The following is a 55,790-nucleotide window of genomic DNA, read 5'->3' as shown; positions in this document are numbered from 1 at the left end:
GACAGCAACCGCTGCCGGGACAACCAAGCCGCCACTAAACCCGGGGCGATTCAAAGGCGGGTTTCCAGCATTCGTCGAGGATGGTGTGTTGGACCTGTTCGACTTTGCCGTTGGATTGGGGTCGTCCGGGGGCGATCAGTCGATGCCGCACCCCAAGGCTGGCGAGAGCTTCGGGGAAGCGGTGGTCGACGAACTCGTTGCCTCGGTCGGTGGAGACCTGTTTGAAGGGCCATCCCCATGAGGCGAGGTCGGCGGCGACCCGCTGGGCGAGGGTGGTGGTGTGGACTGCGGAGGGATTCCTCGCTGTGGTGTGCAGCTCGGCCCACACAAACGATGAAGCGACATCGATAGCGGTGTATTGCCACACCACCCCTGGGGTCTTGGCCACCCCAAGGCGGGCCTCTTTCAACGTTCCGAGATGGAAACAGTCCATCTGGACCAGGTCCCCGGGCTGATCGGCAGCCAGTTTCCCCACCCGAGACTGGTTCCGCTGCGGAAGGGCCACCGCGGCTTGATGCATCCCCCGTGAGGCGGCCATCAACCGCCAGCGACGTTCCCTGGTGTTGAGCTGATGGGCCCGCAGGATCCGCCATACCTGCGACATCGACCCCACCTCGACTCCACGGCTTCTCAGCTCATAGAACAACCGGCGGGACCCCACGGCGGATTCCCCAACGCCAACGAGACCACCTCAGACTCCAGACGCAACCGCTGCGGCGACTTCGCCCGACCCCGACCCGGCCGACCACACAGCCCCTCGATCCCCTCCCGTTCAATCCGATGGACCCAGTCGTAGTAAGTCGAATAGTGGATCCCCGCCCGCCGGCAACCCTCCCTAATCGACGGTGCCGCCACCACCACCGCCAACAACCGCATCCGATGCTGAGCAATAACCTGTTCCATACGCACAGCGGCGCTCCCTTCGGGCCTAGTAACACCCGAAAGGATGCGCCGCTGGCGCGTCACCACCAAACCGTCGGCCAACAACCGCGAGAGATCACCCGAAGGGGGAGGTGGATGCCGAGCGAAGCGAAGGCAGACGAAGGGGGCGCTCAGATCAAACGCGTCTTTGGAGCGTGGCCCCGGATTGCGGGGCCGGAAGGGCCCGTTACCAAAACCTCGCCTCCATCACTCTCCGGGCTCGGCGGGTTACTCGGCGGTATTGCTCGCGGAGGGTGGAGCGGGGGTTGATGTCGTAGCCGAGGGATCGGGCGAGGCGGGCGGCCTCTTCGGCGTCGCTGGGTAGCGAGTCGCGGCCGCGGCCTTCACGGAGGAACAGGCGGTTGCGGGCGGTGGCACAGAATCGGTAGGCGTCGGCCAGCGCGGTCGCCTCGTCGAGGGTGAGCAGGCCGGCGGTCTCGAGGGCGGCGACCGCTTCGAGGGTCGAAGGCGTACGGATCGAGGGGTCGGCGAAACCGTGCTCCATCTGCAGCAACTGGACGGTCCATTCCACGTCCGACATGCCGCCGCGGCCGAGCTTCATGTGGAAGTCGGGGTCCTCACCCATCGGGATCCGCTCCTGCTCCACTCGAACCTTCATCGCTCGGATCTGGCGTCGCTGCTCATCACTCAGATTGGGGGGATGGGCGCGAGCCGCCGCCTGCGCGGCGAACTCGGTACCCAGGTCGGGGTCGCCGGCGGCAGCACGTGCCCGCAGCAGTGATTGGAACTCCCAGGTTTCCGCCCACCGATCCCAATACGCCTCATACGAGTCGAGGGAACGGGCGATCACTCCCTTCTTGCCTTCAGGCCTGAGGTCCAGGTCGATCTCGAAGGAGGGGAGGTCAAGTGAGGAGCGTTCGATCAGGGCGACAAAGGCCTCGACGGCACGGGCCGCCGCCTGGTCGTCTTCGGCGGAGCCCGACCCGCGGAACACCAGCAGGGCGTCGAGGTCGCTCGCATAGTTGAGTTCGCGTCCGCCCCACTTCCCCATGGCGATGACGGCGATCGGGGGGACATCGGCACCGACGGATTCCACTGCCTCATCGAGGGCTGCCGCCACCACGGCATCCGCGGTGTCGGACAGGCGATGCCCCACCTCGTCCACGGTGGCCAGTCCGGCGACGTCGGCGGCAGAGATCACCAGAAGTCGCTCTGCCCCAAACCGATGGAGCGCCTGGGCGCGCGAGTCGGCGTCGCCGCGGACCATCAGCCTCGACCGTGCCTCGGCGGCGAGCGCGTCCCGGTCGGCGATTTCGGCCAGGGCGGTGTCGTCGCCGAGGAGGGGAAGGGTGGGGGGGAGCCGATCGATCAGGCGGCCGGCGAGCCGCGAGGTTCCTAACAACAGGCAGAGCCGTTCGGCCGTGGCCGGGTTGTCGCGCAGCACCGGCACCACCGTGTCGTGTCCGGCCGCGGTCGTCACCAGCAGGCGCAGTTGGGCGAGGCCGAGATCGGGGTCGGGCGACTCGGACACCCAACCCATCATCAGCGGGAGCAATTGCTGCATGAGACGGCTGCGGCGGGAGAGCCCGGTGGTCAGGTCCTGCAGAGCACTGCGAGTGGCTTCCGAATCGGTGAAGCCGAAGGCGGCAGCCTGGCGGTCGGCGCGAGGATCGGTGGCGGCGGAGGCGAACGCTTCGAGCAGCGGGCGGTAGAAGAGCCGTTCGTGGATGGTGCGAACCAGCGAGCGTCGTTCGACGAGAGTCCGCTCGAACCGCGCCAGGGCGGTGTCGGCCGCATCGTCGCGGAGCCCCATTGCCTTGGCGATCCTCGCCCGGCCTTCTGGATCGGACGGAAGGGTGTGGGTCTGCCGCAGGTCGTAGAGCTGAATCCGGTGCTCGACGTTGCGCAACCACCGGTAGGCGTCGGCGAGGTCGAGGGCATCCTGGTGGCGGATGTACTCGCCTTCGCCGAGAAGGGTCAGCGCATCGAGCGTGTTGGCGCTCCGCAGGAGAGGGTCGGCCCGCCCGTGGACGAGTTGCAGCAACTGGACGGCGAACTCGACATCGCGGATGCCGCCCACGCCACGCTTCAACTCGTCATCACCGCCCGCCTCCTGTTCGGTACGCGCCTTCATCGCCCGGATGCTGCGGACCGCGTCGGCGCCAAGCGTGTCAGGAAAGACGAACGGGTCGACCGCATCGAGGAAGGCCCGGCCAAGCGCGGCGTCACCGGCCGCGGGCCGGGCCTTCAGCATCGCCTGGAACTCCCACGTCTCTGCCCACCGCTCCCAGTAGGCGCGGTACGAGTCGATCGAGCGCGACATCGGTCCCGACCGTCCCTCCGGTCGCAGGTCGGCATCCACCCGGAAGGCGATGCCATCGGATACCCGGCGCGCCAGCAGGTCGACGAACGACACGGCGATTCGTTCCGCCTCACCCTGGTCGCCGTCGTGGACGAACACCAGGTCGATGTCCGACGCGTAGTTGAGTTCCCGACCGCCCCACTTGCCGAGGGCGATCACCGCCACCCGGGTCGCCGAGTCGCCGGTGGCCACCTGCAGAGCCAGCCCGGCGGCGGCGTCGGCCACCTCGCTCAAGGCCCGCCCCACCCCCGGCATGTCGAGCCGGCCGGTGAGGTCGAGGGAAGCAATCCCCAGCAGATGGGCGGCCACCCCGCGCCGCAGCGCGTTGGCCGGCTCACCGTCGGCGAAGGTGACGGGAGGCGGCGTCTCCCAGGCGAGGATGTCCGTCGCGTCGTTCCCGAGTGACGATGCGATACCGGGCAGCGCTCGCGAGGCGCCACAGATCGCCACAAGTGCCTCGGCGAGATCGGCCCGGCCGAGTTCCTGCACGGCCTCGAGCAGCGATGCCAACCGCGCCACCGCCCCATCCGGCTCCGGCCCGCCCCGCAAGCCCCGCAGCGCGCTTGGCCCTAACGTCGCCTCGACAGATTCCCAGGAAGACACCCCCGAAGGGTACGGCGCAATGGCTGCCTGGCCGGCATGTCGCCACCTCACCCCGCGTAGTCTTCGGGTCGATGCGTGTTCTTATTGATGGCCGACCGGTGTCCGAGAGCGAGGCGTCTGTTTCGGTGCTCGACTGGGGGCTGCTCCGAGGGTTCGGGGTGTTCGAGGTGGTGCGTATCTACGGGAGCACGCCCTTTCGCCTTGACGCCCATCTCGCACGCCTGGAGCGGAGCGCCGGTGCCCTCGGTGTCCCGATGCCGGGGCGCGGCGACCTGGCTGAATGGATCGCGGCGCTCGCCGAGACAAACGGCGAGGGGCATGTGCGGCTGGTCCTCACTGGCGGCAGCCGCGACCACCCGGCGCTCGCCCCGTCCCGGGCGATACTCATTTGGGAGCCGAACCCGCCGGTCCCGGCCGAGATCCGGGTCATCCCGATGGCGGCACCGTGGCATCCCGCTGCCGATGTTGGAGGGTTCCCCGGGGTCAAGTGGACCTCCTATGCCCCGAACATGGCGGCGACCGACACAGCCCGGCGGGCCGGGTTCGATGACGCCCTGCTGATCGATCGGGACGGGATCGTGCTCGAGGGCCCCACTTTCACGGTCGCCTGGGCCCACGAAGGGCGGCTGGAGACCCCGTCTCTCGACCTTGGCATCCTCCACTCCATTACCCGGGAGGTGGTGCTGGAATGCGCCGAGGACTTGGAGGTTCAGGTCGCGCAGGGGCACTTTCCGGTCGGGCGGATGCGGACCGCTGACGAGGCGTTCGCCCTCTCCACTCTCAAGGAGATCAGACCGATCGTGCTTCTCGGTGAGACCGCCATCCCCACCGGGCCGGTGACGGGCCGGTTCGCCGACGCCTTTGCCGAGAAGGTGGCTGCCGAGACGTAGGGGGTGAGCGAATGGGTCGCTGGCTCATCAGGTCTCAGCCTGTGGCAAGCCGAGACCTGATCCCGGGGCGAGCCCATTCCCTCACCCCCTTAGACTGATCCGCCTCCCGACCCTGGAGACCGACCTTGGAGATTCGAGCGCGGTCGCTCATCGAAAACCCGGACGCCGCCGAGCTGCGGCGGCTCACCGAGGCACAGCCGACCAGCCATCTCACTACCTACGGCAACCTCGACGTGATCACCCATGTGACCGCCCGGTCGAAGCAGTCGACCGTCATCGTCACCGACGACCCTTCCTCGCACACCGACCCCACCATCACCCGTGCCGAGTACGAGGCGCTGGCGGCGCGCCAGGACGAGCACCTGCTCGGCAAGGACGTCGTCGTGCTCGACGGGTATATCGGCGACCATCCCGACGCCCGCGTGCGTACTCGCCTGGTGATCGAGAAGGAGAACGCCAACATCGCCGCCAAGCAGGCGCTGCTCTACTTCCCGGCCGACGACGACGCCGACCCCGAATTCCACGTCATCTATACCCCGTCGCTCACCGCCCCCGGCTACCCCGACGACCGGGTCATCGCCGTGGACCTCGACAACGGGGTCACCCGGGTGTTCAACGCCGACTACTTCGGCGAATCGAAGATGAGCGGCCTCCGCATGTGGGACGCCCTGATGTACCGGCGGGGTGGACTCGCCCTCCACAGCGGGCTCAAGGTGCTCGACGGCGACGGTGGTCGGAGGGTCGGCCTGGTGGTTGGCCTCTCCGGGACTGGCAAAACCACCACCACCTTCTCGCAGACCGGGGGAGGCTCGCCGGTGCAGGATGACTTCGTGGCCCTGTTCCCCGGCGGCAAGGTGTACGGCACCGAGAACGGAACGTTCGCCAAGGTGTACGGCCTGACCCCCGAGTCGGAGCCTGCGGTGTGGCACGGGGCAACCCAACCCGGTTCGTATCTGGAGAACGTGGCGATCGATGACAGCGGCCACGTCGACTTCCATGACAAGTCGCACACCGAGAACGGTCGGGCGGTGATCGCCGCGACCGACATTCCCGGCTTCCTGGCGCCTGCCAACGTCGACAAGGCCGACTTCATGCTGCTGCTCAACCGCAACGCCAGCATCATCCCCGCGGTGACCAGGCTGAATGCCGATCAGGCGGCTGCCTACTTCATGCTCGGTGAGACCCAGGGAACGAGTGCGGGCGGCAAGGCCGAGGCAGGCAAGTTCCTACGCGTGCCCGGCACCAATCCGTTCTTCGCGTATCGCCATGAGTGGCAGGCGAATCGCCTCCGGGAGATCCTCGACACCTGCGACATGGCGGTCTATGTGCTGAACACCGGGCGGGTGGGCGGCGGGGGAGACGACGACCGGTCGAAGAAGGTCACCCCGGAGATTTCGGCCGCCATCGTCGCCGGCATTGCCGCTGATTCGATCGAGTGGGAACTCGACCCGGACTTCGGCTACCTGGTGGCCACCTCGGTACCCGGGGTCGACGACCCCCATGTCCTCCGTCCACGGCTGCTCTACGAGTCCCAAGGCCGCTCTGAGGAGTACGCCGACTTGGTCGAAGAACTTCACGCCGACCGTCGAGCCCACATGGCCAAGTACCCCGATCTCCAACCGGAGATCGCCAACCTGGTGTGAGCGCCACCGAGGCGGCGGCCGCGGTCGATGACCTGTTTCGGCGGGCAGTCGAGAGCCCCGACGAGATCGACGATCCGGTGCTCGTCGACTGGTTGGCCGACGCCTCTGACTCGCTGGGGCCGCTCGTTTCCAGAGAGGATGCCCGGGTGCTGCGGCTGGCGGTCCGCCTCGCCCGCAAACTCGCCGGGTACTGGTCGGAGCGTCGCGACGCCACGCTCCCCGATTGGCGCAACGGAGTGGATGAGGCCCTTGGCTCGCGCGGCTGGGAGGTTCAACTCGACCTCGTCATGAACGCGTTGCGGCATGAACCCGACCCGGGTCTGTTCGAAGAGGCGAAGACCCGTTTCCGCGCCGCCCGGTTCGAGGAGTGGATGGAAGGCGTGGCGTACGAGGTGTGGGCGGCGGGTCGGGACTCCCGTTGAGGGTCAGTGGCGCAGATACCGCAGGAGGACGACGCCGTTGCCAAAGGCCCGGGTTTCCGCCAGCCGGAGGACCAGCATGGTGTCAGGCCGGGAGAACAATGGCTTCCCCCGACCGATGAGGACCGGGTGTACGTAGATCCGAAATTCGTCGATCAGGTCGTGCTCCATGAAGGACACGGCCAGGTCGGAGCCGCCGAGGAGCGGATCGCCGCCGGGTTGCGCTTTGAGTTCCTCGACTTCGGCGGGAACCACTTCCCGGACGATCGTGGTTTTCCAGTCGGCTTGCTTCAGAGTCCTCGAGTACACGAACTTGGGCATCTCCCGCCAGATGCGGGCGAACTCGATCATCGTGGGTGGGTTCGATGGGTTCTCGTCGGCTGTTGGCCAGAATGCCGCCATCAGCTCATGGGTGACACGCCCGCCGAGTAACGCACCCATGGTGGCGATCTCGTCGTTGAAGTGTTGGTGGAGCTCCTCGTCGACCATGTGCCAATCGATTTCTCGGTTCGGTCCCTCGATGAACCCGTCGAGGGACACCCCCGACATCAGGATCAGCTTTCGTGCCATGGCAGCCTCACAGAAGTAGTGCGGCGATTCCGAGGAACCCTCCGAAGCCGATCAGGTCGGTCACGGTGGTCATCAGGATATTCGAGCCGAGGGCCGGGTCCTTGCCGATTCGGTGCAAGAGCAACGGGATCCCGGTGCCGGCAAAGTTGGCGACGACCAGGTTGGCCAGCGACGCCAGACCCAGCACCAAGCCGATCCGGAGCTCCCCGGTGAAGAACCAGGCGATGGCCCCGGAGATCATTCCGACGGCGAGGCCATTCCACAGCCCCACCAAGACCTCGCGACCGATCACCCGTCCCACGATTCGTGAGGGGACTTCGTGGGCGGCGAGGGTTCTGATCACGACCGCCTGACTCTGGGCGCCGCCGTTGCCGCCCATTGACGCGACCACCGGCATATACGCCGCGAGGACCGTCAACCGGCCGATCAGCGGCTCGAACCGGCTGATCGTCACCGTCACCATCAACGCAGTGGCGAGGTTCAGCACCAGCCAGGGGAGGCGGTGTCGCACTGAGGTGGCGACCGGGGTGAAGATGGTCTCCTCGATGCCGGCACCGACCATCGCGGCGATGTCTTCGGTGGCCTCCCGTTGAACGGCCTCGATCACATCGTCGACATCGATGAGTCCGAGAAGCACTCCACGGTGGTCGACGACCGGCAGCGCCAGCAGGCCGTAGCGCTGGAAGATGGCAGCCACCTCCTCGCGGTCGACCTCGGGGCGCACCGCCATCGGACTCGCCACGATCGCCTCGTTGAGGGGTGTCTCCGGGGTGGCGAACACCAGGTCGCGGAACGAGACCACTCCGACCAGCCGGCTGTCGGCGTCGACCACGTAGACGTAGTTGAGGTTGTGCACCCGCTCGTGTAGGCGGCGGAGCTCCTCGATCGCCGCGCCTGCGGTGAGGCCCAGCGGGATGGTTGCCGGGCCCGAACTCATCAGCCCGCCGGCTGAATCCTGCGGGTACCGGAGAAGGTCGAGGATGTCGTCGACCTGCCGGTCAGAGAGCTCATCGAAGATGGCGGTGCGGGCCTCCGCCCCCAGGTGCTCGACGATGTCGGCTGCCTCGTGGGCCTCCAGCTCGGCGACCATCCCCGCCGCCTCTGCCGGATGAAGCTCCTCGAGGAGATCGGCCGCTGCCTCGTCCTGCATCTCCTCGAGGACGTCGGCCGCCTCGGTGGGGGAGAGGTCCGAGATCAGCTCGGCCGCCGCCTCCTCGCCGATCGCCTCGAGAATGTCGGCGGCGTCATGCGGATCTGACTCGGCGAGGGAACTCCACTCCTCCTCGTGCGCCTCGAGATACTCCTCCGCTTCCCGCGGCCGCCGCCGCGCAAGATCGCGAATGGCGAGAGCCAGATCGCGAGGACGACGCAGCCGGAGTCTCATGGGCAGGAGTGTAAGGGGGGACCTCGCTGCGCTCGGCCCCGCAATTCGCAATTCGCAATTCGCAATTCGACGGAGCGGGGCCTCTCGTCGCTGGGCCTGCAATGCGCGATGCGCGATGCGCGGACGGCCGATCGCACTCGGGGAGTCCGACCGACCAGCGTCTGGCTGGTGGCTGGTGGCTGGTGGCTGGTGGCTGGTGGCTGGAGGCTGGAGGCTGGAGACTGGAGGCTAAGAAATAGGCCCGGGGCCATCGCTGACCCCGGGCCTATTTCAGTGGGTGGCAGGCCCTTGAGGGGGTCACGAGGACCTGCGCAGGTGGTGCCAGTGGCACCGAGGGCGGCATGCTAGCCAGAGGCAATCCGAGGGCAACTCAGTCGATGGTCGATGGTCGATGGTCGGTCACCGCCATCGCTCGCCGATAGAACTCCATCGTCGACGGCGGATGGCGGAAGGCCTTCTTGCTGGAGGCTGGAGGCTGGAGGCCTACCCTTTTGGCTCTCGCGGCAGATCCAAGACTCGCTCACCAATGATGTTGCGCATGATCTCGTCGGAGCCGCCGGCGATCTTGACTCCGGGGTAGCCGAGGAAGGCGAGGCCCCAGGTGCCCCCGGCGAGGGCGTCGTTGCCAAGCAGCATTCCCCGGGGGCCCTGTACTTCGACTGCGAAGTTGGCGAGGCGTTCTAGCAGGCCCGAGAGCAGCAGCTTGGCGGCGGACCCCTCGGCAGTGGGGATCTGGCCCTGGGCGAGTTTGGCGATGATCCGGCCGGCGTGCTGCTGGAGCACCATGGTCCTGATAGAGAGGTCCGCCAACTGGTCGCGGGTGGGGCCGGTAAGGGCGTCCCTCCCTGTGGCCCGGGCGACCTCGGCCAGCAGACGGGCGAGCGCATCGGATCCTGACGAGCCGGCGAGGCCGCCGACGGCACCGATCGAGGTCCGCTCGTTCATCAGCGTGGTGAGCGCCACCGACCACCCCATCCCCGGACCGCCGATCAAGGCGTCATTCGGCACCCGGGCTTCCGACATGTAGACCTCGTTGAACGAAGCGCCCCCGGTCATCTGGCGCAGCGGCCGTACCTCGACCCCCGTTTGGTCCATGTCGATCCCGAAGTACGAGAGGCCGTTGTGCTTGGGGGCGTCGGGGTCGGTGCGGGCGAGCAGCATCCCCCACCTCGAGAAGTGGGCACCACTGGTCCACACCTTTTGCCCGTCGACCACCCATTCATCGCCGTCACGGACCGCCCGCGTCTGCACCGAGGCCACGTCGCTGCCGGCGTTCGGCTCGGAGAAGAGCTGGCACCAGATCTCCTCACCGCGCAGCATCGGAGCCAGCCAGCGGTCCTTCTGCTCCGACGTACCCCACGAGAGGATGGTGGGGCCTGCCATGCCGATGCCAATGTTGAAGATGTCGAGCGGCAGGTCGTAAGGGGCGGCTTCCTGCACCCACACGATCTGGTGCATGGGACCCAGGCCCCGCCCGCCGTACTCGGTCGGCCACGTGATGCCTGCCCATCCGGCATCGGCCAGCTTCGCCTGCCACTCCTTGGCCCGGACCACATAGGCAGCTTCGTCGGGTCGCTCGATGAACACCGCCGCCGGGTTGTCGTCCCCCGAGCGGCGGGGAACATTTGCCTCGAGCCAGGACCGAGCCTCGTTCCGAAACGCGTCGACGTCCATTAGGAGAAGGGTAGAGAGGGCGAAGAGAGTCAAGAGTCAAGAGCCAAGAGTCAAGAGCCAGCCTTCCGCCTTCCGCCTTCCGCAAGAGGACCAGGCTCCCTGTTGCTCGTTTGGTCTGAGCGCCCCCTCCCCAAGGAACCCAGAGGTTTCCCGTACTCCCCCCTCCGAGGGGAGAAACGCGAGGCCCCCTTACACTCTCGGGATGCCCGACGACACCCGACTGACTTCCTACTCCCATGGGGCGGGATGCGCTTGCAAGTTGGCTCAGTACGAGCTGGCCGAGATCATCGGGGCGCTCGACGGGTCGGTGCCGCTGACGCATCCGGACCTGCTGGTAGGAATCGAGGCTTCGGACGACGCCGGGGTGTACCGAATCTCCGACGACCTCGCCATCGTGCAGACGGTCGATTTCTTCACCCCGATCGTCGACGAGCCCGACGACTGGGGTCGGATCACCGCCGCCAACGCCCTGTCGGATGTCTACGCCATGGGGGGCCGACCCCTCACCGCTCTTCAGGTGGTGGCATGGCCACGCGACACCCTGCCGTTCTCGTTGCTGAGCCAGGTGATTGGGGGGGCGGGAGAGATATTGCGAAAGGCGGGGGTGACCATCGTCGGCGGGCATTCGGTCGACGACCCCGAGCCGAAGTTCGGGATGGCCATCACCGGGGTGATTCACCCCGACCGGGTGCTCCGCAACCGCGGCGCCCGCCCCGACGACGTGCTGGTGCTGACCAAGCGGCTCGGGACCGGCCTGGTGTCGACGGCGATCAAGCGAGGGCTGGCGGACCGGTCGGTTCGAGATGCGGCGGTGGCGTCGATGATTGAACTGAATGAACGCGCCGGCAACGCCGCGGTGGCGGCAGGGGCGTCGGCAGCAACCGACGTCACCGGGTTCGGACTGCTGGGGCATCTGAAGGAAATGCTCGGCGATACCGTGGGAGCAGAAATCGACGCCACCTCGGTGCCGCACCTGCCTGGGGCGCGGAAGTTCGCCGAGGACGGGGTCGTCGCCGGTGGCACTCGCCGCAACCTCCAACATGCCGAAGGTTTCACCGACTTTTGCGGCGTTGACGAGGCCACCAGGATCCTTCTCGCCGACGCGCAGACCAGTGGGGGGCTTTTGGTCGCCTTGGCCCCGGGCAGCGTCGAGCCGTTCACGGATGGCTTCGGAGGCGAGGTGTGGACCATTGGCCGCTTCACCGATGAAGGTCGCGGGGAGATTCGAGTCGTTGGATGACTGACCGCGAACGACTCGAGGCGATCACCTCTGCCCTATCGATCGGTCGCGTCGAGCGTCACATCTTCCTCTGCGCCGACCAGACAACCCCGTTGTGCGCCCCGCGCGAGGAGACAACCCGGGTGTGGGCCCACCTGAAGCGACGCCTCTGGGAGTTGGGCTTGGCATCGGCTCCGCCGGCCTGGCGGGGCAAGCCTGAGGCGCCACCGCTTCCAGTCGAGCCCGGCACCGGGACGGTGCTGCGGAACAAGGTGGACTGCCTCCGCATCTGCGAACAGGGCCCTATCGCCGTCGTCTACCCCGACGGCACCTGGTACCACCACGTGACCGAGGAAGTGCTCGACAGGATCATCGAGGAGCACCTGGTCGGTGGCCGGCCGGTGGACGAGTATGTGTTCGCGGTGGATGCATTGCGTCTCCCGCCGGTTTCCGGGGGGAGGTAGGAGGGGGGCAGCGGTCCCTGCGAGCAGGCTGGTCCCGGTTCTGGAGGGGTGGTTGGCATGCTCGCAGGGTCAGCTGCCCCCTCCGTCACCGCCGAAGACGGCGGCGCCACCTCCCCCGCCGAGGACGGCGGAGGAGGACGATATCCTCGACCCCGTGAAAGGCCTTCTCAAGACCTCCGTTGGCGCCTGGATGTTGTGGCGGCTGTTCGGGCCGGAGACATCTCCGCGGTTTCGCGGGGTCCAGTCGCGACCAGCGGGGCCGACGGGCCGGACCATCGTCGCGGGCCGACAGGAGTTTCTGGTGCGCGAGGCCGGGCCGCCCGATGGGCCGCCGATCGTTCTGCTTCACGGATGGCTCTACGACGGCTTCCTCACCTGGCATCGGGTGCTTCCGCTGCTGGCCGATCGGTACCGCGTGATCAACCTCGACTTGCGAAACCACGGCAAGTCCGACCGCATGCGCGGTCGTTTTGAGATCTCCGATCTCGCCGACGATGTCGCCCGGGCCTTCGACATTCTCGGGATCGGCGGCATCCCGGTGGCCGGCTTCTCGATGGGGGGCATGACCGCCCAGGAACTCGCCATCCGCCACCCGGGACGGGCATCACACCTGATCCTCGGGGGAACGGCGGCCCATCCGGTCGACCGGCCCCGGTCGTTGACCGTGCCTGCCTTCGTGTTGGGACGGGCAATCAGTCGGGTCGATCGATTCCTGCTCCCGCGGTTGGCGCACGGCTACTTGATGCGAAACGGCGTGATCCCCGCGGAGCACGCTGCATGGCTGTGGCAGAACCTCCTCGACCGTGACACCGACCTGTACTACGAGGGAGGGTTCGCCATCTTGCGGTTCGACGTTCGGGACCGCCTGCCCGACATCGACACCCCGACGCTTTGCATCATTCCCACCGACGATCAGCTGGTCCCTTCACGCCTGCAGTACGAGACCGCCTCCTTCATCCCCGGTGCCTCGGTGCTCGAACTGGTAGGCGCCAAGCACGAGGCGGTGCTGACGCACGCGGATGAGATCGGGAAGGCGATCCTGGCCTTCCTGGAGTAGCGGAATCTGCAGCAGCCCGCTGCCGCTCAGGTCAGCACGTCCAACATCGCCGCGCTGAACAGCAGCGTGAGGTAGACGTTGGAGAACTTGAAGACACCCATCGCCTTTCCCCGGTCGCGGGCCAGCATCAGCGTGGATCCGATGAAGGCGGCGCCCAGTAGCACTGCCGAGATCAGGTAGATCGGGCCGAGGGACGCCGCCGGATAGAGCATCAGCGAAACGAAGGAAACGGCCGCCGCATAGAGCGTGATCTGGAGCGTCGTCTCCTTCTCGCCGGCTACCACCGGCAGCATCGGTACCCCCGCCCGGGCGTAATCCTCTTCGAATCGGAGAGCGAGGGCCCAGAAGTGGGCCGGCGTCCAGAAGAACACGACGGCGAAGAGAATCCACGCTGGCAACGCCAGCGACCCGGTGACCGCCGCCCACCCCACCAACGCGGGCACCGCCCCCGCCGCACCGCCGATGACGATGTTCTGTGGAGTCGTCCGCTTGAGCAGCATCGTGTACACGAACACATAGAAGGCGAAGGCGGCGGTCGCCAGCATCGCTGCCAGCAGCGTGGTGGTCGTCCAGAGCCAGAAGAAGCCCATCAGGCCCAGCACGACCCCGAGTACCAGCGCCTCGTTTGGCCCGACCGCGTTGGACGGCAGCCCCCGGTGCTTCGTGCGTTCCATGTGCACGTCGATGTCTCGGTCGACAAAGTTGTTGATTGCGTTGGCCCCACCCGCCGAAAGGACCCCACCCAGGAGCGTTGCACCGACCAGCCCCCAACCGGGCCAGCCATCGGCGGCCAGCACCATCGCCGGCACCGTGGTGATCAGCAAGAGCTCGATGATCCGCGGCTTGATGAGGCCGATGTAGGCGGATACTCGGGCGGTCACGCCATCACCTCGGCTCGCTCCGAGAGCGCAGTGCTTCCGATGACCACGAGCCCGATCCACAGGACATCGGCTATCAGCAGATGCACCACCTGCATCCACACGGGGGCAGCGAGGGCGATGTTGACGACTCCGGCCGTCAATTGGGTCACCACGACCGCGGCCAGGTACCCGCGCATGCGATCCGGCACCGGTAGCACCCGCGCCAGGTGAAGGAGATACAGGCCCGTCCCCACCGCCAGCACCGGGTGCACCCATCGCAGGCTCACCAGGAAGCTCCCCGAGTGGTCTACCCCCACCTCGTGCGGTGGGAAGAGGGTGTCGCCGAGGGCGGTGATCGCTCCGGTCGCCCCAACCAGGATCAGTGCCCCGGCACCGATGCCGACCAGCCAGGCGGTCGCCCGGTGTGGCCGACGGGGAGGCACCGGCCGCCCCGACGCCCACCACGCGGTGGCAGTCAGCGCGGCCAGCAACAGGAAAGTGTTGACCAGATGCACGGTGATCGATACGGCGCGACCCGCCGAGCGGTCGTCGCCGACCCACTCGAACAGCACCAGGGCGGCACCGATCAGCGCCTCGTTCACGATCAACACGCCTGAGGCGATGGCGGCGATGCGCACCGGATCGCCTCGTCGGCGCGTCCGGATCGCCCAGAGCACCAGGATGGCGACGAGAACGAGGGCGACCCCGCTCGAGGCGCGGTGGCCGAACTCGATGAAGCGCTCCGCCGAGCCCGACAACGGGACCACATCCCCCCCGCAAGTGGGCCAATGCGAGCCACAACCCGCCCCCGAACCGGTGGCCCGCACCACGGCCCCGAACAAGATCACTCCCACGTTGAACACCAGGGTGCCGAGGGCGAAGCGAGCAAAGCGGCGATCGGTCACGGTGGGGGAGCGTACATCGCCTCCCGCCTCCCGCAGGAGGGCGTCCTCCCCTGCCGTCTTCGGCGGGGGAGGTGCCGAAGCGAAGCGAGGCGGAGGGGGCAGCGGAGACAGCGTGCGATCTGACCATTTCTTCAAGAACGGGTCCAGTCCCGCTCGCAGGGTCAGCTGCCCCCTCCCCCTTCGGGCGTCTCCCCCCGGAGGCCGGGGGGAGACGTATAAGTGTCTCCTGGGGCGCGATACGATCCCAGTACAAAGGGGGTGAGAGCTTGAAGAAGTTGATAGTCCTGCTGATCGTCGTGGCGGTGGGCGTGCTCATCGCCCGGCAGATCTCGCAATCGCAAACGAACTGACAGACCAACACCGACCAGGAGCCGGCCCACCAGGGCCGGCTCTTTGCGTTGGGAGCCCGCGCCACTGTGACGCCCTCTTGCCGGCAGCGGGAAGCGGGTAGCGGGCAGCGGGTAATCTGCCCGCCATGGTCTCGTTGGTCGCTTCGATCTCCTATCCGCCGATTCCGATCTTCCACGTGGGGCCGTTTCGGTTGTCGCTGCATGGGCTGATGGCGGGCGTCGGGTTCGTGGTGGGGGCGATCCTCATGCTCCGGGAGGCCCGGCGGCGGGGATTCGACGAGGTGAAGATCACCTCGGTGCTCACCTGGGCGTTGGTCGGGTCGATCCTCGGGGCGCGGCTCTTCACCGTCCCGGCTCACCTCGATGAAGGCCTGATCGAAGCGCTCCAGCCCTTCAAGAGCTTTTCGATCATGGGCGGCTTCGCCGGCGGCATCCTGGTCGGAGCCTGGCGGATGCGGATGCTGGGCCTCAACGTGCTGGTCCACATGGACCTGGCGGCGGTCGGCCTGGCGATCGGCACCGTCGTCGGCCGCATCGGCGACCTCTTCATCGTGGAGCACCTCGGCGCCAGGACGAACTTCTTCCTCGGCTACCTGCTCAAGCCGGGCTACGACGTCGCCCCCCAGCACGACGCGCTCGAGCGGCTTTGTGAGACGGCCGGCGAGTGCGGCCCGTACCACCACGCCGGGTTATACGACATGCTCGGAGCGGGCGTGCTGTTGGGGCTGCTTTATCTCGTTGCGCGGCGGTGGACCAACATCCGCTACGGCGCCCTCATCTTCATGTGGGCTGCCTGGTACGGATTCCAGCGTTTCCTGATCGACGTCACCAGAAACAACGACCTGCCCAATGCGGACGCCACCGCGGGTCCGTTCACCTGGAACCAGTGGACCGGGCTCACCGTCGGGTTGCTGGCGACGGCGGTCTTTCTCTGGATCATCATCCGCAAGCAGACCCCGGTCGTGTCGTCCGAGGAAGACGCGGCTCGGGGTGCGGTCATCTCCTCCGAATAGTGGACACCGCACCAATCCGGCCCGACGAGCGGTTCGACGAAGTGCGGGTGGAGGCGTTCCTCAGAGCAGAGATGCCGGAGGCGATTGGTGATCTTCCGTTGGCGTTCGAACAGTTCCCGGGGGGGAAGGCCAACCTCACATATCTGGCGCGTGCCGGGACCACCGAACTGGTGCTGCGGCGACCTCCGCTAGGCCCGCTGGCTTCCGGAGCCCACGACATGGCCCGCGAGTTTCGGGTGCTTTCGGTGCTCCACCGCAGCTACCCGAAGGCACCTCGAGCATTCGTCCTCTGCGAGGACGCCGCGATCATGGGGGCCCCGTTCTTCGTGATGGAGCGGCGTCACGGCCATGTGGTTCGCGAGTCGTGGCCGCCCGGGCTCGAGGTGGACGATGCCTTCCGCCACCAGGTCGGGACCAAATTGGTCGACGCACTCGCCGAACTCCATCTGGTCGATCACGAGGCGCTGGGTTTGGGCGATCTAGGACGGCCCGACGGGTTCGTCGAACGCCAGGTGGCAGGGTGGTCGGGCCGCTGGGAGCGCGCCAAGGACCGTGACCTACCAGCGATGGAAGAGGTCGCCCGTCGGCTGGCTGCGGCGGTCCCGACACCGCAGGCGGCGACCTTGCTCCACAACGATTTCAAGCTCGACAACACGATGATCGATGACGGTGGGTCGATCGTGGCCGTATTCGACTGGGACATGTCGACGACCGGGGACCCTCTCGTCGACGTGGGCACCACCTTGGCCTATTGGTCAGGTGGCGGACTGGGATCGTTCGCGGCGGCTGATTCGGTGGTGCTGGGCGACGCCTTCGGGCCGCCGGACATCATCGAACGCTATGCCGATGCCACCGGCTTCGACCTGGCAGGGATCGACTGGTACCGCGCCTTGGGGCTGTTCCGCATCGCGGTCATCGTTCAGCAGATCCACATCCGCTGGGTTCGGGGGCAGACGAAGGACGGCCGGTTCGAGGGTCTGGGAGAACTGGTTCCCCCTATGGCCGAGGCCGCGATCGATTTGCTCTAGGGGGTGCGGCTCGGGAAGCCGTCATTTGATGATGGCGCCGGTCACACTTTCGATGGCGAACAGCCGATCTCCGTTGCTGGCCACTCCCGTAGCAAGATCGACGGTGATGCTGCCACGGGCAATCGAGTAGTCGACCCGGTCATTGCCCGGCCCTCCCCTGATCTTGTTGCGGCTGCCCTCCACCGTGATGGTGTCGTCATCGGAGCCCGCCTTCACCCGGTCCCGTCCCTTGCCGGGGAAGATCCGGTCGGGCCCCTTGCCGCCGAGGATGGTGTCCTTGCCATCTCCACCGAACAGGCGGTCATTGCCTGCCCCCCCGTTGACGTAGTCGGTCCCATCGAGAGCGCAGACGACGTCGTCACCTGCGCCGGCGTAGATCACATCGTTGCCGTTGGTGCCGAGGATCACGTCGTCGCCATCCGTCCCCTGGAGCGGCACTCCAGGCGTCACCGTGAGCGTCGGCAGCAGGCCGTCGCATCGGGTCGGTGTCGGATTCGATCGCGCGGCGATGAGGGCTTCATATGGATTCACGAGAATTCCTTGAGGGTCCTTGAGCTCGAAGTGGAGATGCGGTGAAGTGCCTTCGGCGTTGCCCGAGTCGCCCACCCATCCGATGAGCTGGCCGGCATGGACGTGGACGCCGGGGAGGATACCGGGAGCGACTCCCCAACCGTTCCCGTCATCGGTGCCCGGGGTGTCGTTGTTGAGGTGGATGTACCACGACTCCCAGCCGTCATCGTGGTCGAGGGCGAGGGTGCAGCAACGATCGGGTGGGGGGATCTCGTCACGCGACCAGTTGACGTACTTGACCGTGCCGGAGGCCGCGGCGTAGACCGGAGTCATCTTGGGCGCCATGAGGTCCTGGGCGTGATGGATCGTGTTGCCGCCGCGCGCCGAGTAGAAGGTGTCGTTGAAGAACGGGTTCCCCTCGACGGGGAACGCCAGGGGATAGTCGACCATCTCTCCGAATACGTGTTCGTCGCCGTCGGCGTAGGGAGGGGAGTGGTGGGCCGCGGCGATCGGGGTCACGGCCAGGGCGACGGCCAATAGCGAGGCCCCGAGCGCGATTCGATTCAACGGCTGCCGACGTGTCATGGCTGGTCCCATCGGCAGTTGGTTGGCCGAAACTTGAACCCACCGTAGGGGGGTGAGCGAACTAGTCGCGGGCTTCATCAGGTCGAGGTCGAGACCTGATCCCGGTGCGAGGACATTCGCTCGCCCCCACGCGCTAGCGAGATTCGTGCCGGATCGGGCACTAGGACAGGCCGTGTAACTCCGACTTCGCGCCACGGGTCATCAGCGCCCGGACCATGTCGGCCGGCTTGAGCCCGTCATAGAGCACCCCACCCACGGCCTTGGCGATCGGCATCTCGATCTGATGCCGCTCGGCGAGGGCGAGCACTGCTTCGGTGGTCTTCACCCCTTCCGCCACCATCCGCATCTCCTCGGTGATCTCGCGCAACGAGCGCCCCCGGCCGAGCTCGACCCCCACGGTGCGGTTGCGGCTCTGGGCACTGAAGCAGGTAGCCACGAGGTCGCCCATGCCGGCGAGCCCGGCGAAGGTGAGGGGTTGGCCGCCCATGGCAATGCCGAGACGAGTCAGTTCTGCCAGCGCCCGGGTCACCAGCGCCGCCATCGAGTTGTCTCCATAGCCAAGGCCGTGAGCCATTCCGGCGGCGATCGCCATCACATTCTTGAGGGCGCCTGCGGACTCGCATCCGATCACGTCGGGGTTGGTGTAGACCCGAAATGTCGGACCCATGAGCAGTGCCTGCAGCCTGGCTCCCACCGTTTCGTCAGGCATGCCGACTACTGCCGCGGCCGGTTGGCCGGCGGCTATCTCGCGAGCCAGGTTGGGGCCGGTGAGGACGCCGACGGAACTCGGATCTACATCGAGCACGTCGAGAACCACCTCGGTCATGCGATTCAGGGTTCCGGTCTCGATGCCCTTGGTGAGGCTGAAGATCGGTACGTCTCGCGGAGCCGCGTCGCCGGCGGAGACGAGGACGTCGCGGAACCCGTGCGACGGCACCGCCATGATCACCATCTCGCTGCCGGTGAGGGCGTCCTCCAGGTCGCTGGTCGCCCGCAGCCGGTCGGGCAACACGGTGTCGGCCAGGTAGTCGGGGTTGACCCGTTCGTGCTGGATGCGAGCGGCGAGGTCTTCGCGACGGGCCCAAAGGACAGTGTCGGTGGTCGCGGCGGCGAGGGCGGCCACGGCGGTGCCCCACGATCCCGCCCCGATGACACTCACTCGCATCCGCGCACCGTAACGAGCGGTGGGCGGTGCTGCACGACAATCCTTGACCCTGAGCCCGGAACCGGCAAGCCTGGCGCCTGTGCCGGAACGGGGATCGCAGCGAACCTACGTGATCGACACATGCGTCTTGCTGGCTGACCCGTCCGCCATCTTGCGGTTCGACGAGCACGATGTGGTGCTTCCCCTGGTGGTGATCGAGGAGCTGGACCGCAAGAAGACGCTGATGGACGAGGTGGGGTCCAACGCCCGCCGCGCCATCAGGCTGCTCGAAGAGTGCGGCGCCTCCGAGGCGGGGGGGCTGTCCCAGCCGGTGGCGCTTCCGTCCGGCGGAACCTTGCGAATCGAATTGAACGGGGTCAACTCGCGCCGCCTGCCCGAGGTGCTGGACCCGAAGACACCCGACCATCGGATCCTCTCCACCTGCCTGGAACTCGAGACGAACGGCGTTCCGGCCGTCCTGGTCACCAAAGATGTCGCCCTGCGGATCAAGGGCGCCCAGTTGGGCGTCGCGGTGCAGGATTACCGGGCAGACGTCGTCGCAGTGGACGAGTACTACACCGGTGTCACCGAGATCACGGTCGACTCCGCCACTGTCGATCGCTTCTACGCCGACGGCAAGATCCGTCTCGAACATCCCGATTTGCTGCTCAACCAGTTCGTGGTGCTGCGCGCCCCGGCTTCACAGTCGGCGGTCGGTCAGGTGGTCGAGGTCGAGCCGATACCCGTGGCGGTGAGGGTGCCGGGGAACCGCCGGGTATTCGGGATCGAATCGAAGAACGTTCGCCAGGCCTTCGCCCTCGAGTTGCTGCTCAATCCGGACATCCCCGCGGTCTCGCTGATGGGAGCCCCCGGAACCGGCAAGACGTTCCTGGCACTCGCCGCCGGCCTGGAGCAAGTGCTCGAGGCCGGGCGGTACCGCAAGGTGTCGGTCTACCGGCCGCTGATCGCGGTGGGACGCCAGGAGATCGGTTACCTGCCCGGCGACCTCGACGAGAAGCTGGCTCCGTGGATGGCGGCCGTCCACGACAATCTCTACGCGCTGTTCTCGGACGGAGGTCCCGGCGCCCCTCGCCAGGCCCTCGAGGAGCTGGTGGATCGCGATGCGCTCGAACTGGCGGCGATCACCTATCTGCGAGGGCGCTCGATCACCGGTGAATTCGTGATCATCGACGAGGCCCAGAACCTCGAGTTGCCGACTCTCAAGGTGATCCTCACCCGGATCGGTCCCGACGCCAAGGTGGTGTTCTGTGGGGATTTCACTCAGATCGACAACCCGTATGTGTCCCCGTTCGGCGGGGCAGCGGCGATGATCGAGAAGATGAAGGGCAATCACCTCTTCGGGCATGTCACCCTCGAGCGAACGGTCCGCAGCCCCCTGGCGGAGCTGGCGACAACCGTTCTCTGAGCGTTGGCCGTCGGCTTTGTTGACTACCTTCACGATGGTGAGCGACCAGTTCGACCCCGTGGTGCGGCGGCGGGGAATCGCCCGCCGGACCGCGCGTTCGGCGATCCGGCGGGTCGACGCCATGTTTGGCAAGAACGGGCCGGCTTTCAAGCAGTTGGCGGTGTCGTGGGCGACCAGCACCGCCGGCGACACACTCGTCACCATCGCCCTCGCTCAGACACTGTTCTTCGGAGTGCCCTCCGCCGACGCCCGAGGGAACGTCGCCCTCTACCTTGCCCTCACCCTCGCCCCGTTCGCGGTGATCGCACCGGTGATGGGCGGGATCTTTGCCAGGTTCCGCGGGGTCTACCGGGCAGCGCTGACCCTCTCGGCCCTTGCTCGGGCGGTGCTGGCGGTGGTGATGATGTTCGGGCTGACCACCATCTGGTTGTATCCGCTGGCGTTCGGGATGCTCGTGCTTTCGAGGCTGTTCGGGATCACCAAGTCGAGCATGCTCCCGGTGGCACTGCCCGCTCCCGTCGCGCTCGTCAGCGCCAACGCCGCCCTTGCCCGTATCGGGATCCTCGCGGGTGCGGTGGTTCTACCGATCGGCGCTCTGGCGGTACAAGTCGATCCGGCGATTGCGCTGGCCGTGGCGGCGGTGTTCTTCGTCGGGACAACCTTCACCTGCATGGGCCTCCCCCATCCCCGGAGCGTCGAGGACATGGACGTGGGCACCGATGCCGATAGCTATCCCGTGCTGCCCCCGCGGAACCTGCGTCTGGCGCGTCTTGCGACGGCAGGGGCCAGGTTCCTCAACGGGTTCTTGCTTCTGTTGCTCGCCTTCGAATTCCGTGACGCCGAAGCCGGAGCGCTCGACTTCGGAGCGCTGATCGCCGCCGGCGGAGTGGGGTACGGCCTGGCATCGATCATCAGTCCGCTGCTCGAGAGGCTGCTCCGGGAGGAGCCGATGGTGGTGGCGGCGCTGGCCCTAGAGGCAGCCGCGGCGTTCATCGCCGGCCAATTCTTCGGTCTGGCGGCGGCGGCGGCGCTCGCGGCCGCCGCCGGGCTGGCGTGGGGCACCGCCAAGTTCGCCTTCGACGGGCTCCTGCAGGCGACGGTTCATCCCGACAAGCGGGGAAGCGCCTTCACCCGGTCGGAGACGCTGTTCCAGCTCGCGTGGGTGGTGGGGGCGATCCTCCCGGTGACCATGACGATTCCAGCCGAGGTGGGGCTGGCCGGTGCCGGGGTATTCGCGCTGGCTGCACAGACGCTGTTCGTATCGAGCCTGCTGGTGGAGCGGCACGGCTGATCGGCCTGATGATCAGGCGGCGGCGGATTCCTCGCCGGTGCCCTCCACCGACACGGTGAGGCCCTTGAACAGTGCACCGACGGCGGCTGCGGCGGCGAGACGGGGCGCGATCACGATGCCGGCAGCGGCGGCGATCACCGCGTGCAACAGCTTGGCCTTCACCATGGGGCGGCCGTCGGCGGCACGGACGGTGACCGTCCGCTCATTGGCGGCTGCAAGCAGGTCTGAGAATCGTTCGTGCATGAGGGGACAAGCGTACCGGCCGCGGAGGAGATCGAGTCCTGTCGGTCCCTTGACATATATCGAGGACGGATATATCGTCCCCGGACATACCGTGCGCACGGTATCCAGAAAGGATCGATGACGTGAGTAGTGCACAGGCCCAGAGCCCCGACGGACATCTTCCGCTCACCCCGGCGGCGTCGCACATATTGCTGGCGCTGGCGGACGGCGAGAAGCACGGCTACGCCATCATGCGCGAAGTCGAGAACCTGTCAGACGGGACTCTGACGATGGGCCCTGGCACGCTCTACGGCTCGATCAAGAGGATGCTGGGTGCGGGCCTCGTCGAGGAGACCGAGAACCGCCCCGACCCCGAATTGGACGACCAACGTCGGCGTTACTACCGGCTCACCGGCCTCGGTGAAAGGGTCCTCAGTGCCGAGATGACTCGGCTCGAGGCGATGGTGAAGGCAGCCGCAGCGAAGCGGGTCGCCTTTAGTCCGCGGCCTGAGGCTGCGCAGTGAGGAGTAGCCCACGAGCGGTGACGCTCTACGAGGCTCTGCTCAAGGCGTATCCCCCCGAGGTGCGCGACGAGTACGGCGACGACATGGTGCAGTTGTTCACCGACCGATACCGCGACGGGCGGCCCGGCGGCGACATGCTCCGATTCGCCAGGTTTTGGGGAGGCATAGTCGGTGACCTCGTTTGGACCGCACTCACCGAGCGAACGGAGAGTGTTGTGGCGAACTTCAAACAACAGTGGTGGAAGTGGGCGATCGGCCTGGTGGCGGCTCTCGAGGCGCTGCTGGTGGTCCTATCGATTGCCCGACTGGTCACCGGAGACGACCCACACGGGGCCAGCGACCCGGTGGCGACCCTCGTGGTCAGCGCGTCGGCGATGGTCGCGTTGGTGCTGGGGCTTGGGTTGCTGAGGAGCCGGCCGCGCCTCGCGGCCGGGCTACTTGTCTACGGGCTCCTCCCGGCGGTGGCCGCCGGGATCGTGGTCTTCTGGCTCCCACCGATGTATCTGGTGAGCTTGCTTGGCGTCTACGTGTCGGTTCGGGTGCTTATGGAGGCAGGGAGATTGACGCGATCGGGCGTCGCCCCGGCGTGACGCGACGGTGAGACATCGGGGGCGGCAGTGCGCCGCCCCCGATGTCATCGGCACCTCGGGTCGATCGCTGTTCTAGCCTCGGTTGATGCGTGCCGTCACCATCACCGCGTACGGTGCCCCGCTGTCGGATGTCGAGCTGCCCGACCTCATCCCCGGGGCGTTAGATGTGGTGGTGCGGGTGGAGGCTGCCGGGATCTGTCGGTCGGATGTGCACTATCGATCGGGGACTCGACCGGTGCCGTCGCTGCCGCTGGTCCCGGGTCACGAGGTGGCGGGCACGATCATCGATGTGGGCGTGGAGGTGGCCGATCGGGCGGTGGGAGACCGGGTCTGCCTCCACTACCTGGTCACCTGCGGAACCTGCGCTCAGTGCCGGCGGGGCGCCGAACAGTTCTGCGAAGTGGGGCAAATGATCGGTCTCGACCGCCAGGGTGGCTACTCCGAGCAGATCGCGGTGCCGGCCCGCAACGCCCACCTGGTGCCCGCCGGTGTCGACACGGCGGTGGCGGCCATCATGATGTGCTCCTCGGCGACCGCCCTCCACGCCCTCCGCCGGGGTGAGGTGGCGCCCGGCTCGAGCGTGGCGATCTTTGGAGCGGGAGGGCTGGGAGTGTCGGCCATCCGACTGGCGCAGATCCTGGGGGCGTCGCAGGTTTTCGCGGTCGACGTCAACCCGCGCAAGCTCAAGGCGGCGGCCGCGCTCGGAGCCGTACCCGTCGACGGCAACGCCGACCCGGTAGCCGCGCTGCTCGCCGCTGGTGGGGTGGATGTCGCCCTCGAACTGGTGGGCAGCGCCGAGGTGATGAAGTCGGCCCTGGACTCTTTGGCGCCCTCCGGGCGCGCCGTCGCGGTGGGTATCACGCACCGGGAGTTCGGCCTGGACCCCTATCGAGATCTGGTCAAACGGGAGGTCGACTTACGCGGCTCGGCCGATCACCTCGCAACCGAGATCGACGAGCTGCTGACGATGGCCGACAACGGGACGCTCGAACTGGGGGAGGCCATCACCCGCCGCATTCCCCTCGACGCCGCCGCAGTCACCGAGGCCATGGATCGCCTCGAAGCCTTCGGCGACGACATCCGCGTGGTGATCGAGCCGTAGGGCCTCGCTTCGCTCGGCCCCGCAATTCGCAATTCGCGATTCGCAATTCGACGGAAAGGCAGGAGGCGCCTTCCTGCGGAAGCCGGATGGCCGAGGGCTCGTTCCCGAAGACTCGAGACTGGAGACTGCGTTACCGTCCTCTTTCCATGCTGCTTTCTGAAGCCATTCGCGCAGAGATCGTCCTGCATGCTCGGGCGGGCCATCCGAACGAGGCGTGCGGCTTGTTGGCTGTGGATGGTGACGGCCGGGTGCGGCGGGCGTATTGCCTGGACAATGTCGACCGGTCGCCCTTCTCGTTCACCGTCGATCCCGACCAGCACTTTGCCTCGCTCGGCGATGCCGAATCCAACGGGTGGTCTTTGGGCGGCTCGTTCCACTCGCATCCCCGCACTGCCGCGGTCCCGTCGCAGACGGACATCTCCCGTGCCCTGGAACCGGACTGGGTGTATCTGATCGTGGGGCTTGCGGATCCCGAGACGCCCGAGCTCCGAGGTTGGTGGATTCGAACGGGAAGGGCGGTGGAGGAACCGATCGAGGTCGTGCCCGTCACCGAGGGGGCTCGATGACGTACGGCGAGCTGGTGGCCCGGATGCGAGCCGTGATTCGCGAGGTGTCGGTGGACGAGTTGGCATCCGCCGATCCGCCCCCGGTGCTGGTCGACATCAGGGAGGTCTTCGAGTACGCCTCGGGGATCATCGAGGGAGCGCACCTGGTGCCGCAGGGCAGCCTGATGGGATCGATCGGCGAAATCACCCCCGACCCTGGAACGGCGGTGGTTCTCTACTGCGCCCATGGGAATCGCTCGGCCTTCGCCGCCAAGACTCTCGAGACCCTGGGCTACTCCAATGTCGCTTCCCTGGCGGGTGGCATGGACATGTGGCGTCGGGCAGGTCACCCCGTGGCGATGGCATCCGAGCAAACCCGGAGCGGGCGGTATGCCCGGCACCTCGTTCTGCGCGAGATCGGCGAGGCGGGGCAGCAGCGGCTGCTCGATGCTCGAGTCCTGGTGGTCGGAGCCGGCGGGCTTGGTTCGCCGGCGCTGCTGTACCTCGCCGCCGCGGGTGTGGGCACGATCGGGGTGGTCGATCCAGATGTGGTCGACGTGACCAATCTGCAGCGCCAGGTGCTGCACGACGGCACCCGGCTCGGTGTCCCGAAAGTGGCCTCCGCGGCGGAGACGCTGCATCGGCTCAACGACGATGTCGAGGTGATCCCGCACCCCGTGGCGATCAAGGCCGGCAACGCCCTCGGCCTCATGGAGGGATACGACGTCGTGGTCGACGGCGCCGACAACTTCCCCACCCGCTACCTGCTCAACGACGCGTCGCTGCACCTCCGGATCCCGGTGGTGCACGGATCGATCTTCCGGTGGGAGGGGCAGGTGACGGTGTTCGACCCGTATCGGGGGCCTTGCTATCGGTGCCTGTTCCCGCAACCCCCGCCTCCCGAGTTCGCCCCCAATTGCGCCGAGGCGGGGGTGCTGGGCGCGCTACCGGGGGTGATCGGCTCGATGCAGGCAGTGGAGGCCGTGAAGGCGATCCTCGGCGTGGGTGAGACGCTGCGGGGCCGCCTGATCTCTTACGACGCCCTTGCCCAGGAGTTCGCCGAACTGCGCTTCGATCGAGACCCGACGTGCCCGGCGTGCGCCGACGAGTCCCGTCCTCCGGCATTGGTGGACTACGACGAGACATGCCGATTCGCCGGCAGTGTCACCCGTCCCTAGGCGTCGAAGCCGATTCGGTAGACCCCGGACGCCGTGGTGACGTAGAGCTCGCCGTCATGGTCGACACCGAACGACGACAAGTGCTCCAGCCCGGTGGCGAAGATGCGGGAGTCGATGACCTCGCCGCCCTCGACCCGGATCACCATGATTTCGGTGGAGCAGTAGTCGCCGAAGAAGTACACGCCGTCCAGTTCGGGGTGGTTCGCACCGCGGTACACGTAGCCCCCGGTCACCGAGCATCTGCCGTCGTCGTGGGAGTACTCGTAAACGGGTCCGATGAAGACATCGTCTTCGCACAGCTCCTCGGGACCGTCGTAGCAGTGGGTTCCTTCGAGGATCGGCCAGCCGAAATTCGCTCCGCGCATGTCGAGGCCGACGCGGTTGATCTCCTCCCATGAACCCTGCCCCACGTCGGCGACCCACAAGTCGGTGCCGTCGAAGCTGAATCTCCAGGGATTGCGCAAACCCCAGAAGAACACCTCGGGCGCCCCATCCGATCCATCGGCGAACGGGTTGTCGCTGGGAATCGCGTATGGGTCGCCGGAGTCGACGTCGATGCGGAGGATCGCGCCGAGAAGAGTGGAGGGGTCCTGGCCGTTGCGGTACTGGTCGCCACCGCCACCTCCATCGCCGAGGGCGATGTAGAGGTACCCGTCGGGTCCGAAGGCGATCATCCCCCCGTTGTGATTCTGGGCGGGCTGGGGGTGGCGGAGGATCAGCTGGACGCGCTCGGGGTCGGAGCCATCGGTCGGCATGTGATACTCGACGATGGTCGTGGAGAAGTCCCCATTTCGGGAGTAGTGGACGAAGGCGCGTTCGGGATCATCTGGATGGAAAGCCAGGCCGAGCAGACCGCGTTCGCCCGCGAACCACACCCTGTCGCGAATGTCGAGAACCAGCTGCACATCGCCGCCGTCGCGGCTCATCGACTGGACGGTGCCTTCCTGGTTGACGACGTAGAGCCGGTCGTCGCCCGGTCGCGCCGTCACGAACACGGGGGAGGCGAAGCCTTCACCGACAGGATCGAGCACCAGCTCACCGACGGTATCGAGAGGCACTGACTCGGCCGGAGCCGTCGTCGTGGTCGATCCGAGCGTGGTCGACGAGGTGGGGTTCGTCGAGGTGGTCATACCCGCCGTTGTCGTCACCGGGGTCGTGGTGGTCGATTGGACCGCCCCATCGTCCCCGCAACCCCCGACCAGCAGCAACACGATCGCGAGCGCGATGCGTCTCATGGCTCGATCGTAAAGGGAGGTGCGAGCTACCTCAGACTTGATCGAGCGCCCTGGCGATGTCGCGGATCAGATCGTCGGGATGTTCGACCCCGATGGAGAGGCGCACCAGGCTCTCGGTGATTCCGATCTTGGCGTTCTCCTCCGGCCCGGCCTCGCAATGGGTCATCGAACAGGGGTGCTCGGCGAGGGACTCGACGGACCCGAGGCTCACCGCCAGCTTGAAGAGCCGGAGCCCGTCGAGGAAGCGATAGCACTCCGGTTCACCGCCGTCGATTTCGAAGGAGATCATCCCGCCGGCGCCGAGGCACTGCTCTTTGAACCGGTCGTGGCGGGGGTCGCCCGCCTCGATGTGGCCCAGGTAGTTCACCGCGGTGACCTTGGGGTGCCCACGGAGGTAGTCGGCCACCTTTCGGGCCGAGTCGGCCTGATGCTCCATTCGCATTCGCAGCGTGGTGAGGCTCCGCAGCAACAGCCAGGCCGTGAACGGGCTCATCATGCTCCCGGTGAAGGTGCGCATCGCCCGGATCGGCCCCATCATCTCGGCCGAGCCGGTGGCGGCGCCGGCGATGATGTCACCGTGTCCTCCGAGGTACTTGGTGGCCGAGTACAGGACGATGTCGGCGCCATGGTCGATGGGCCGCTGAAACACCGGCCCCAGGAAGGTGTTGTCCACCGCGAACGGCACCTTGCGGTCGAGGGTGGAGAACCGGGCGGCGAGTTGGGTGCACATCGCCAGGTCGATCAGGTCGTTGGTCGGATTGGCCGGCGTCTCGGCGTAGACCATTCCGAGTGGTCCCCCGGCACCGTCGATGGCGGCGGCGATCTGGTCGGCCGTCTCATGCGGGCCGAAACGGACCACCCGGACGCCGAACTCCGGCAGCACCGAATCGATGAAATGTTGGGTGCCGCCGTAGATCGGGGTGCTCGCGGCGATCACATCGCCCGGCCGCAGGTGAGCCCACATGGTGGTGGTGATCGCCGCCATCCCGCTGACGAACACCGCCCCTCTCTCGGCGCCATCCCACAAGGCGAGGCGGTCCTCTGCGATCTCCAGGTTGGGGTTGTTGATGCGCGAGTAGATCAGGTGGGGCCGCTCGCCCGGCTCGGCGTCGGCCAGGCCATAGGCAACCTGGAAGCATCGCTTGCCGGCCGCGGCATTGGGGAAGACGAAGGTCGAGGTCTGGAAGATGGGAGGGGACACCGCCCCTTCGGACCACTCCGGCTCGTAGCCGTAGGACATCATCAGGCTCTCGGGGTGGAGAGCGGTCTCCGCGGGGTCGCTCCGCTTCGCCATCGGTCCTCCAGGATCGGCGCTACGGGCGCGGCTGCTGCCTCGTCCTGAAATCTAACCTGGCCGGTGGGCCTCCGGTCAGGTGCTTTCGGCCTCGGTCGCCAGCCGCGCCGGTGAAAGGGCCCCGGCACTCAGTCCTGCCCGGGTGAGGTCGGCCGGGGGAGCGCCGTCCAGGATCGTGCCCTCGGCGAACCTGGCCATCGCCGGGGCGGTCTTGATGCCGAAACCGCCCTGCGCGGCGAGCCAGTAGAAGCCGGGCACCTCGGGGTCCCAGCCGTTGACCGGGCGATGGTCGGCGACGAACGACCGCAGCCCGGCCCAGGCGCGCTCGATCGAGCGGATCGGCATCGTCGTCACCGCGGTGATGCGCTCGATGGCCAGCGCGACATCGGCCTCCTCGTGCCGGGCGTCGCACGGATGCATGGCCGTCTCGTCGGCGGGTGACGCCAGCAGGTGGGCGCCCTCCGGCCGGAAGTACCAGTGCTCGTCCACGTCGATCACCATCGGCCAGCGTCGGTGGTCGAACCCGTCAGGGGGTCGGAAAGTGAATGCGGTCCGCCGCTTGGGCACCAGCCCGATCGGATGCGTCCCCGCCATGCCCCCCACTACGTCGGCCCACGCACCGGCCGCGTTGACGACGATGTCGGCTTCGTGGTTGCCGTCCGGGGTGGCAACCGTCCAGGAGCCTCCGTTGAGGCGCAGATTCACGACCGGAGACCGGGTGAGGATTCGCGCTCCCCGGGTGCGCGCCGCTTGCTGGTACCCGAGGTGCAGAGCGTGGACGTCGATGTCCATCGCCCCCGGTTCGAGGATTCCGCCGGCCACCACCTCCGGGTCGAGGACCGGGCACAGGGCGCGGGCCTCCTCCCCGCCGACCCCTTTGACGGTGGGGACCATCGCCCGAAACTCCTCGAGCGCAGTCGCCAGGGCCGGTGCCTGGTCGGCGGTGCCGACGAACAGAAGTGACCGGGGTGTCACCAGGGGCGAATCGGAGAACCCGGGGGGAGGAGCCGCGAGGAACGGCCGGCTGGCGATGGCGAGCCGGCGGACCACCGGGTCCCCATAACACTCGGTGAACAACGCGGCCGACCGCCCGGTGGAGTGGTATCCGCAGATCGGCTCCTGTTCGAACAGAGCGACCTCGGCGCGCGCGGACAATTCATAGGCGACCGAAGCACCCGCGATCCCGCCGCCGATCACAGCGATGTTCAGAGGGGCCTCGCTTCGCTCGGCCCGCAATTGGCAAATGGATTGGCAAGAGGCGCTGTCAATGCTCGCTCCTGACTCTTGGTTCTTGATTCTTGACTCTTGCGGGAGGCGGGCGGCGGGAGGCGGGCGGCCGGGTCTGGCTGGAGCTGGAGCCGTAGCCGGGGCCTACTCGGAAAACACTATGTGCTCCGGCCTCACCGGCACTCGGGTCAGGTCGCGGCCGGTGGCGTTGCGGATGGCGGCCACGACTGCCGGGGTGGACGAGATCGTGGGCGGTTCGCCGACACCCTTGGCGCCAAACGGACCCCAGTGGTCGGGTTCCTCGATCAGGATCGCTTCCACGTCGGGGGCATCGAGGAAGGTGGGCAGTAGGTAGTCGGTGAACGAGGCGTTCTTCATCACGCCCTGGTCGAGAACGATCTCCTCCATGACCGCCAGGCCGACGCCTTGCATGATCCCGCCCTCGATCTGGCCGATCACCGCCGCCGGGTTGATTGCCTTGCCGACATCCTGGGCGGTGTCGACCCGCACCACCCGCACCAGGCCGAGGTCGGGGTCGACATCGACCACTGCCCGGTGGGCAGCGATGGCGTACCCGGCATGCACCTTGCCCCGGCCCTGGTCGTCGGGCCGTTCGGTGGGGGGGTGGTGGAACCTCTCCAGGTGCTCGATGGGTCCGCTGGCGAGCAGGTCGGCGGTGGTCGCCACAAGTTCTTCGCCGCGCCAGACACCGCGGTCGTCGAGCCGATCTCCACCGCCGCGTAGTAGCGCCTCGGCGAGCAAGGTCTCGCACGCTGCCACTACCGCGCCGCCGGTCATCTGTGTCTGGCGGGAGGCCGAGGTCGAGCCGGCCGACCCGATCCGCGAGGTGTCCACCCACACCATCCGCACCTGTTCGACGCCGGTGACCGTTCGGGCAAGTTGCTCCACCACCGAGACCAGCCCCTGCCCGACCTCGGCGGCGGCAGTATGGATCTCCAGACCGTCGGAAGTCAGCACCGCCCTTGCCTCGGCGTAGTCGTCGAAGGACTCGGAGAACGCCAGGTTCTTGATGCTGACGGCGAACCCGATACCTCGACGCACCGCCGTCGTCGGGGTGGTGAGCCCGGTGCCGCCGGGCAACCGGCGCGGGTCGTCGGAAACGGAGTCGAAAAGCGGCATCGCCCGCAGTGCTTCGATCACCCGTCGGGTGGGGAGGGAGCCCTCGATCAGCTGGCCGGTGGTGGCGAGGCGGTCGCCCGATTCCAGGGCGTTCATCAACCGCAGGTCGATCGGGTCGATGCCGAGTGCGGTGGCGAGGCGATCCATCTGTGACTCGTACCCGAAGCATGACTGGACCGCGCCAAAGCCTCGCATCGCCCCCGCCGGGGGGTTGTTGGTGCGTACCGCCGCCCCATGCACCTCGACCGCGTCGCAGTGATACGGGCCCACCGCGAAGTAGCAGGCGTTGGCGAGCACGGCGGAGCTGGTCGAGGCGTATGCCCCGCCGTCGAGCAGCAGCCGGGCTTCTACCCGGCGAAGCTTCCCGTTCGAATCGGCCTCGTGGCGATACCACATGCGGGCCGGATGCCGGTGGACGTGCCCGACGAACGATTCCGCTCGGTCGTAGACCATCTTCACCGGGCGCCCCGTGTGAAGAGCGAGCAGGCAAAGGTGTACCTGGAGGCTCAGGTCCTCGCGCGCCCCGAACGCGCCGCCGATCCCGGCCATGTGAAGCCGCACCTGCTCGGGCCGGAGGCCGAGGGTGGCGACGACTTGTTCATGGTCGACATGGAGCCATTGAGTGGAGATGTAGAGGTCGACCCCCCCTTCGCCATCGGGGATGGCGATGCCGCTCTCGGTACCAAGGGGCGCCTGGTCCTGCTGGCCCACCTCGTAGTAACCCTCGACGGCCACCGATCCGTGTGCCTCCGGATTCCCGTTGACGATGTTCATCACCCGGAAGGTCGATCCGATTCGTTCGGCCTCCTCGGGGTCCGCCAGCGGCGGGAGTGGCTCGTACTCCACCCGGACGGCGGCGGCGGCCCGGCGGGCGGTCTCGCGGTCGTCGGCGGCGACCACCGCCACCGCCTCTCCCCAGAAACGCACGAGTCCGTCGGCCAGGGCGGGCTGGTCGGCATCCTCCAGCCCGAAGGCTCGGCGCCCTGGGACGTCCTCGATAGTCAGGGCGGCGTGTACACCGGGAAGAGCCAGCGCGGGGGCGACGTCGATCGAGACAATCCGGGCGTGAGCGTGCGGGCTCCGGACCGTGGCACCCCAGAGCATCCCCTCGGCGTGGAGGTCCGACGAATAGGCGAATTCGCCCTTCACCTTGGGGATGGCGTCGGATCGGGTGACGCTGGCGCCCACGCCGCGCTCGGTCCGGGGGCGGGCGATGGTGGTCACTGACCATCTCCCGAAAGTGCCTGGAGCGCCCGGACGATGGCCCCGTACCCGGTACAGCGGCAGATGTTCCCGGCGAGCGCTTCGCGGATGTCCTCTGCGGAGGGGTCGGGGCTGGCGTCGAAGAGGTGGGCGGCGGCGACGACGATCCCCGGCGTGCAGAAGCCACATTGCACCCCCGACCCGTCGACCATCACCTGCTGCACCCGGTGGAGGGTGTCGCCGTCGGCCAGCCCCTCGACGGTCACGATCGTGGATCCGTCGGTGTCGGCGGTCATCACCAGGCACGAGCACACCAGTTCGCCGTCGAGGATCACCGAGCACGATCCGCACTCGCCCTGCTCGCAGGCGTTCTTCGAGCCGTAGAGGCCGAGGCGGTCCCGCAGCGTGGTCAGCAGGCTCTCGGGCCCGATCGGGTCGGCGGTGTGCCCGGTGCCGTTGACGGTGAAGCGGGTCATCGTCCGAGGATCTTCTCCACCAGGCGTCGGGCGATGACCCCCGAGGCGTGGCGGCGGTACCCGGCGGTGGAGCGATGGTCGGTGATCGGGGAGACCTCCTCGGAGACCAACCGCTGCAGTTCGGCGAGCGCTGCCTCCGACGGGTTCCGCTCGGCGGAGATCATGGCTTCGGCCCGGCGAGGGCGAACGGGAGTGGGGCCAACCGAGCCGAGGGCGATTGTCGTCCTCCCGTCCTCGTCGCGAAACACGCAGCACGACGCCACTGCGATCACCATCGCACTGCGGGTGCCGATCTTTGCGAACCCCTGTCCCGGCGGGATCTGATGGGGGAGTCGGGCCCCGAGGATGATCTCGTCGGGCCGCCGGGTGTTCTGCTTCGGGCCGACGATGAACTCGTCCCAGCGGACCACCCGCTCGCCCGCGGCGGAGCGCAGCACGATCTCGGCGTCGAGGGCGGCGAGGACCGGGAGAGCATCACCGGCGGGGCTGGCAGTGCCCAGGTTGCCGCCCAGGGTGCCGGCGTTGCGGATCTGCGGGGAGCCCACCGTCCGGGCCGCCTGCGCCAGCGCCGCGATCGGCCCCCGCTCCATGCGGCTGTAAGTGACGCCCGCCCCGAGGAACTGGCCGTCCCACTCCTGAAGTTCGGGGACCCGGCGGATGCCGATCACCGACGAGGGGCGCAGGGCGTGATAGTTGACCGACACCATGAGGTCGGTGCCCCCGGCGAGGATTGTCGCCTCCGGGTCCTCCGCCAGCGCGGTGAGGGCGTGGTCGAGCGATGTCGGCTGCCGGGTCTTCACCGCGGTCAGATTAGGAGCGGGGGCTGCGGGAGGCTCTTTGCCGCGTCGCGTTCACCGAGCAACCTCACGCGGCGAAGGTCCCGGGCCGCGGTTGAAGTTCCGGTGCGGCGTAGCCCTCGTCCCAGGGGAAGCGGCCGGCCGCGTCGTCGTAGGTGAGTTGGAGCGCAGGCACCGAGTACTCGGCAGGGCGCTGGTAGAAGCGGTTAGCCCACAACAGGATCTCGCCAGGGTTGGGTACCGGTTCGGGGATGATCCGATGAGGCCATTTCGCGAAGGTGATGACCGCGCCGGGCATCACGGTGTCCCCGTCCATCACCCGCTGCCCGAGGTCATTGAGGACGCCGCTGGCCGTCGCCGGGTCGACCCCGACGATCAACAACTCGGCGTGGCCGAGCCCGAACAACCCGGTGGTGTAGGCAAAGGGCGGCTGATCGTCGGGCGCCGGATCGCACCCGGGCCGGCTGCAGGTTCCGCCGCCGACATATTGGATTTGCCAGCCGACCCGGCGGATCGCCTCGGTCATCCGGGCTTCCTCCTGGTCGTGCCAGGCTTCGAGATCCATCGGTGACCCCTTTCTTCGACCCGATCACGGTCGGGATCGAGCCGCACTCGAATATTTGCGCGGAAGGTATGCCTTGCCTGTGACAGATTCGGAGGCGTGGGGCGAAAGGCTCAGTTCGCAATGCGATGCGGGTCACGCCTCCGGGCGCGGGCGTCCGATGCTCTTGAGGGCAAGTACGGCGAAGAACAGCGCTACCGGGACGACTGCCATCGTGGCCGACCCGGAGGTGTCGGCGTGGTACGAGATGATCAGGCCGACGAATACCGACAGCACCCCGATCGCCGCCGACGCCAGCATCATCGTGCGGACCCGGCGGAAGAGGAGCGCCGCCGTGGCCGGAGGCCCCACGAGCAGCCCGAACACGAGGAGCGTGCCCACGGTCTGGAAGGATCCGATGATCGCCAGGGTCACCAGGGCGAGAAGCACGCCGTGGGCCAGGTCGGGACGCAGCCCGAGGAGTCGGGCCTTGTCCTCGTTGAATGACAGCACGAGAAACTGGCGGTAGAAGGCGATCGAGGTGACGGTGGCGATCGCCGCCACCACCGCCAGGAGCAGCACATCGCCCGCCGACACGCCGAGGGCGTTGCCGAAGAGGATCCCGGTGAGGTTTCCGGTGTACGACGACGACCGTGAGATCAGGATCACGCCGAGGCCGAGCATCCCGACGAAGAGCAGGCCGATGCCGGTGTCCTCGGAGAACGTGGTCTGGCGGTGCACCAGGCGGATCCCACCGATCATCACCAGCGCGGCGACCGCCGCCCCGATCAGGGGGTTGAACCCAAGGAGCACCGAGAGGGCGATCCCGGGGACCACGCCATGGACCAGGGCGTCGCCAAGGAAGGTCATCCCCCGGACGACGACCCAAATGCCCACCATCGAGGTGGCCACCGCCGCCAGCGCCCCACCCAGCAGGGCACGTTGCTGGAAGGCGAGAGAGAACGGGTCGGTCAGCCAATCCATGATGTCACGCTAGGGCGTCGGCGATCAGCCGGGCGTTCTCCTCGAGCATCCCGATCAGCGTGGCGGCGGGGGAGCCCTCAGCGTCGAGTGATTCGGTGTGGAGGTTCACCACCGCCACGGGCTCGCGGGCTTCGGCGGCGACCGCGGCGGCCACCGCACCCGGCTCGCTGGTGTCGGCGAAGATCGCCGGCACACTCAGTTCGTCGATCAGGGCCACCAGATCGGCGAGCGCCTGGGAGCCGGGCTCGCCGAGGGTGGAGCCGCCCGGAATGACCACCCCGACCACTTCGAACCCGTATCGGTCGGCGAAGTAGCCGATGGCGTCATGGTTGGTGACCAGCAGGCGACGGTCGGTCGGCACCGAGGCGAGGATGGCGATAATGCGCTCGTCGGCGGCCTCGAGTTCGGCCGCGTACGCGTCGGCGCGGGCGGACCAGTCGACCGACGGGTCGATCTTGGCGAGCTCATCGGCGATCAGCCGGGCCGCCTGGGCCATCCGCAGCGGATCGAGCCACACATGAGGGTCGAGCGAGTGGTCGTGGTCATCTTCGTCGGCGTGGTCGTCTTCGCCGAAGGGGAGCGGGTCGAGCAGGGGCGCCACCTCGAGCACCCGGACCCCGTCGTCGATGACCCCCGCGATTACATCCTCGAGGCCCTCCTCGAGCTCCAGCCCGTTGGCGATCACCAGATCCGCCTCGGCGAGCAGGGCCACCTCCTGGGAGGACGGCTCATAGTCGTGGGGATCAACCCCGCGGGGCATCAGCACTTCGAGCCGGGCGCTCTCGCCCACGATGTTGGCTGCCACATCGCCGAGCATGGTGGTGGTGGCCACCACCAGGGGGCGGTCGTCGTCGGCGCGCTCGGAGCATCCCGCCAGCACGCCGACGGCGAGGAGCAGGCCGGCGACCAGGCGAATCAGACCGTTCCCAGCAACTTGACGAAAATGAGAATCATTCCTATTGTTCATCCCGGCAAGGTAACAGAGGTCCGACTTGGTGGCAACAGTCGATCAGAGGGTCGAGGAGCGGCTCACCGGTCACGGAGTCCGCTACACCCGGGGGCGCCGCTCGGTGGTCGCCGCCCTGGCGCGGGCCGACGGGCCTCGTTCGGCTGCTGAACTCGTTGCGGGGCTGCGGCCGAGGGTTCCGGTGTCCTCCCTTTATCGGTCGCTCGGCGTTTTGGAGGAAGCCGGGGTGGTGGCCCCCCATCATGGGGCGCGGGGGGTCACCCGCTACGAGTTGGCCGAATGGATCGCGGGCCATCATCACCACCTGGTGTGCATCGACTGCGGCATGGTCGAAGACGTGACCGTTCCCAAAGGGGAGGAGGTGGCGCTCCGCCGGCTGGTCGAATCGCTCGCCCTCGCCTCCGGATTTGCCCCGCTGGACCACGTCCTCGAGATCGAAGGGCGGTGCCCCCGATGCCGTTAGTGGTCGATGCCGACCGGATCGTCCTGCGGTATGGGGCCCGGGTCGCCCTGGCTTCATCGACCTTTGCCATTCCCGCGGGAGTGGTGACGGCCTTCATCGGCCCCAACGGCTCCGGAAAATCGACGATCCTCAATGCCATCGCCGGGCTGGTAGTACCCGAGTCGGGCACCTTGCGGGTCGAAAGCGGCGAGGCCCGGGTGTCCTACGTCCTCCAGGCGACCAAGGTCAACGAGACGCTTCATGTCACGGTGCGAGAGGTTGCCACGATGGGCCGTTACGCCTCGACCGGCCCGTACGGGCGGCTCCGCCCCCGCGACCGTGAGGCGGTCGAGCAGGCGATGGACCGGATGGGAGTTGCCCCCCTCGCCGATCGCCACCTCCACGAGCTGTCGGGCGGGGAACGTCAGCGGGTGTTCGTGGCCCAGGGGATCGCCCAGGATCATGACCTGCTGCTCCTCGACGAGCCGCTCACCGGGCTCGACCTCACCTCCGCCCGGGCGATTGACGACCTGATCCACGAGGAGCAGGCGGCGGGCCGCACGGTGATCATGAGCACCCACGAGCTCGCCGAGGCTCGCGCCGCCGACTGGGTGCTGCTGCTCGCCGGCAGGGTGGTCGCTGCTGGGCCGCCGGCCGAGGTGCTCACCACCGAGAACCTGGTCGCCGCCTACGGCACCAGCCTGCTGCATGCGACCGAAAAGGGCCTCTTTCTGGACGACCCCGCCCACCAGCCGGTCCCTGGTCGTCACATCCACCAAGAGCGAACCATCCACGCCGAACCTCCCAGCACCGACGAGCACGGGTGAGCCGCGACATACTGGCTAGACGTTTGAAGGTGGTGGTGGGATGGCCGACGACCCAAGAGATCCGGGGTGGGGTTCGTTGTTGCAGCCGCGCGCCGGCGGTCTCGTCCTCCTGCGCACCGTGTTCGTCGCGTTCCTGATCGTTTTGGTCGTCGTGCTCGTCGGCCTGTCGTTCGTCGATGTCGATGAGCCCCTGCTGGGAACCGGTCCCGCGGTGGCGATCCTCGCCGTGGTGGGGGCGATGAGCGTTTCGATCGCGGGGCTGCTCAAGAGGCGCCTCCTCCGTGGAAGGACTTCGGCGGAGGTCGCCAGCTCCTATGGGATCTCGATGTTCGCGCTACTGGCGGTCGCGGAGGCGGTCGTGATCGTCGGGGTGGTGCTCTTCTTGTTCACCGGCACCTTTGCCATCTATCTCGTGGCGCTGGTGTTCGCTGCGCCGGCGTACGCGCTGGCGGCGCCGACCAGGGGCGACATCACCAGGCAGCAGGAGATCCTGAACCAGCGAGGGGTGAACGCCGATCTGCTGGGCGGACTGCTAGACACCAGCGCCTGACCCCAAGCGTTAGGACGGCGCCACTACCGTGCCGTTGTGCCCGAATGCGCCGTCCCGCTCCCGTGCTCGGCCGCCGACAACGGCGAGCAATGCCGCCGGATAGCCGTGCCCGGAACGCATCCCAGAATGTGCGAGAGGCACTTGGCAGAGTCAAGAGTCAAGAGTCAAGACAAGAGCGGTAGACGATCTTCTTGACTCTTGACTCTTGACTCCTGCTTCAGCCCATCAGGGCTGAAGCAGCTCGATTGTGGTATTCCACCAGTGTTTCCTCGTCGATCGATCGGTGCTGGTAGTCCTCGATCACCGGCTCGCCGCCGACGAAGACATCACGGGCGGGTGCCGGGGAGCACATGACTGCTGCGGCCACCGGGTCATGAAGGCCGCCGGAGAACTCGACCCGGCCGAGGTCGAGGGTGAAGAAGTCGGCCATGCGTCCCGTCTCGAGCGCTCCGATGTCGCCTCGTCCCAGCACCTCGGCGCCGCCGCGGGTGGCGATTTCGAGAGCGGTCCGAGCCGGCATCTGCGGTCCGGCTCCGATGCCGGGGCTGACGCCGAGCCGTCCCAGTAGCAGGGCCTGACGCGCCTCGGCGAGGAGATTGCCCGAGTCGTTGCTGGCCGAACCGTCGACCCCCAGCCCCACTGGCACTCCGGCGGCGAGATAGGCGGGAACCGGGGCGATTCCCGAAGCCAGCCGCATGTTCGACGACGGGCAGTGGGCGACTCCTGTCCTGGTGGCCGCCAACTGCAGGATCTCACCGGGTTCGACGAACACTGCATGAGCGAACCAGATGTCGTCGCCGAGCCACCCCAGGTCGGCGGCGTACGCGATCGGACGCTTGCCAAACCGATCGATGGTGAATCTCTCCTCGTCCTTGGTCTCGGCGAGGTGCGTGTGGAGACGTACGCCCTTCTCCCGAGCTAGGTCGGCCGAATCGCGCATCAACTCCTCGGTGACGGTGAAAGGAGAGCACGGCGATACCGCGATCTGCACCATCGAGCCCAAGTGAGGATCGTGGAACTGCTCGATGACCCGGATGGTGTCGGCGATGATCGTGTCGTGGTCCTGGACCACCGAGTCGGGGGGTAATCCACCGTCCTTCTCGCTGAGGCTCATCGAACCGCGCGAAGCGTGGAAGCGGATCCCGACCTCGCGGGCGCCCTCCACCTGGTCGTCGACCCGCGATCCGTTGGGCCACAGATATTGATGATCGAAGGCGGTGGTGCAGCCCGACTTGGCGAGTTCCAGCAGTCCGAGCGTCGTGGCGAGGGTTACCGACGTCGGATCGAGGTTCGCCCAAATCGGATAGAGGGTGCGGAGCCAATCGAACAACGGCACATCCTGGGCGCCCGGGACCGCCCGGGTGAGGGACTGATAGAGGTGGTGGTGGGTGTTCACCAACCCGGGGAGCACCAGCATTCCGGCGGCGTCGAAGACCTGGTCAGCATTGTTGGGAAGCTCGGAGGTCGGCCCCACTTGTTCGATGACGCCCTTGCGAGCGAACAACCCGCCACCGGGGATCTCCCGCCGCCCTTCGTCCATGGCGACGAGCACATGGGCGTTCTTCACGAGGAGGGTGGACACCAGGGGACGGTAGTGGTGCTCGATCTGGTGCCGCGCGCGGTCGAGCAGGGGGTGGATCTGCCCAGGCTATGGAGTAAGTGGAACCGAGAATTCGACGAACCTGGGGCACTCCTCTACGACCTCGAAGACAACGGCGGTGAGGGGGACAATCACCAACCTCACCTAGAAAGCCTACGACGGCTGGGTAACCCGGACCGACACCGTTGACGCCAGCATACTTATTAGGCATACTGATATGCATATGCGAACCACACTGATCCTCGACGACGCACTGGTCGAGGAGGCGCAGCGGCTCAGCGGGATCACAGGCAAGTCTGCCGTTGTGCGCGCCGGGTTGGAAGCCCTTATCGCCCGGGAGAGCGCCCGACGGCTGGCAGCGATGGGCGGGAGTGATCCCTCTGCCGAGGCGGGCCGGCGCCGCCGGTCAGCCTGAGTGACCACCCTCGTCGACACATCCGTCTGGATCGACCACTTCAGGGTGTCATCGCCGCGACTGGCCGGCCTGCTCGACGAAGCACTCGTTGTACTCCATCCCTTCGTAGTCGGCGAACTCGCTTGCGGCACGCTGAGGGGCCGCGACGAGGTCCTCGGGCTCCTCGATCGGCTCGCTGAGGCCCCGGTGGCGGAGCACCGTGAGGCGCGCGGTTTGCTCGACGCTCATCGGCTCTGGGGGCAGGGCCTGGGATGGGTCGACATCCACCTGTTGGCGTCGTGCCGCCTCGGCTCCCACGATCTCTGGACTCTCGATCGACCACTGGCAGCAGCGGCCGCGAGGCTCGGAGTCGGCGGCCCCGATGTGACCTAACGCGGCGAAAGGCGGTCAGCGCGTCCGGCGAATTGCGGGCGAGGCAGACGACGTCAGTCGACTGCCTCGCCTTCCCACAGGGCGCGGAACTCGGGGCTGGTCGCCAGCAGGTCGTTGAGCCGTCCGATCGCGGCCACTCGGCCCTGATGCATGACCACGATCTGATCGGCCCGCTGCAGTGCCGGGTGACGGTGCGACACCACCAGGCTGGTGACCCCGGACCGTTCCCGGAACAACCGCTCCCACAGCACGCGTTCGGTCTCGACATCGAGGGCGCTCGAGACGTCGTCGAACACCAGCAGGTCGGGGCGGCGGACGAACATACGGGCAGTCGCCGAGCGCTGAACCTGTCCTCCGGAAAGGCGGACTCCCATCGGGCCGACGAGTGTCGCCAGGCCCTCGGGCATCGCGTCGACGTCGGGTTCCATCACCGCCGAGGCCAGCGCGCTCTGCACCTCGGTCTCATGGTCGAGCCGCCCCATCAGCAGGTTCTCCATCAGGGACATGGAGAAGAGCCGCGGCACCTGGGGGGTGTAGGCCGATCGCGGAGGGATGAAGAACTCAGCCGGCTCCTCGACCACCTCACCGTTCCACACCACTTCCCCGCGTTGCGGCTTCACCAGCCCCAGGATCGCCCGCAGCAAGGTCGTCTTGCCCGCCCCGACTCGCCCGGTGATCACCGTGAACGAGCCAGCCGGCACCATGAACGACACATCGTCGATGCCGTCGTCGGAAGCCGGGTAGTGGAAGGTGAGGTCGCGCACTTCGAGCGTCTCGAGGGGCGCCAGATGCGGCGGCACCACATCCGGGGGCTGGAGTTCGCCGGTGAGATGGAGGGGCACTGGCTCGACGAGCCGCAGCGGGGGAGCGTCGTCGCCCATCAGCTCCACCATCCGTCCGAAGGACACGGCGGCTTGCTGGTACCGGGCGATGAACAGGCCGAGGAAGAATCCGGCGTCAGTGACGAATCCGAGGAAGTACACGAACACCGCGAACTCACCCACGGTGAACTCACCCGACCGCATCGCCGACGCGGCGACGATCAGGATGATCCCGGTCCCGATGTTGATCGTGTTCCAGAAGAGCGACTCGAGCATCGCCGTCAGGACCTTGTCCTTGATCGCCGCGGTCCGCCTCCGGTCGTTGAGCATCCGGAAGTGGGCGATCATCGGCTTCTCGGCCCCGGCGACCTTGATGGCCTGCACCGAACCGAACGTTTCGCCCAGCGCCTCGGTGATCCGTCCGGTCGCTTCGCGCGACGCCTCGCGGTACCTCTTGATGCGATGCCGGGCGATCGCCGCCAGGTAGACGACCGCGATCGAGGGGCCGAACACCAGGGCCGTCAGCAGCCCGTCGATGCCGACCAGGATCCAGATGGCCAGTCCGGTGAAGGTGAACAGCCCGATCATGTCCACGGTCCACGAGAACGACTCCACGTTCTCGTCGACGTCGTCGCGGAACCGGCTGATCGCCTCGCCCGGCGACTCCTTCATCGACTGGGCGCCCGGCAGTTCAAAGATCCGCTCGAGCATGTTGCGACGCATCAGCGTGGCGATCCGGAACATCAGGTGGGCGTCATTCCACATCCCGAGGAACATCACGGTGATGCGCCCGAAGGCGTACACCACCACGAGCCACACCAGGGTGGGCACGTCGAAGCCGGCCGTCTGCTCTCCGGTGATCCGGTCGAAGAACGCCTTGGTGATCAGCGCGGGGATCATCGGCATCACCCAGATCGAGGCCCAGGCGAGCACGTTGGCGGCGTAGCGACCCTTCTGATACTTGATGAGACCGAGACCGAGCTGGGCGGTGGATATGCGGCGCGTCGTCATGCGAGCAACTCCTCCATGCCGGTGCGGAGCAAGGTGGAGAATCGGCTATCGGGGTCGGCGGCGAGCGTCTCGCGCGGCCCGTGCTCGACGACGCGCCCCCGCTCGAGGATCAGGATGTCGTCGGCGCGGTCGACCGTTGCCAGGCGGTGGGCGATCACGATCCCGGTGCGATCGGTCAGAAGGCGATCGACGGCGCGCTCGATCAGCAACTCGGTCGCCGGGTCGAGCCGCGACGAAGCCTCGTCGAGGATCACCAATCCCGGATCGCGGAGGAAGATGCGGGCGAACGCCAGCAGCTGGGCCTGCCCGGCCGACAGCCCGCCCGACCCCGATTCGAGCATCGCATCGAGGCCGTTCGGAAGGCCCTGAACCCAGTCGCCGAGGCCGAGCTCGAGGAGCACCTGCCAGATGCGTTCATCGTCGACGCTCGAGTCGAAGAAGGTCAGGTTGTCTCGCACGGTGGCGCGAAACAGCTGCACCTCCTGGGTTACCATCCCGACCCGGGCGCGGCGGTCGTCGCGCTCGATGTCGCGGAGGTCGCTGCCGCCGACCCTGATGACGCCACTGGTCGGGTCGTACAGGCGGGTGACTAGACGGGCCATGGTCGACTTGCCCGACCCGGTGCGGCCGAGCAATCCCAGCACCCGTCCGGGTTCCATGGTGAGGTCGACCTCGTCGAGCACCGACTCGCCGTCGGAGGCGTCGTCGCGATACGCAAAGGTGACGCCGTCGAACTCCAGGGCGAGCGGGCCGGTGGGGAGCCGTCCGGTGCCGGTCTCGGGGAGCTGGGTGCGGGCGGCGAACAGTTCTTCGACGCGGGCAATTCCCGCCCCCGCCTTCTGCAGGTCCTCCATCTGAGTCCGGATCTGGTCGATCGGGTGGCGGATCAGTTCCGTGTAGTGGAACACCAGGTAGACCGACCCGATCGTGATCGTGCCGGCGGTCAACAGCCGCGAGCCCATACCGAACACCAGGGCGAGGCCGAACACGTAGACCGCGATCGAGGTCGCCCAGAGCATCGAGAAGCCCCAGCGGCCCCTGACTTCCAGCGGCAGCCACTCGCGGTGCAGCAGCGTGAAGCGATGCATCATGTAGGGCACCGCCCCGTTGGCGCGGATGTCCTCGGTTCCGCCGAGCTGCTCGCCGAGGAACCCGAAGAACTCGGCCCGCTTGGCGCGCACCTCCCGCCACCAGGGGATGGCGATCGCTTGCAGCCCGATCATCAGCACGCCGGCGACGAGCGCGAACACCGTCATCCCGATGCCGATCAGCGGATGCTCTCGCCACATGAGGAAAATCACCGAGGCGAGTAGTACGGCATTGCCGACGACGTGAATCACGAACGCCGAGAAGAAGTTCGAGAGCGTGGTCACGTCGCCGTCGATTCGCTCGATCAACTCGCCGGGCGTCTTCGTCTTGTGGAAGGACATGTCGAGTTCGAGCAGGTGCTCGGCGAGCTCCGCCCTCATCTCATTGGTCGCCGTCCACCCCACCTGCTCGGCGAAGTAGGTCGACAACACGCTGAGCGCTTGGTGGCCGACGGCGAGCAGGATGAAGATCGCCGCATACGACAGCAGCCGCGAGATGTCCTGGCCCTCCTGGGCGCCGTCGATGAACGCCCTGATCAGCTGAGGATTGGCCACCTGGAAGGCGATGCCGGTGAACAGCAGGGCGGCGAGCAGCACCACGCGTGCCCGGAGAGGGCGCAGATACTTCTTGAGAAGGCGCCAGTAGGCGCGTACGGGAATCATCGAGGCTCCTGAGAGAGTCGTCGCGCGGCGCGCGACGCGGGATCGGTGGGGTTCGGCCCAGTTGGCCGGCGATCACGTCCGGGAAGGGACGTGCGCGGTCAACGAGCCTGGGGCGGGGTGATCCTCATCTGCATACGAGCCTCCACGGCGCTGAACTGTCGCAGGGACGGGGCGGTGTGTCAATCACAGCCTCGCTTCGCTCGGTTGCAATTCGCAATTCGCTAGGGAACTACACGCAATGCCCGCTCCCTGGGTGGGCGAACCCCTGGCCGTGTCGGCGGCCGTTCTGGGCGGTTCAGCCCCGCTCGGTCGTATCGCGTATTGCGTATTGGGTATCCGCAGCGAGGCCGACCTCCGTTAGCCTGCGACCGATGCCTCTCACCACGCTGATCGACGCCGCTGCTATCGACGAGCGAGTGGGTGAACTGGCTGCCCAGATCTCCACGGACTACGAGGGTGAGGACGACCTGGTCCTGCTCGGGGTGCTGAAGGGCTCGTTCATCTTCCTGGCCGACCTGTCACGCCGGCTGACGATCCCTCATCGGATCGAGTTCATCTCGGTGTCGTCGTACGGCGAGCGGGAGAGCGAGGATCCCGGCGCGGTGCGCTTGATCCTCGACGTCCGCCACGACATCGCGTCGAAGAACGTCCTGGTCGTCGAGGACATCGTCGATACCGGCCACACCCTTACATACCTGCTGCGACTGCTCGAAGCTCGTCGCCCCGCGTCTCTGAAGACGTGCACCTTGATCCGCAAGCCCGACCGGGCCGAGGTGGATGTCCCGATCGATTACCTCGGGTTCGACATCCCGGATGTGTGGGTGGTGGGGTACGGGCTCGATTTCGCCGAGCAGTATCGAACCCTGCCACGCATCTGCATCCTGGAGAGGTGACCGTCCGGTAGCGTGCCTCCGATGACTGGCGCTTTCTCGGATGACGTCCTTGCCGCCTTTGCCCGGAGGCTCGACGACGACGGCGCCGGCAAGGCGTTCCCGGGGGATACCGGGGAACGGCAACCGATCCACACCGTCTACGGCGGTGCGCAGCTGTTCAAGTGGGATACCGCCCCCCGGCTGGGGGCGGTCGCGCTGAGGACCCTCGAGCGATACGCCCCCGACCCGGAGTCTCTGGCGGTTGCCCTGGGCAGGGAAGGCGATCCGGTTGTCGCCACCCTCTACCCGCGAATCGTCGAGAAGTTGGAGCGGGAGCCGGTCGAGGACTTTCGGATCGACTTCGAAGACGGCTTCGGCACCCGGCCCGACCCGGAAGAGGACGAGGTGGCGGTCGAGGCCGCCGGGCAGGTCGCCCGGGGAATGGCCGAAGGCGGGCTGCCTCCGGTGATCGGTATCCGGATCAAGCCATTCGGACGCGAACAGCGGGCGCGGGCGTTCCGGACCCTCGACCTGTTCTTCAGCGAACTGGTCTCCCGTACCACGGGCGCGCTTCCCCCGCGGATGCATGTGACGCTTCCCAAGGTGTTGTCCACCGAGCAGGCGGAGGTGTTCGGCGAGGCACTCGGGGTGCTCGAAGAGCGGCTCGGGCTGGAGGCCGAGGCGATCAAGGCCGAGGTGATGATCGAGGTGACTCGCTCCGTAATCGACGAGGAGGGGCGGGTGGTGGTGGCGCGTCTGGTCCGCGCCGTGGGCGATCGATGCGTTGCGGCACACTTCGGCACCTACGACTACACCGCCTCGTGTCAGATCACCGCGGCGCACCAGGGGATGACCCACCCGGCGTGCGACTTCGCCCGGCACGTCATGCAGGTGGCACTGTCCGGGACCGGCATCTGGCTTTCCGACGGGGCCACCAACGTGCTGCCGGTGCCCGTCCACCCGGAAGCGACCACGCCGGATGAATTGGCCGCGAACACCCGTGCAGTCCACAACGCTTGGCGCCTTCACTTCGACGAGGTCCGTCACTCGCTGGTGCATGGCTTCTATCAAGGATGGGATGTCCACCCTGCCCAACTGGTGACCCGGTACGCCGCGGTTCAGGCCTTCTACCTGGAGAGTCTCGATGCCGCCGCCACCCGGCTGCACAACTTCGTGGAGCAAGCTGCCCAGGCGACGCTGGTCGGCGATGTCTTCGACGACGCCGCCACCGGCCAGGGGCTGCTCAACTTCTTCTTCAGAGCCATCGCCAGCGGAGCGATAGGCGAAGAGGAAGCAGCCCGGCGCACCGGGGTGACGCTGGAGGACCTGCGCGGCAGATCGTTCGTGAAGATATTGCAGAATCGGACGGGCGCCTGACAGCGCCCCTCCGGGCGGCTTCCTAGCCGCCTTCTGCCCACTCCACCACCAGCGCCCGCTCTTCCTCGGTCATGGCGGTGGCGTTTCCGAAGGGCATGTACCCGGACTCGACCAGCGGTCCGATGATCCTTCTGCGAGCCAGCACCGCCGATTCGGTGTCGAGGAGAATTCCTTTGGCGGCTTCGGTGTAACCGGGCTCGGTCGGCGTCGCCGAATGGCATGGCACACACCTCTGCTGGACTATCGACAGGATCTGTGGCGGCACGATCTGGTCGGTCGAAGCGGGTCGAGTGACCACCGCCAGGGCGATCATGATCAGGGCCGCGGCCGGCAGGATCCACACGTTGCGGTGGCCCTGACCTCGAAGATTGAACCAGTGCCTCACCAGCGCTCCGGACGCGGCGATGCCGGCGAGGATGGCCCAGTTCCAGCGGTCCCCGAATGTCGACGGGAAGTGCCCGCTCACCATGATGAAGACCACCGGCAGCGTCAGGTAGTTGTTGTGGAGCGACCGGCGGGCGGCGTCGCGGCCTGCCTCGGCGTCGGGGGTTTTGCCCCGGGTCATCGCGTCGACCATCTGGCGTTGCGACGGGATGATGACCCGGAAGACGTTCGCCGCCATCAGGGTTCCGATCAGCGCCCCGGTGTGGATGTAGGCCGCCCGGCCGGTCATCACCTGCGAGTACCCGAACGCCACCCCCGCGCCCAATCCGAGGCCGATGAGGGCGAACCAGGCCGGGTGCCGCGCCAGCGGAGTGCGACACAACCCGTCGTAGATAGACCACCCGACGACCAGCGAACCGAGGCCGAGGGCGACCAAGGCCCACCGCGTCATCTCGAACTTGGTCGGGTCGATCGCGATCCCGCTCGGTCCCAGGTAGTACACGATGAAGAGCAGCGACACCCCGCTCAGCCATGTGGCATAGGCCTCCCACTTGAACCAGTGGAGGGTGTCGGGAAGCCGTGCAGGCGCCACGTCGTATTTGACTACCCGGTAGAACCCGCCGCCGTGAACCGACCACAGTTCGGCCGCCACCCCGGTCTCGGGGATCGCCGGAGGCCGGACCCGGTTGTTGAGCCAGTTGAAGTAGAACGACGTCCCGACCCAGCTGATCCCAACGATCACATGAATCCACCGCATGGCGATGTCGAGCCATTCCTGCAGGTGAAGGTCGAGCATCAGGACCCGCGGTAGGTGGAATACCCGAACGGGCTCAGCAGAAGAGGGATGTGGTGGTGCTCCTCGGGTGAATCGACCCGAAATACCACCGCGATCTCCGGGTAGAAGGCGTCGTCCCCTAGGTAGGCCCCGACCTCGAAGGTCAGCCGGTACTCACCGCGAACGAGTGGCTCTTCACCGAGCAGGTCGCCGATGCGGCCGTCGGTATCGGTGGTGGCGCTCGTCATCGGCCGCCAGCCATTCCCGTCGAATGCCTCGAGCCGGACCGACACACCTGATGCCGGCCGCCCCCGCCCGGTATCGAGGACATGGGTACTCAGGCTCATGTCGCCCCTGGTGGCTGGTGGCTGGTGGCTCGTGGCATCGTCTCAATCTATCCCCACGAGTCGGCGCAGACGCAGATCGGTGATCTTCTCCTGCTCAGCGGCGGCGATAGCGGCTTCGACTTCGGGGTCGTTGGCGATCCGGTCGCGGCAACGGGCCAGCAACTCTTCGGCCGACTTGCCGGTGGCGAAGATCAGGTACACCCGGCCGAAGTTGGCCTCGTATTCGCGATTACACGCGTCCAGACGCTCGAGGACCCCCGCGGGCGCCTCGCCAACTGCACCCTGCTCGGCGCGCGACCAGGCGTGGTGGCGATCGTCGCCGGGCACCGATTCGCCGATACGTGGATGGGCGGCGTAGGCCGCCTCGCGGTCGGCGGGGTCGAGTGATCGCCATGTCGACCGGGCGGTGTCGAGAAGCTCGGCCAGCGAGGCAAAGGGTCGGCGCAGCGTCATCTCCGTAGCCCAAGCACCCGACCCGCAGCAATCGCGTAACGCCGCGTGGGCCTCGTCGGGGTCGAGGCGGTTCAGCCGATCGAGGTCCATGGCTGGTCGCTGCGCCCGAAGGCGCGGAGGCGGGCGACTCCGCCGTCGGGATGGATGTTGAGCCGGAGGTGGGTGACGGGGCCGACGTCGGCGAGCTTCGTCCACTTGTGTCGCGAGTCAGGCTTGACCGGACTCTCGGGGACCAGTTGCGTCCACCCCGCCAGCCGCAACTCACCGATGGAGGCTCCGGGGGCATCGATCGCCTCGACATCGGCCGACCCGGGGGCGTTCCCCTTGAAGTGAGCGGTGTCGAACTCGATCCGATCGATGACGCCTCGCCCGGCCAGGCGAATCACCGCCCAATCGTTGCCGGCACCGCGGCGCCGTCGGGTTTCCCACCCGTCCCACATTCCCCGGGCCCGGCCGGGCACCAGCATCCGGTTTGGCGACGAGTAGTGGCGATCGGAACAGTCGATCGCGCGGGCGCCGTGGTGGAGGAGGGCGAGATCCAGCTCCCGGTCGCCCTCGAGCACTCCTTGCGGTGGCACCGGGTCACCCAGCACCCGCAGCCTGGCCACCCCGCCATCCGGGTAGATGACGAGCCGCAGGTGGGTGATGCGCAGGGGTGGGGAGGCGGCGAACTCGTTGGTGGTGTCGCCGCGCAACGGCGTGCGGCGGACGATCTCGCTCCACCGGCCCGGGTCACGCACCAACTCGACGACGGACGGATTCCCGGCGAGATCGATGGCCTCGACCGAGGCGGATTCGGGGTAGTTGCCGGTGAAGTGGGCCGTGTCGACCACGACCTGGCGAACGATGCCGGGAATGCCCATGGCGACGATCGCCCAGTCATGGCCCGGCTCGCGGCGGCGCCGCGTCTCCCAGCCGTCCATCCACTTGCCCCGCGACGTGTACTTGTCGGGATCCCAGACGGCGTCGCCGTCCCTGATGAGGCCCTCCTTGGGCGCGAAGAATTCGTCGTTGGCGGCGATCACCTTGCCGCCGAGTCGTTCCGCAGCCAGATCCACCAGTAGTTCGGTCGAGTCACTCATCTCCGCTCCAGCAGATTCCCGGTGCCGGTGGTCACCTGTCCGTCGCCGAAGACCACTTTGCCCCGGACCAGTGTGGCCGAAATCTCGCCCTGGAGGTTGCGTCCGGCGTAGGGAGTGACGGGGTGTCGCTGGAACAGTCTGTCGCCGTCGACGACCCGCCCGGCATCGGGATCCCAGATCACCAGGTCGGCGCGTCGGCCCGGCTCCACCAGACCGCCGGGGATGGCGGCGAAGTCCGCTGGTGCGGTGGCGGTCCACCGGACGACGTCGGCGAGACCGAATCCCCGGTTTGCCGCTTCGGTCCACATGATCGGCAGCCGCAACTCGAGCGAAGCGATGCCACCCCAGGCGCGGTCGAACCCACCTTGCTTGAGGCTGGGAGAGCACGGCGAGTGGTCGCTGACCACCATGTCGATGGTCCCGGCCGCAAGGCCTTCCCACAGGCGTTCGCGGTTCTCGGCGTCCCGAATGGGTGGGGCGCACTTGAACTCACAGGCTTCACCTCGGATGTCGTCCGAGCAGAAGGTGAGGTAGTGCGGGCAGGTTTCGACGGTGATCGGCAGCCCGTCGCCGCGGGCAGACTCGAGGAGGGGGAGAGCGTCGGCGGCCGAGAGGTGGAGGATGTGGGCGCGCCCGCCGGTGCGGCGGACCGATTCGATCACGGCGGCGATCGCCTCCGTTTCCGCCTCGGCCGGGCGCGAGGCCAGATACGACGGGTAGTCACGACCAGCCGGTGGCGCGGCGGCGAGCGGTCCGGGGGCCTCGGCGTGGACGAGTAGCGGAAGACCGACCGCGGCGACTGCCTCGAGTGCGTCGTCGAGCTCGCCGAGCCCGATGCATCCGAACTCGTCGACCCCCGATTCGACGAGAAAGGCCTTGAACCCGAACACTCCCTCCTCGCCGAGGGCTTTCACCTGCCCGAGATTGCCGGGGACGATGCCACCCCAGAACCCGACATCCACCGACACGTTGGAAGCCGCGGACCGCTTCGCGTGGAGCCCGGCGACCGTCGTCGTCGGAGGAACGCTGTTGAGCGGCATGTCCACGATGACGGCGATCCCACCGGCGGCTGCGGCCGCGGTGGCCGTCTCGAAGCCCTCCCACTCGGTTCGCCCCGGGTCGTTCACATGAACGTGGGTGTCGACGAGCGCCGGCGAGATCACGAGATCGCCATGGTCGGCGACCGCTACGCCGCCGTCGTCGTCGTGGCGGAGCACCGCGGCGATGAGTCCGTCCTCGATCACCACGGTGGCGGCGGTCAGTTCTTCACCAACGAGGACCCGAGTGCTGCGATGGGCTGTGGGAACCGCGCGACGTGGCATGGGTTGGTATTCAAGCGATTAGCGACGGGCGACCCGGTACTAGAAGCGCGGTCGCCGCGCGCTCCTGCGGGAGGCCGGGGGGCGGGAGGCGTTAAAGAGGCGTCGCGTAAGCCCCTGGGTCCTGATCCGCTTCGTCCTGCGCTCGTCGCACCAGATTCATGTACTTCGACCGGCCGAGGATCTGGCGGTCGAGGAGCGCTCCGAGGTGCTCCACCGTGTAGGCGGTGGCGTCTTCGAGTGGGGCGGCGATGTCGTCGGTGTCCTTCACGTACATGAGGCGGGTCCAGTACGAGTTGACGACGACCGTGAGGAAGGCCTGAACGACGCTGTTGCGTTCGAGCGCAGCGAGTGGACGCATGTACAGCAGGACGGTGAAGAGCAGCAGCGAGGTGGCGGCGATGGCGGCCACCACTCCGGCCTGCGCCCAGTTGTACCCCTCCGGGGGCACGTCGGTGGCGATCCGGACCGCGGCGATCATCGCACCGAGTGCGAGCATGAATACGACGATGAAGAGCCACTTCATGGTGGCGAAGGCGAATCGCTGGCTGCGGGCCCCACGGAGGAACTGCTGCTGGTTGGCGTCGAGGATCGCCCGAGCCATCGCGTCGATGGTCATGGACCCGGCGGGCGCGTCGGCCCAGGGCGCGCTATCTGTGTCAGTCGGTTCCGGCTTCTCCATCGCCATCGCCCCGCTTTCCCTACGCGTGGCTGAATCTACCGCGTCCTGCCTGACGCGGGTGCCGGTTGGGTCAGCGTCGGGAGCGGACCTCGTCGGTGAGGGCGTGCAGACGCGGTGAGATCTCTACGTTCCACGGGGGATCCGCCGGGCCATCGATGCGGCGGACCTCTGGGCGGAGGCCGTCGATGGACGCGATCACCGCGGCCCTCATCGCGTGGAGGTCACCGGGGGGCTTGGTGCGGACACCACCGGAGAGGTACGGCTCGAGGAGGGGGCGCCCTTCCAGTACTTCGTCGGCGAGTCCGATCACGTCGCCGCGGTCACTCCGGAACACCTGCTTGATCCCGGGATAGTTGGCCTTCCCGATCGAGCTCTTCATCAGCGCGCCGTCCTGGTCGTGGACCAACTTGTAGACGACGTCGAGGCCGGGATCGTCGGAGCTGGTCATCATGCTGCTGCCGACACCGAAGCCGTCGATGGGTGCCCCGCCCGACAGCAGCGCCTCGATCCTGAATTCGTCGAGTCCGCCGGAGGCGAGGATCTGCACTCCTTGGAGCCCGGCGGCATCGAGGATGGCGCGCACCTCACGGGAGAGCGTGCCCAGGTCGCCCGAATCGAGGCGCACTCCCGAGACCTCGATACCGTCGGCCCGCAGCCGCGGAGCCACTCTGGCGACGATCCGTGCCCCTTCGACCGTGTCGTAGGTGTCGATCAGCAGGACCGCATCGTCGGGGAACGCCCGGGCGAACGCCTCGAATGCGGTCTGCTCATCGTCGTGGGCGAGCACGAAAGAGTGGGCCATGGTGCCGGTGAGCGGCACCCCGTAGTGGTAGCCGGCTGCCACCAGTGAGGTGGCAGCTGCTCCGGCCAGGTAGGCGGCTCGCGCCCCCTTCAAGGCGGCGTCGGCACCGTGGCTGCGCCGTGCCCCGAAGTCGACGAACCTGCGCTCCCCGGTGGCGATGTGGACCCGGGCCGCCTTCGAAGCGATCAGGGTCTGCAGCCCCACCGCGTTGAGGAGGAAGGTCTCGACGATCTGGGCCTGGATCAATGGGGCGGTGACCCGGAGGATGGGCTCTTGGCCGAATACCAGTGTCCCCTCGGGAACGGCCCAGACGTCACCTTCGAAGCGGACGGTTCCGAGGTGCTTCAGGAATTCGCTGGAGAAGCGTCCCAACGATCCAAGGAATGCGATCGCCTCTTCGTCGAATCGCATCTCCTCGAGGAACTCGAGGGCGTCCTCCAGGCCGGCGGCGACCAGGAAGTTGCGATGGGGGCCGAGCTCCCTGACGAACAGCTCGAACGTTGCCGGATGGTCGAGGTCCCCCCGAAGATAGGTCTCGGCCATCGTCAGCTCGTAGAGGTCGATGAGCAGCGGGGCAGTTTCGGTGGTGATCCACTTCAAACGATGGCCACTCCGGCTTCCTGCATGGCGCCAATGGCGGCGTCGCCATCACCTTCGGCCAAGTCGACCGCGCGGATTCCGTCGACGAGGGCGATCGTTTCGTATCCGAGGCGGATGGCATCGAGCGCGGTCTCTTTCACGCAATAGTCGGTGGCGACGCCGATCACCACGACGCGGTCGATACCCCGATCGGAGAGGAGGGCGTGCAGCCCGGTGGACTCGATCTCTTCCGGGTTCTCAGGGTTTCGTACGGTGAAGCCGCTGTACCCATCCTCGCCCTTGGTTCCCTTGCGAATGATCGGTGCCTTCGCGATCACTGTGACCAGCATCTGCATTTGTGCGCCCCAGGATTCGCCGATGCAGTGGATCGGCCAGATCCCCCCGTCCTTCTCGAAATGCGGCGTCGAAAACGGATGCCAGTCCTGGGTGTACACCACCAGGGCGCCCGCTTCGGTGGCAGCAGAGATCGTCTGATTCACGAACGGGATGATCTCGTCGGCTCCGGGAACCGTCAGCGAACCGCTCTCTTCGACGAAGTCGTTCTGCATGTCGACGACGATGAGCGCCGTCTGCGGTCCAAATGTCATCGGATGACCGTGTGGATCCGCTCGGCGGTCTCGGCGAGGCGCGCCTTGGCGGCCTCGTCGACCGGGGGAAACGGCACATCGGCGAGGAAGTTGGTGGGGATCAGGTGAACGTGAGCGTGGGGCACCTCGTATCCGACCACGAGCACCACCACCCGGTGGCAGTGCGTCACCGCCTTCAGTGCCGTGGCGATGGTCTGTGACGCCGACCACAAGGCTTTGTAGTCCTCCTCGGGCAGGTCGAACAGGTAGTCCACCTCGCGCTTTGGGACCACCAGGGTGTGGCCCTCCTGCCGCGGATTGACGTCGAGGAACGCGAATGTGTGTTCGTCTTCGTAGATCTTGTGCGAGGGGACTTCCCCGCGGATGATTTTGGAGAAGAGGGTGGTCATATTCGAGAAGGGTAGAGGAGCCCGGAGGCCCCATCCGTCAGCCGATCTCCACACCGAGACCCAGGTCGGCGGCGCGCTTCAGCGCGGCCGCGCCTGCCGCCACATCCTGACTCGCGATCCCCACCGATTTGAAGAAGGTGATGTCGTCGTGGTGGCGCTGGCGATGGATCCTCCCGGCGAGCAAGTCGGCGATCGTCCCGTCCGGCTCGCGCCCCGCCTGCAGCAAGTCGCCGGCCTCGGCGGCGGCGGCTTCGAGGTCGTCGACGAAAACCTTCGCGACCCTCACCACCTCAGGCGGGATCTCGCACATCGCCGGGGTGAACGCCCCAACCGCGTTCAGGTGGGTTCCGGGACGCACCGCTCTGGATTCGAACAGCGGGACTCGGCTCGGGGTGGCAGTGGTGACCACATCCGCCTCAGCCACCGCCTCGGTCGGGTCGGCGGCCACCTCTCCATCGACCCGTGCCGCCAGTGCGGCGGCGTGATCGGGATCGCGCGACCAGACGAGCACGTCGAGGATCGGGCGCACTTCCTTCACCGCGATCACCTGGTCGTATGCCATCGCCCCCGCTCCGAGCATCGCCATCGTCCGCGCATCGGGCCGGGCGAGGAGCCTCGTGGCGAGGCCAGCGCCGGCCGCCGTGCGAATCGCCGTCAATGTGGGTCCGTCGACGAGGCCGGCGCATCGTCCGTCGGCATCGAACACCGCCACGATGCCGAATGGCTTTCCGGGAACCGTCGACACCACCTTCATACCGGTGAGATCGCCTACCCGGCCGGGCATGAAGAGCGACGGTCCCAGCCGGGAGCGAACCGGCGTCTCGCGGTCGTCGCCGAAAGCCGACTCCATCGCGGTGATCGCATCGGACATCGAAAGCGCCTCGCGGGTAGCGACAGCGTCGAGGTAGCGCATTCGGGAAAACCTAGTTGCGATTGGCGACTGGCGATTGGCCCGTCCTCTGGCCGGGGGTGGCGCTGAGCTTCGAAGCTCCGTGCCACAATCCCCATCCGTGATTCCCGACCTCGACGCGATGCTCGACACCGCCCGTTCTGCGGTGCGAGCGGCGTCGGCTCTGTGCATGCTCGTCGCCGACTCCGGACCGGAGCGGTTGGAGAAGGCAGGCCGGGAGCCGGTCACCCTGGCCGACTATGGGTCCCAGGCGGTGATCCTCGGCGCGGTTGCGGCGGCGTTCCCTGATCACGGTGTGTTGGCAGAGGAAGGGTCCGCCCACCTGCTCGCAGAGGGTGGTGCCGGCTCCGAGACCGTGGCGTCGCTGGTGGCCCAGGTCACCGGTTCGCCCTGTCGGCCGGACGACCTCGCCGATTGGATCGACCATGCCGGCGGGGGGGGACAGCCCGTATGGGCCGTGGACCCCCTCGACGGGACAAAGGGCTTCCTGCGGGGCGACCAGTTCGCGGTGGCGGTGGGCTTGCTGGACGCCGGGGTCCCGATTGCGGGCGTCCTCGGCTGTCCCCGGCTGACGATGGGCGATACCACCGGGGTGCTGCTGTGGGGGGTCCCCGGGCGAGGGGCGTGGATGGAGCCCATCGGGGGCGGCGTCGCGACCCGGATCTCGGTGTCGGCTGTGGCCGATCCTGCCGCGGTGAGGGTGCTCGGCAGCGTCGAGACGTCTCACGGGGACCCGGCGGCCATCCAACGGGTGGTGGACCGTGCCGGGTTCGGCGGCGGCTGGGTGCGGATCGATAGCCAGGCCAAGTACGCCGCGGTCGCCGCCGGCCTCGCCGAGGTCTACCTGCGCCCGGTGAGCCGGCCCGACTGGCGCGAACGAGTGTGGGACCACGCCGCGGGGGCGGCGATCGTGATCGCCGCCGGCGGAACGGTCACCGACCTCGACGGACGCGACCTCGACTTCACCACAGGCCCCACCCTGGAACACAACCGAGGAGTAGTGGCCACCAATGGAGCCGTGCACGAAGCAGTCCTGGCCGCGCTCCGATAGAGGTCCGCGATGCGCGATGCGCGATGCGCGATGCGCGATGCGCGATGCGCGATGCGCGATGCGCGAT

General features: G+C 67.4%; 55 protein-coding genes. 23 read left to right on the top strand and 32 right to left on the bottom strand.

Translation table 11 applies throughout. The features are described 5' to 3' along the window. Positions 1–34: 34 nt before the first annotated feature. Complete coding sequence (locus tag WD184_02465) at positions 35–604, bottom strand: DDE-type integrase/transposase/recombinase (GenBank protein ID MEX0825613.1); 570 nt, start codon at positions 602–604, stop codon at positions 35–37. Between the two features lie 504 nt (positions 605–1,108). After that, positions 1,109–3,847: a bifunctional [glutamine synthetase] adenylyltransferase/[glutamine synthetase]-adenylyl-L-tyrosine phosphorylase gene (locus tag WD184_02460; protein ID MEX0825612.1), complete on the bottom strand. Its 2,739-nt coding sequence runs from the start codon at positions 3,845–3,847 to the stop codon at positions 1,109–1,111. Between the two features lie 71 nt (positions 3,848–3,918). Between WD184_02460 and WD184_02455 the strand changes: the two genes are divergently transcribed. From WD184_02455 to WD184_02445, 3 genes are all read left to right on the top strand, one after another. Further along, positions 3,919–4,737 (top strand): aminotransferase class IV, encoded by an 819-nt coding sequence (locus WD184_02455; protein MEX0825611.1) that lies wholly within the window; start codon positions 3,919–3,921, stop codon positions 4,735–4,737. A 125-nt stretch (positions 4,738–4,862) separates the two neighbouring features. After that, a complete protein-coding gene (locus WD184_02450) occupies positions 4,863–6,380 on the top strand; it encodes a phosphoenolpyruvate carboxykinase (GenBank protein ID MEX0825610.1) in 1,518 nt (505 codons plus the stop codon). After that, the gene (locus tag WD184_02445; protein MEX0825609.1) at positions 6,377–6,802 is read left to right on the top strand and encodes a hypothetical protein; all 426 of its coding nucleotides are present in this window, start codon (positions 6,377–6,379) and stop codon (positions 6,800–6,802) included. Before WD184_02450 ends, WD184_02445 begins: the two co-directional genes overlap by 4 nt. Positions 6,803–6,805: 3 nt before the next feature. On the opposite strand, the gene WD184_02440 is transcribed toward WD184_02445, so the two are convergent. The 3 genes from WD184_02440 to WD184_02430 all read right to left on the bottom strand — a co-directional run bounded on the left by WD184_02440 (position 6,806) and on the right by WD184_02430 (position 10,427). Further along, complete coding sequence (locus WD184_02440) at positions 6,806–7,369, bottom strand: dihydrofolate reductase family protein (GenBank protein MEX0825608.1); 564 nt, start codon at positions 7,367–7,369, stop codon at positions 6,806–6,808. 7 nt (positions 7,370–7,376) lie between these two features. Continuing rightward, positions 7,377–8,753: a magnesium transporter gene (gene mgtE / locus WD184_02435; protein MEX0825607.1), complete on the bottom strand. Its 1,377-nt coding sequence runs from the start codon at positions 8,751–8,753 to the stop codon at positions 7,377–7,379. Between the two features lie 483 nt (positions 8,754–9,236). Next, positions 9,237–10,427 carry an acyl-CoA dehydrogenase family protein gene (locus WD184_02430; protein MEX0825606.1) on the bottom strand — a complete coding sequence of 397 codons (1,191 nt, stop codon included), beginning with the start codon at positions 10,425–10,427 and terminating at the stop codon, positions 9,237–9,239. 202 nt (positions 10,428–10,629) lie between these two features. On the opposite strand from WD184_02430, the gene selD reads away from it, so the two are divergent. The 3 genes from selD (at position 10,630) to WD184_02415 (ending at position 13,167) form a co-directional block, all read left to right on the top strand. After that, positions 10,630–11,667 carry a selenide, water dikinase SelD gene (gene selD / locus WD184_02425; GenBank protein MEX0825605.1) on the top strand — a complete coding sequence of 346 codons (1,038 nt, stop codon included), beginning with the start codon at positions 10,630–10,632 and terminating at the stop codon, positions 11,665–11,667. Continuing rightward, positions 11,664–12,110 carry a hypothetical protein gene (locus WD184_02420; protein ID MEX0825604.1) on the top strand — a complete coding sequence of 149 codons (447 nt, stop codon included), beginning with the start codon at positions 11,664–11,666 and terminating at the stop codon, positions 12,108–12,110. The genes selD and WD184_02420 overlap by 4 nt, the downstream gene beginning before the upstream one ends. Positions 12,111–12,264: 154 nt before the next feature. Further along, on the top strand, positions 12,265–13,167 hold the full coding sequence (locus WD184_02415) for an alpha/beta fold hydrolase (protein ID MEX0825603.1): 903 nt from the start codon (positions 12,265–12,267) through the stop codon (positions 13,165–13,167). A gap of 26 nt (positions 13,168–13,193) precedes the next feature. On the opposite strand, the gene WD184_02410 is transcribed toward WD184_02415, so the two are convergent. Together WD184_02410 and WD184_02405 are read right to left on the bottom strand one after the other, a co-directional pair. Then, on the bottom strand, positions 13,194–14,048 hold the full coding sequence (locus WD184_02410; GenBank protein MEX0825602.1) for a heme o synthase: 855 nt from the start codon (positions 14,046–14,048) through the stop codon (positions 13,194–13,196). Then, positions 14,045–14,932 (bottom strand): COX15/CtaA family protein, encoded by an 888-nt coding sequence (locus tag WD184_02405; protein ID MEX0825601.1) that lies wholly within the window; start codon positions 14,930–14,932, stop codon positions 14,045–14,047. Before WD184_02405 ends, WD184_02410 begins: the two co-directional genes overlap by 4 nt. A 475-nt stretch (positions 14,933–15,407) precedes the next feature. On the opposite strand from WD184_02405, the gene WD184_02400 reads away from it, so the two are divergent. Both WD184_02400 and WD184_02395 read left to right on the top strand, forming a co-directional pair. Continuing rightward, positions 15,408–16,295, top strand: coding sequence for a prolipoprotein diacylglyceryl transferase family protein (locus WD184_02400; GenBank protein MEX0825600.1), 888 nt, complete (start codon positions 15,408–15,410; stop codon positions 16,293–16,295). After that, complete coding sequence (locus WD184_02395) at positions 16,295–17,323, top strand: phosphotransferase family protein (protein ID MEX0825599.1); 1,029 nt, start codon at positions 16,295–16,297, stop codon at positions 17,321–17,323. The genes WD184_02400 and WD184_02395 overlap by 1 nt, the downstream gene beginning before the upstream one ends. Before the next feature lie 21 nt (positions 17,324–17,344). On the opposite strand, the gene WD184_02390 is transcribed toward WD184_02395, so the two are convergent. Together WD184_02390 and WD184_02385 are read right to left on the bottom strand one after the other, a co-directional pair. After that, entirely contained in the window at positions 17,345–18,418 is a 1,074-nt protein-coding gene (locus WD184_02390) for a peptidoglycan DD-metalloendopeptidase family protein (protein MEX0825598.1), read from the bottom strand. Positions 18,419–18,578: 160 nt separating this feature from the next. Further along, positions 18,579–19,583, bottom strand: a complete 1,005-nt coding sequence (locus tag WD184_02385; protein ID MEX0825597.1) for an NAD(P)H-dependent glycerol-3-phosphate dehydrogenase — start codon at positions 19,581–19,583, stop codon at positions 18,579–18,581. A 79-nt stretch (positions 19,584–19,662) separates the two neighbouring features. On the opposite strand from WD184_02385, the gene WD184_02380 reads away from it, so the two are divergent. Then, complete coding sequence (locus tag WD184_02380; GenBank protein ID MEX0825596.1) at positions 19,663–20,988, top strand: PhoH family protein; 1,326 nt, start codon at positions 19,663–19,665, stop codon at positions 20,986–20,988. Between the two features lie 37 nt (positions 20,989–21,025). Then, the gene (locus tag WD184_02375) at positions 21,026–22,279 is read left to right on the top strand and encodes a hypothetical protein (protein MEX0825595.1); all 1,254 of its coding nucleotides are present in this window, start codon (positions 21,026–21,028) and stop codon (positions 22,277–22,279) included. Between the two features lie 12 nt (positions 22,280–22,291). Here the strand turns inward: WD184_02375 and WD184_02370 are convergent, their stop codons facing one another. Continuing rightward, positions 22,292–22,522, bottom strand: coding sequence for a DUF4342 domain-containing protein (locus tag WD184_02370; protein ID MEX0825594.1), 231 nt, complete (start codon positions 22,520–22,522; stop codon positions 22,292–22,294). Positions 22,523–22,644: 122 nt separating this feature from the next. Here WD184_02370 and WD184_02365 point away from each other — a divergent pair, with 122 nt between their 5' ends. The 5 genes from WD184_02365 (at position 22,645) to moeB (ending at position 26,440) form a co-directional block, all read left to right on the top strand. Further along, positions 22,645–23,025 (top strand): PadR family transcriptional regulator, encoded by a 381-nt coding sequence (locus tag WD184_02365; GenBank protein MEX0825593.1) that lies wholly within the window; start codon positions 22,645–22,647, stop codon positions 23,023–23,025. Positions 23,026–23,042: 17 nt separating this feature from the next. Further along, positions 23,043–23,615, top strand: a complete 573-nt coding sequence (locus WD184_02360) for a hypothetical protein (GenBank protein MEX0825592.1) — start codon at positions 23,043–23,045, stop codon at positions 23,613–23,615. Between the two features lie 85 nt (positions 23,616–23,700). Then, positions 23,701–24,717 (top strand): alcohol dehydrogenase catalytic domain-containing protein, encoded by a 1,017-nt coding sequence (locus WD184_02355; GenBank protein ID MEX0825591.1) that lies wholly within the window; start codon positions 23,701–23,703, stop codon positions 24,715–24,717. Between the two features lie 146 nt (positions 24,718–24,863). Further along, the gene (locus WD184_02350; GenBank protein MEX0825590.1) at positions 24,864–25,283 is read left to right on the top strand and encodes a M67 family metallopeptidase; all 420 of its coding nucleotides are present in this window, start codon (positions 24,864–24,866) and stop codon (positions 25,281–25,283) included. Continuing rightward, complete coding sequence (gene moeB, locus WD184_02345) at positions 25,280–26,440, top strand: molybdopterin-synthase adenylyltransferase MoeB (protein ID MEX0825589.1); 1,161 nt, start codon at positions 25,280–25,282, stop codon at positions 26,438–26,440. The genes WD184_02350 and moeB overlap by 4 nt, the downstream gene beginning before the upstream one ends. Here moeB and WD184_02340 read toward each other — a convergent pair. From WD184_02340 to WD184_02300, 9 genes are all read right to left on the bottom strand, one after another. Then, a complete protein-coding gene (locus tag WD184_02340) occupies positions 26,437–27,675 on the bottom strand; it encodes a PQQ-dependent sugar dehydrogenase (protein MEX0825588.1) in 1,239 nt (412 codons plus the stop codon). The genes moeB and WD184_02340 overlap by 4 nt on opposite strands. A gap of 31 nt (positions 27,676–27,706) precedes the next feature. Next, the gene (locus WD184_02335) at positions 27,707–28,969 is read right to left on the bottom strand and encodes a cystathionine gamma-synthase family protein (protein ID MEX0825587.1); all 1,263 of its coding nucleotides are present in this window, start codon (positions 28,967–28,969) and stop codon (positions 27,707–27,709) included. Between the two features lie 75 nt (positions 28,970–29,044). Then, positions 29,045–30,205, bottom strand: coding sequence for an FAD-binding oxidoreductase (locus WD184_02330; GenBank protein MEX0825586.1), 1,161 nt, complete (start codon positions 30,203–30,205; stop codon positions 29,045–29,047). Positions 30,206–30,340: 135 nt separating this feature from the next. Continuing rightward, positions 30,341–32,560 (bottom strand): molybdopterin cofactor-binding domain-containing protein, encoded by a 2,220-nt coding sequence (locus WD184_02325; protein ID MEX0825585.1) that lies wholly within the window; start codon positions 32,558–32,560, stop codon positions 30,341–30,343. Then, positions 32,557–33,015 (bottom strand): (2Fe-2S)-binding protein, encoded by a 459-nt coding sequence (locus WD184_02320; protein MEX0825584.1) that lies wholly within the window; start codon positions 33,013–33,015, stop codon positions 32,557–32,559. Before WD184_02320 ends, WD184_02325 begins: the two co-directional genes overlap by 4 nt. Then, positions 33,012–33,815 carry an FAD binding domain-containing protein gene (locus tag WD184_02315; protein MEX0825583.1) on the bottom strand — a complete coding sequence of 268 codons (804 nt, stop codon included), beginning with the start codon at positions 33,813–33,815 and terminating at the stop codon, positions 33,012–33,014. Before WD184_02315 ends, WD184_02320 begins: the two co-directional genes overlap by 4 nt. Positions 33,816–33,879: 64 nt before the next feature. Then, positions 33,880–34,377, bottom strand: a complete 498-nt coding sequence (locus WD184_02310) for a DUF4262 domain-containing protein (GenBank protein ID MEX0825582.1) — start codon at positions 34,375–34,377, stop codon at positions 33,880–33,882. 132 nt (positions 34,378–34,509) lie between these two features. Continuing rightward, positions 34,510–35,337 carry a zinc ABC transporter permease AztB gene (aztB, locus tag WD184_02305; protein ID MEX0825581.1) on the bottom strand — a complete coding sequence of 276 codons (828 nt, stop codon included), beginning with the start codon at positions 35,335–35,337 and terminating at the stop codon, positions 34,510–34,512. A gap of 4 nt (positions 35,338–35,341) precedes the next feature. After that, complete coding sequence (locus tag WD184_02300; GenBank protein MEX0825580.1) at positions 35,342–36,304, bottom strand: metal ABC transporter substrate-binding protein; 963 nt, start codon at positions 36,302–36,304, stop codon at positions 35,342–35,344. 28 nt (positions 36,305–36,332) lie between these two features. Between WD184_02300 and WD184_02295 the strand changes: the two genes are divergently transcribed. Genes WD184_02295 through WD184_02285 form a run of 3 tightly spaced genes read left to right on the top strand, consistent with a single transcriptional unit; the run spans position 36,333 to position 38,123 of the window. Continuing rightward, a complete protein-coding gene (locus tag WD184_02295) occupies positions 36,333–36,767 on the top strand; it encodes a Fur family transcriptional regulator (protein MEX0825579.1) in 435 nt (144 codons plus the stop codon). Beyond that, entirely contained in the window at positions 36,758–37,573 is an 816-nt protein-coding gene (locus WD184_02290; GenBank protein ID MEX0825578.1) for a metal ABC transporter ATP-binding protein, read from the top strand. The genes WD184_02295 and WD184_02290 overlap by 10 nt, the downstream gene beginning before the upstream one ends. A 40-nt stretch (positions 37,574–37,613) precedes the next feature. Then, the gene (locus WD184_02285; protein ID MEX0825577.1) at positions 37,614–38,123 is read left to right on the top strand and encodes a hypothetical protein; all 510 of its coding nucleotides are present in this window, start codon (positions 37,614–37,616) and stop codon (positions 38,121–38,123) included. Positions 38,124–38,340: 217 nt separating this feature from the next. Here WD184_02285 and WD184_02280 read toward each other — a convergent pair whose 3' ends face one another. After that, a complete protein-coding gene (locus WD184_02280; protein MEX0825576.1) occupies positions 38,341–39,705 on the bottom strand; it encodes an 8-oxoguanine deaminase in 1,365 nt (454 codons plus the stop codon). A gap of 241 nt (positions 39,706–39,946) precedes the next feature. Here WD184_02280 and WD184_02275 point away from each other — a divergent pair, with 241 nt between their 5' ends. Further along, a complete protein-coding gene (locus WD184_02275) occupies positions 39,947–40,138 on the top strand; it encodes a type II toxin-antitoxin system VapB family antitoxin (GenBank protein MEX0825575.1) in 192 nt (63 codons plus the stop codon). Next, entirely contained in the window at positions 40,139–40,510 is a 372-nt protein-coding gene (locus WD184_02270; protein ID MEX0825574.1) for a PIN domain-containing protein, read from the top strand. It abuts the gene before it with no gap. 53 nt (positions 40,511–40,563) lie between these two features. On the opposite strand, the gene WD184_02265 is transcribed toward WD184_02270, so the two are convergent. Further along, positions 40,564–42,342: an ABC transporter ATP-binding protein gene (locus tag WD184_02265; GenBank protein ID MEX0825573.1), complete on the bottom strand. Its 1,779-nt coding sequence runs from the start codon at positions 42,340–42,342 to the stop codon at positions 40,564–40,566. After that, positions 42,339–44,093, bottom strand: a complete 1,755-nt coding sequence (locus tag WD184_02260) for an ABC transporter ATP-binding protein (GenBank protein ID MEX0825572.1) — start codon at positions 44,091–44,093, stop codon at positions 42,339–42,341. Before WD184_02260 ends, WD184_02265 begins: the two co-directional genes overlap by 4 nt. Before the next feature lie 371 nt (positions 44,094–44,464). On the opposite strand from WD184_02260, the gene hpt reads away from it, so the two are divergent. Beyond that, on the top strand, positions 44,465–44,986 hold the full coding sequence (gene hpt / locus WD184_02255; GenBank protein MEX0825571.1) for a hypoxanthine phosphoribosyltransferase: 522 nt from the start codon (positions 44,465–44,467) through the stop codon (positions 44,984–44,986). Between the two features lie 21 nt (positions 44,987–45,007). After that, entirely contained in the window at positions 45,008–46,342 is a 1,335-nt protein-coding gene (locus WD184_02250) for a phosphoenolpyruvate kinase (GenBank protein MEX0825570.1), read from the top strand. Positions 46,343–46,364: 22 nt separating this feature from the next. On the opposite strand, the gene WD184_02245 is transcribed toward WD184_02250, so the two are convergent. From WD184_02245 to WD184_02200, 10 genes are all read right to left on the bottom strand, one after another. Further along, the gene (locus WD184_02245; protein ID MEX0825569.1) at positions 46,365–47,522 is read right to left on the bottom strand and encodes a urate hydroxylase PuuD; all 1,158 of its coding nucleotides are present in this window, start codon (positions 47,520–47,522) and stop codon (positions 46,365–46,367) included. After that, positions 47,522–47,848, bottom strand: coding sequence for a hydroxyisourate hydrolase (gene uraH / locus WD184_02240; GenBank protein ID MEX0825568.1), 327 nt, complete (start codon positions 47,846–47,848; stop codon positions 47,522–47,524). Before uraH ends, WD184_02245 begins: the two co-directional genes overlap by 1 nt. 42 nt (positions 47,849–47,890) lie before the next feature. Further along, positions 47,891–48,391, bottom strand: coding sequence for a 2-oxo-4-hydroxy-4-carboxy-5-ureidoimidazoline decarboxylase (uraD, locus tag WD184_02235; protein ID MEX0825567.1), 501 nt, complete (start codon positions 48,389–48,391; stop codon positions 47,891–47,893). Next, entirely contained in the window at positions 48,373–49,383 is a 1,011-nt protein-coding gene (gene alc / locus WD184_02230; GenBank protein ID MEX0825566.1) for an allantoicase, read from the bottom strand. The genes uraD and alc overlap by 19 nt, the downstream gene beginning before the upstream one ends. After that, on the bottom strand, positions 49,380–50,705 hold the full coding sequence (allB, locus tag WD184_02225) for an allantoinase AllB (protein ID MEX0825565.1): 1,326 nt from the start codon (positions 50,703–50,705) through the stop codon (positions 49,380–49,382). Before allB ends, alc begins: the two co-directional genes overlap by 4 nt. A gap of 91 nt (positions 50,706–50,796) precedes the next feature. Further along, a complete protein-coding gene (locus WD184_02220) occupies positions 50,797–51,306 on the bottom strand; it encodes a hypothetical protein (protein MEX0825564.1) in 510 nt (169 codons plus the stop codon). 148 nt (positions 51,307–51,454) lie between these two features. Next, on the bottom strand, positions 51,455–52,786 hold the full coding sequence (locus WD184_02215; GenBank protein ID MEX0825563.1) for a nicotinate phosphoribosyltransferase: 1,332 nt from the start codon (positions 52,784–52,786) through the stop codon (positions 51,455–51,457). Then, complete coding sequence (locus WD184_02210; protein ID MEX0825562.1) at positions 52,783–53,373, bottom strand: isochorismatase family protein; 591 nt, start codon at positions 53,371–53,373, stop codon at positions 52,783–52,785. The genes WD184_02215 and WD184_02210 overlap by 4 nt, the downstream gene beginning before the upstream one ends. After that, entirely contained in the window at positions 53,370–53,762 is a 393-nt protein-coding gene (locus WD184_02205; protein ID MEX0825561.1) for an HIT family protein, read from the bottom strand. Before WD184_02205 ends, WD184_02210 begins: the two co-directional genes overlap by 4 nt. A gap of 37 nt (positions 53,763–53,799) precedes the next feature. After that, positions 53,800–54,675, bottom strand: a complete 876-nt coding sequence (locus WD184_02200; protein MEX0825560.1) for an ornithine cyclodeaminase family protein — start codon at positions 54,673–54,675, stop codon at positions 53,800–53,802. Between the two features lie 97 nt (positions 54,676–54,772). Here WD184_02200 and WD184_02195 point away from each other — a divergent pair, with 97 nt between their 5' ends. Then, positions 54,773–55,723 carry an inositol monophosphatase family protein gene (locus tag WD184_02195; GenBank protein ID MEX0825559.1) on the top strand — a complete coding sequence of 317 codons (951 nt, stop codon included), beginning with the start codon at positions 54,773–54,775 and terminating at the stop codon, positions 55,721–55,723. The last annotated feature ends 67 nt before the right edge of the window (positions 55,724–55,790 follow it).

The sequence above is a fragment of the Acidimicrobiia bacterium genome, assembly GCA_040878325.1.
GTDB lineage: Bacteria > Actinomycetota > Acidimicrobiia > Spongiisociales > UBA11373 > JAUYIV01.
This window is presented reverse-complemented; position numbering and strand designations above follow the sequence as displayed.

Bases quoted from the DNA above. Each gene is read 5' to 3' on its own strand.
- WD184_02310 (MEX0825582.1), bottom strand. From the start codon at position 34,377: ATGGATCTCGAAGCCTGGCACGACCAGGAGGAAGCCCGGATGACCGAG.
- WD184_02390 (MEX0825598.1), bottom strand. From the start codon at position 18,418: ATGACACGTCGGCAGCCGTTGAATCGAATCGCGCTCGGGGCCTCGCTA.
- WD184_02400 (MEX0825600.1), top strand. From the start codon at position 15,408: ATGGTCTCGTTGGTCGCTTCGATCTCCTATCCGCCGATTCCGATCTTC.
- WD184_02205 (MEX0825561.1), bottom strand. From the start codon at position 53,762: ATGACCACCCTCTTCTCCAAAATCATCCGCGGGGAAGTCCCCTCGCAC.
- alc (MEX0825566.1), bottom strand. From the start codon at position 49,383: ATGAGTGACTCGACCGAACTACTGGTGGATCTGGCTGCGGAACGACTC.
- WD184_02200 (MEX0825560.1), bottom strand. From the start codon at position 54,675: ATGCGCTACCTCGACGCTGTCGCTACCCGCGAGGCGCTTTCGATGTCC.
- mgtE (MEX0825607.1), bottom strand. From the start codon at position 8,753: ATGAGACTCCGGCTGCGTCGTCCTCGCGATCTGGCTCTCGCCATTCGC.
- WD184_02440 (MEX0825608.1), bottom strand. From the start codon at position 7,369: ATGGCACGAAAGCTGATCCTGATGTCGGGGGTGTCCCTCGACGGGTTC.
- WD184_02265 (MEX0825573.1), bottom strand. From the start codon at position 42,342: ATGACGACGCGCCGCATATCCACCGCCCAGCTCGGTCTCGGTCTCATC.
- WD184_02250 (MEX0825570.1), top strand. From the start codon at position 45,008: ATGACTGGCGCTTTCTCGGATGACGTCCTTGCCGCCTTTGCCCGGAGG.
- allB (MEX0825565.1), bottom strand. From the start codon at position 50,705: ATGCCACGTCGCGCGGTTCCCACAGCCCATCGCAGCACTCGGGTCCTC.
- WD184_02210 (MEX0825562.1), bottom strand. From the start codon at position 53,373: ATGACATTTGGACCGCAGACGGCGCTCATCGTCGTCGACATGCAGAAC.
- aztB (MEX0825581.1), bottom strand. From the start codon at position 35,337: ATGGATTGGCTGACCGACCCGTTCTCTCTCGCCTTCCAGCAACGTGCC.
- uraH (MEX0825568.1), bottom strand. From the start codon at position 47,848: ATGAGCCTGAGTACCCATGTCCTCGATACCGGGCGGGGGCGGCCGGCA.
- hpt (MEX0825571.1), top strand. From the start codon at position 44,465: ATGCCTCTCACCACGCTGATCGACGCCGCTGCTATCGACGAGCGAGTG.
- WD184_02220 (MEX0825564.1), bottom strand. From the start codon at position 51,306: ATGGCTCGGGCGATCCTCGACGCCAACCAGCAGCAGTTCCTCCGTGGG.
- WD184_02370 (MEX0825594.1), bottom strand. From the start codon at position 22,522: ATGCACGAACGATTCTCAGACCTGCTTGCAGCCGCCAATGAGCGGACG.
- WD184_02260 (MEX0825572.1), bottom strand. From the start codon at position 44,093: ATGATTCCCGTACGCGCCTACTGGCGCCTTCTCAAGAAGTATCTGCGC.
- WD184_02385 (MEX0825597.1), bottom strand. From the start codon at position 19,583: ATGCGAGTGAGTGTCATCGGGGCGGGATCGTGGGGCACCGCCGTGGCC.
- WD184_02420 (MEX0825604.1), top strand. From the start codon at position 11,664: ATGACTGACCGCGAACGACTCGAGGCGATCACCTCTGCCCTATCGATC.
- moeB (MEX0825589.1), top strand. From the start codon at position 25,280: ATGACGTACGGCGAGCTGGTGGCCCGGATGCGAGCCGTGATTCGCGAG.
- WD184_02430 (MEX0825606.1), bottom strand. From the start codon at position 10,427: ATGGACGTCGACGCGTTTCGGAACGAGGCTCGGTCCTGGCTCGAGGCA.
- WD184_02245 (MEX0825569.1), bottom strand. From the start codon at position 47,522: ATGCTCGACCTTCACCTGCAGGAATGGCTCGACATCGCCATGCGGTGG.
- WD184_02455 (MEX0825611.1), top strand. From the start codon at position 3,919: ATGCGTGTTCTTATTGATGGCCGACCGGTGTCCGAGAGCGAGGCGTCT.
- WD184_02320 (MEX0825584.1), bottom strand. From the start codon at position 33,015: ATGACCCGCTTCACCGTCAACGGCACCGGGCACACCGCCGACCCGATC.
- uraD (MEX0825567.1), bottom strand. From the start codon at position 48,391: ATGGACCTCGATCGGCTGAACCGCCTCGACCCCGACGAGGCCCACGCG.
- selD (MEX0825605.1), top strand. From the start codon at position 10,630: ATGCCCGACGACACCCGACTGACTTCCTACTCCCATGGGGCGGGATGC.
- WD184_02285 (MEX0825577.1), top strand. From the start codon at position 37,614: ATGGCCGACGACCCAAGAGATCCGGGGTGGGGTTCGTTGTTGCAGCCG.
- WD184_02335 (MEX0825587.1), bottom strand. From the start codon at position 28,969: ATGGCGAAGCGGAGCGACCCCGCGGAGACCGCTCTCCACCCCGAGAGC.
- WD184_02290 (MEX0825578.1), top strand. From the start codon at position 36,758: ATGCCGTTAGTGGTCGATGCCGACCGGATCGTCCTGCGGTATGGGGCC.
- WD184_02275 (MEX0825575.1), top strand. From the start codon at position 39,947: ATGCGAACCACACTGATCCTCGACGACGCACTGGTCGAGGAGGCGCAG.
- WD184_02300 (MEX0825580.1), bottom strand. From the start codon at position 36,304: ATGAACAATAGGAATGATTCTCATTTTCGTCAAGTTGCTGGGAACGGT.
- WD184_02340 (MEX0825588.1), bottom strand. From the start codon at position 27,675: ATGAGACGCATCGCGCTCGCGATCGTGTTGCTGCTGGTCGGGGGTTGC.
- WD184_02350 (MEX0825590.1), top strand. From the start codon at position 24,864: ATGCTGCTTTCTGAAGCCATTCGCGCAGAGATCGTCCTGCATGCTCGG.
- WD184_02465 (MEX0825613.1), bottom strand. From the start codon at position 604: ATGTCGCAGGTATGGCGGATCCTGCGGGCCCATCAGCTCAACACCAGG.
- WD184_02355 (MEX0825591.1), top strand. From the start codon at position 23,701: ATGCGTGCCGTCACCATCACCGCGTACGGTGCCCCGCTGTCGGATGTC.